Below are 57,671 nucleotides of genomic sequence, written 5' to 3' on the forward strand. Positions count from 1 at the left end.
ATAATCCCGAAATCATAAAACCAATCATGGAAGTCCATTTCAATTAGTTTTGGATCTGGCTGCTTTTGTTCATTGTATTTAAAGTTACCTGCATAACCCATTCCTAATAACTTTTGTGACATTGGCGCTTCTTTAAAGAACTGCTTATGTCTTTCTTCATATACTTGACGTCCACTGAAAATAAGATTTTCTTGATTTTCTTTCTTTTGCTCTTTCTCAAGCTCTTTCTTAACTTCCTCTTCTATCTTCGCCTTTTCTTCTGGCTTTTCAACTTTATGATGATTTTCTTCTTTTGCTTTAAGTTCTTGCTCTTTTTTCAGCTTCTCTTTAATTTCTTTTTCTTTTTGACCTTGCTGTGCCACATTTTGCTCTGATAAATAATTATTGTGAATACCCATATTTTGTGCTAATGGCGTTTGTTTAAACGTTCCGACTACACCAGCTAATAGGACAATAGCAATTACTGCATTAAGTGCAAGGGATTTTTTGTTCGGATTTTTTCTATCAAATAATAATTGTAGTAAAATAATCCCGATTGCTGCCGCTAGCGTAGCACCAATTGAGCCCATTCCTACTTTTGTACCAACTTGAATTAGCGAATAAATCATTAAAAGTGATGGAATCCAATATAGAATGTGTTTCCAGCTCTTTGTTTTTTGAATAGAATATAGTACTACAATAGGGAAAATAATAGCTAAGATTGAACCTAGTTCATTCCCTGCATAGAACCAACCTCGAGAACCAACCTTCATCCATTCATAACTACCAAAGTCAGTAGATGTTGAAATAGAAATAACCATAATTGCGTTAATGATTAATGTAGAATATACAATACTATTTCGAACCTTATCACTAATATTAACTGTCTTTTTCAATGATTTTAAAGCTAAAATGTATGATCCCAGCATGATATATATATATAATGCTTTCGCAACGAATTTAACCTCTTCACTAAGTACAATAGGATCCTTAACTAGTTTGTTATTAATAAATCCTATCCCTAAAACTCCGGCTAACAATATAAGATAAATTAAAAACTTTCTATTTTCCTTCTCTTTTGCCTGAATTAAAATGTAAATACCACCAACAGCCATAATAAGGAATCTTACTAAAATTCCAACGGTAGCATTTGACTTTAATAAAGTGATGCTAAGAGACGTTAATAAATCTAAAACAGGCTGTAAAATAATAAAAAAGAGCAAAAAATGCTCAAATCTAACCCTAGCTTGATTTGCTAACATTCCAAGACCTCCATACAAAATCTTAACATTATCTTTTAATCATAATTTTTTATCATTCAAACACACCTAGCAATTATAACATAACTCATATTCAAATCGAGAACTATTTTTCCAGCTAAAACTAGCCAGGACAAGTATTAATCAGTAATAGAAATTATCGTCCTTTAGCTATACTCCCCTATTTTTATAAAATCTATCTAACAACCATCCCCTTATTTTTGTCAGTATATAAATATTTTTTTATCATTTTATACAAATATAAATAACCCACCTATAATTGTAATGTTTTACCAAATAAACAACATCAAAAAATGTAAAATTAATCTTTTCATATCTTTTTCAAATTACTTTATGGCTATTTTCCAAACATTTTCAAACGCTTTCTTTATGAATTTTATCCGTTTTTCTACATGTAGCGAAAAGTAATTGTTATTTCCAATACTTTAGTGTATATTTTTTCTCTGGAACATCTTTAAGAGGAAGGGATTAAGGCCATGTTATTAATCGATATATTTACGTTTCTTGGCATTATCGCCGCTGCCATTTCTGGTACATTAGTTGGTTTAAAAAAAGATTTAGATTTATTTGGTGTCCTTTGTTTAGCTGTAGCTACTGCGCTCGGCGGCGGTATTATTCGTGATATCATGATTGGTAACCTGCCCCCTGTCGCATTTGTAAAACCCATTTACTTTTTCGTAAGTGTATTATCAGCATTATTTACTTGTATGTTTTTTGAGCGCATCAATAAACTTCAAGTCGTTATTATGCTTTCTGATGCTGTTGGCTTAGGTGTTTTTACAGCTATTGGTGCAAATGCGGCAATGTCACATCATGTTGACGCCTCATTTCTAGTTGTTTCAATGGGAGTCATTACAGGTATTGGAGGCGGTATTTTGCGTGACATTTGTGCTCAAGATATCCCTTACGTATTCCGAAAAGAGATTTACGCAATCGCTTCTATCTTAGGAGCAATTAGCTTCCTAATCACACACGCTATGGGGGCGCACGTGTTAGCTTTCTATGTTTGCTTATTAGTAACATTCATTATTCGTGTCGTCACTGTAATATATAATGTTCATTTCCCTGTTTTCTTTAAAACACATGCTAAAATTAATAAAGGCCATTAAGAGAATTCTAGATAGAATTCTCTTAATTTATATACTATTCAACGAACTAATATAGAGTAATTATATATAAGCATATATAATTACTCTATATTAGTTTTAAAATTGAAAACGTTTTATATACAGGGGGAAGAATGATGCTTGGGGTTTTCAAAAAAAATATTAATAAAACAAATGCCAGTATAATCGAATTAAGTAAGGACCAACAAATAACTTTTAATGTCCCTACTAATTCTGAATTAAAAATTCAAATGGATATGCTACACATTTCAAAAGAAGATTTACAAGTTGTAAAAGTACTACAGCCTTTTATTTATGCAGAAATTGATTGGATTACTGAAAAATTCTATGCCAACATTACAAAACAACCTAATTTAATTACTATTATTGAACGTTACAGCTCTATTCCAAAACTAAAACAAACTTTAAAAACACATATTAAAGAATTATTCAGCGGCAATATGCATGAAGATTTTATTGAACAGCGTGTTAGGATTGCCAAAAGGCATGTACAAATTGGTTTACATCGAAAATGGTATACTGCTGCTTATCAAGAATTGTTCCGCTCTATCATGAAGATTTTGCAAACAAAAATAACAACAATCGATGATTTTTCCTATTCTATAAATGTTATAAATAAATTATTTACTCTTGAACAAGAACTTGTTCTTGCAGCTTATGAATCTGAATATGAAAGAATGCAAAAAGAGCATGAGAAAGAAAAAGAACTAACTGCTATGACAATTACGCATATCGCAACAGAACTAGCTGCTGTATCTGAAAAAACAAGCTCTTCTATTCAAAAACTAACCGCCAAATCTGAAACTATTGTAGAGATTGCTAAAACAGGTACATCATTAGCTACAACATCTGAAGAAAAAGCGAATAAAGGGAAAGAACAATTAAACCAGCAAAACAAACGAATGGGATCTATTCAAATGAATATGGAGACGATTATTACAGATACTCATGAACTTCTCAATATTTCTAACAAAATTAATGAAATCATAGATATTGTTAAATCGATTGCGGAGCAAACCAATTTACTCGCACTAAATGCAGCTATCGAGTCTGCACGTGCTGGAGAATTTGGGAAGGGGTTTTCTGTTGTTGCTGGTGAAATTCGAAAATTATCAGAGCAAACGAAAGAATCTATATTTAACGTTACAAAGCTCGTCGAAAAAACAAATGAACAAATTACCCGTGTCTCGTCTTCCGTGAAACAAATTAGCTCTCTCGTATCGGAAGGAACGGATAGTATGTCGGCAACAGATCGATACTTCCAAGAAATCGTAAAAGATATGTCTAACTCAAAAGAACAGAATAAGAAAATTGAACACGAACTACAAGCTATTTCACAAGTAATGAAAGGAATTCAAGATGATTCCTCACAAATGGCTCTAACAGCCGATAATTTGCAACTAGAACTAAATCGATAAGATAAAGTGAAACTTTAATCAACGGGGGTTTTGTTCATCCCCCGTTGATTATCAGCCCCCACCTAACTTCTTTGCTTTCCCTGATTTTGAGGTGGGGGTCTTGCTGTCTGAAAAATAGCGGGATAAAATTCAAGTCAGGCATATTTTTCATCTACACTGACTACTAAATTTCATCTTCCATCAAAAAAAGAATCCAGAATGGATTCTTTTTATTTTCTGAAAAATATTTTTTGACAATACACATAACTCATATAAACACCAAAGCTCTGCAAAATGAACAATGCCGGCATAATTACATTGTAATATGCCATATCTACTTGAAAGAGCTTTAACAATACGTAGCCACTAATTAAAAATAAGAACAACATATATCCCTCATTTTGTTGTTTCTTAATAAGGAAGTGTAATAGAGCTATAGTCATAAACAATGTTACGGCTATATATATCAGTTTTTCACATTTGAAAAGAATAGAATTTATTCCTTCATCTGAAAACTGATTTATCATCGGCTCTAAAAGTTTAAATCTTTCTCCCTCAATCTCTTTTAACTTTTGATCAATATGCTCTGTTACACTTTGATTTTTCGATATTTTTTCTTCATGTTGCGTCTTTCCAATTAAAACAGATTGAACATACGTCTCATTTGAAATCGTATATTGTGACAATCCCATTGCCTTAATTCCATAATTCACACCAAAATGGGCACTATAAAATAGAATAATTATCCCTATCATTTTTAGTAACACCTTTTGTTTCGTTGCTGATTGAAATACTTCGATTAATAATACATATACCGTAATAAAAATAGGAAGAAATAATCCCATTGGGAAAACCATATTACTAAATGCAAATAAAATCGCTGAAAACACCCACATATAAGGATGATCTAATCCTTTATATAAAAGTATGTAACAAGCAAAATAAAATAAAAATATTGCAAGTGATTCAGGAGTTAATACGGAACTCATGAATATATTTGGAATATACAGAGCATAAAAGATAGAAGCAATACGACCGCATTCTTCTCCAAAAACCATTCCCGCAATACGATAAATAAATAATGCTGTTCCTGTGCAAAATAGCACATTAAATAGTTGTAAAGCGAATAATGAATCACCAAATATACGAATAATTACCGACTCATATATAATAAAAGGCAAATGAGTTACAGTCCCTATATTATTACCAATTGCAATCTGCTTTGCAGACTCATACATCACTTTCATATCACCAATTATTGGAGCATCTACAAATAACAGCATACTAATCCTCACAACTATAGATATACTTATAAGAAAAATAAGAAATTGTTTATCTGTAAAACGATATTGTAGAATTGATGCCACTAACAAAATAAGTATGACGAAAATTGCTAATATGATTGTTACACTTGTTGTACTTCCTCCAAAAAATTGCTTACTTGTCTCAAATGCTGCCCAACAACTATAAACAAAAAATGCGAGCATCGCACCGATTGTAATTTTATTGAAGAAAGATGAAAAATTTGTTTGTATATGATTCATATGTCCATTGCACCTCTATTTCCATTCATAACAAAACGATTCTATCATGAATAGGTACACGGCTGATAGGGAATTTCTATGACAAATACATAGTCATTACTTTTTACTTGCAATGTAAGCGAATCCTCTTTTACACTACATTTTAGATAAAATAAATTTTCTTTCAGTTACATGAATACAAATACAGAAGTTTAAATAATCCTCTTTTGGAATACACTTTACTTCATTAAATATCTAATATGAGTAATCTGCTTACACATATTATTCTGATTGAAAACAGACTATAGGGGCTGAATATATGGAAAAGAAATTCATGCGAGAATCTAAAGCAATTAAGACAACACGTGTTTTTCCTAACGATTTAAATAATCACCAAACACTTTTTGGAGGGAAATTATTAGCAGAAATTGATAGTATTGCTTCAATTGCGGCTGCAAGACATAGTCGTAAACATTGTGTAACAGCATCTATTGATTCAGTCGATTTTTTAACTCCAATTCACCAAGCTGATTCTGTTTGTTATGAAGCATTTGTATGTTATACAGGGAAATCTTCAATGGAAGTTTTCGTAAAAGTAATCGCAGAAAATTTATTAGCAGGCGAGCGTAGAATTGCCGCTACTTGCTTCATTACATTTGTGGCAATAAAAGATGGAAAACCTTCGTCCGTACCACAAGTACTTCCTGAAACTGAGGAAGAACATTGGTTATACACAACCGGTTCAGAACGTGCGGAAAATAGAAAAAAAGGACGTTTAAAAAGCAAAGAAATGGCTGAGGTTTTAACTTTAAATAAACCTTGGAATATTTAATACAATACTCTTCCATATACATGCACAGATTTTTTCTTCCTTGCATGTATTTTTTTATACAAAATATCACCTCTTACCATTTTATTCTCAATCTGTTCTCCTAAATCATGCACCAGCTTTTCCTTTATTTTGTTATACTGTTAATGGTATATTAAATAAAGTTCGTTTAAAAATAACCATAATATGATTAAGTATATAAGGGATGGTGCGGTAATGACTATTGAAGTACCAATTTCAATACCAAAAACGTTAATTATTATTCCAGCGTATAACGAGGAAGAAGCAATTGCAGATACATTAACAAGATTATTAAAACTAAAACAGCATTTTACAGGATTAAGCATTTGTGTTATTAATGATGGATCACACGATAAAACAGCTCAAATCGTACAAGATTTTCCTGTTCACCTTGTGAATTTACCATATAACCTAGGTATTGGCTCAGCTGTACAAACTGGATATAAATACGCATATGAGAACGGATATGATATTGCGATTCAGTTCGATGCTGATGGACAACATAATCCAGATGATTTATATAAAATAATAAAGCCAATCGCTGAAGATGAATGCGATATGGTGCTAGGGTCACGTTTTACAGAAAAAACAGCATATAAAGGTAGTATTTCCAGAAGGATCGGTATTTTTTATTTTACTGCCCTATTGAAAGTACTAACAAAACAAACATTTATGGATCCAACTTCTGGATATCGTGCTATCAATCGAGAAGTAATTAAAATTTTTGCACACAACTATCCAAAAGACTATCCAGAACCAGAAGTTCTTATTCATTTAAAAAAGAAAAAACTTCGCATTAATGAAATATCTGTAAATATGCAAGAGCGACAAGGTGGACAATCTTCTATCACACCTTTTAAATCTGCATATTACATGATTAAAGTAAGTCTTGCTATATTGATGCAAAAAATCGTGAAAGGTTGATAATAAATGCCTATAATTACCTTTTCATTCATCTTTATTTTATTATTATTATTATTAATTATTAATTCCATTCGCCGTGGAACTTTAGAAACGAAATATGCTGTTTTATGGATTTTTGTTTGTATTGCAATGGCTATTTTAAGTTCTACCGATAAAATTATAAACTGGATTGGAAAACTATTAAAAGTAGAATATCCCCCTTCCATTTTATTCTTATTTGGACTATTATTCTGTTTCATCTTAATTTTTGACCTAACAAGAAAAATTTCTAAACAACATCATCAACTTGTAACATTAACGCAAGATTATGCGTTACTAAAGCAAAAATTAAATGCAACTGAGCCAGACAAAGACTAACCTAATATTTCAAAGCTAATATAAAAAACCTCTTAATTTATCCAAAAATTAAGAGGTTTTTTTATTCTCAATATTAATTTATTCGCCTTCATAATCGTTACGATAAATACATCCTACTTACTAATAAGTTAAAATGGCATGAATAAGAAGTTATATGCAATAGACATGATAAAGCTGTTTGAAATACGACAATTAATCATAAGAATCTAACTTCCCGACACCTTTTTAATAGAAAGTTGATTTACAAAGTTTATATGCGTTAAACTTATACAGATGTTCTTGTAATCTTCTTCCTTTCAAAAGGCTTGTATATATGATGCAAGACATAAAAAACTTGAGGAGATAAAAATTCTATGATGGAACAAAAGCAACTTGTTTCTGTTGTCATACCTCTGTATAACACGGAAAAATATATTGAAGAAACGATGCAGTCAATACTAGATCAAACATATAAAAACATTGAAATTGTAATTGTAGATGATGGAAGTAAAGATCAATCACCTTCTATTGTGAAAAACCTTGCTGAAAAATACCCAGGGCAAGTAAAATACGTTCATCAAAAAAACCAAGGTGTTTCGGTAGCCCGTAATACAGGTATCGAAAATGCTAGCGGAGAATATATCGCTTTTCTTGATAGTGATGACTTATGGCATCCAACTAAAATTGAGAAGCAAGTCGAAAGTATGCATAAAAACGAAATGGACGCGTGCTATTGTGGTTATATGAATTTCTACGAAGAAACAGGCGAGAAGGTTGAACATACAACAAACTTTATTAAAGGTGATATGGCAAAAGCATTCCTAACACATCAAGTTGTTGCTCAAACAAGTACTTGGATTTTCAAACGATCCATCGTAATGGATCATTACATTCGTTTTACACCAGGATGTAGTTGGGGCGAAGATTTAGAGTTTTTATTTAAACTTATGAGTGTGACAAATGTATGTTATGTCGATGAATACTTAACTTATTATAGAATCTTATCAGAAGGAAATCTTTCTTCTAAGTATAAAGATTATGAATTAAAAACGACAAAAGAGCTAGAAGTATTCAATCGTATGAAAGATTGGGTACATAATAAATCTCAAGATTTCATTACGAAAGACCCTCAGTCACTTATTGAGATTCTTGAGACTTATTTATTCCCTTATACAGTCATCAATAACGCTTGTATATATATTAAGGAAAACTCTCAATTAGATAAATCACAAGTTCAATTAATCAAAAAAGATATTAAGAAATATTGCCGTAAAATCTATTCAAAGAATGGAAAGCGTAGTAAAAAACTATATGCAATGCTTTGGTTTGTACGAATTAAATTTCTGTTTTCTTAAACTGAAAATATAACGATACTCTCTCTTTCTGTGAACAAATCAAATTTACAAATAGGACAAGCTAACCAGGTCCTAAAGAATAGAAAGGTCTTTTCTCATGAAAACAAATAAAATTCTAAAAAACGCATCCTACCTCTTTGTAGGAAACATTACTGTCCGTTTTGTACTGGCTATTGCAACAATTCTCTTTGCACGATATGTTTCTCCAGAGGATTACGGTATGTTTACAACTGCATTAGCTGTTTCAGCTGTTATTTGTTACTTTACAGATGCAGGTTTAACACATACATTTATGCGTGAAGGAACAAGAAGCGATGCTAATATTAGCGTACTAATAAGTAGTTATTTACGTATTCGTTTAATATTAGCTATCGTAATTTCTGTACTTTTCGCTATTTTTGCCCAGTTCTTCTATCCCGACGCTTACTTACGTGCGATGGTATATTGGGTTGTTCTACCAACGATGTTCGGAGCAACCTTACAAGGTGTTGGTATGGCTTACTTCCAAGTTACAGAGCGTATGCAATTTACAGCTATTATTTCTGTACTACAAGGTGTAACAGCTGCTGCTGCCCTATTATTAGGGATGTCTTTTCAATGGTCACTTATGATGGTGGCTGCCATGTACGGGGTATCTAGTCTTGTAACAGGTGTTATTGCCTTTATAATGACAATACGCTATACGAAAGTACATAAGGGTTGGGATAAAGGTATTTTAGATCAACTACTTATTTTCACAATCAATGGAATCATCATTATGCTCTTACCACAATTAGGGCCTATTATATTAGAAAAAGTTTCAACGTATAAGCAAGTTGGATTCTTTGGTGCTGCATATAAAATACCTGCCGTACTATATCAAATACCTGGAGTAATTGCAGCTGCATTTTATCCAAGGCTTTTTGCTTTTGGTAATGAGCAAAATATTGAAGAACATAGAAAATTATCAAGTTTTGAATTAAAACTTATGTCTTTTTTAGGAATGGGAATTTCTATCCCCTTTATTGCTGATCCAAGTTTCTGGATTGTTAGTTTATTAGGAGAAAAATACGCTCCCGCTGGTGACGCTCTTGCTATTCTAGCGTTTATGGTTATTTTACAATCAATTAACTATCCACTAGCCGATAATTTAACAACGATTGGCCAGCAATGGAAACGTGCAACAACAATGACTATTGGATTAGTTGTTGCCATCATAGGTTATATTGTATTAGGTAGTAAATATGGAATGATGGGGGCAGCTGCCGCAGCCATCCTTACCGAAATTACACTATTAATTGGATTTACCCTCTTTATTCGTAAAGGCATGCAATTATTAGTTAAAGGAATTATATTTAATTCCTTGGCCTTTATTATTAGTTACGGTATATACCGAGTTGCATTAATCAACTTACCGCCACTAATTGCTTTAACTCTTACTGGTATACTATACGGTATGATTGGAATTGTAATTGATCCTCAAATACGTGGATTCGTTTTAGCGTTTATAAAACAAAAGCTCATTCGCAAACATGCTTAAAAGCAAAAAGCTTTTCCTATTTAAAAATGGAAAAGCTTTTTGCTTTTTTATATACCTCATTTTTCTTCAGTAAAAAAATGCTATATATTCCAGCTCAAATTGACTTACTTTCTGAAAATGCCTTATACTAAATTATATGTAAACTATGAACTTCAACGCTTGTAAAAATATATATGCTTCAAAAAAAATATATATTTTCTCATGTTAAAACTAAAGAACACACCTTTAAAAATTGGTGTGTTTTTATATGCTACCTAAAAACTAGTTGCTACATGTAACGACTTTCAAAGGAGGATTATCAATTTTTATGAGCATAAAGCCGAATAATAAATTCTTTTCCAAGAAAACAATAATAATTATGCCAATATTATTATTGTGCGCTTTTGCTTTTCATTATTTCTTTTTAACATCTAATCAAGCCTTTTCTGGTACAGGGGATGCGTTACGTCAATTTGGCTTTTTTACGTTTCTTCTACAACATGCCTTTAAAGATGGCAACCTTTTTTGGTCTTTTGATTATGGATTAGGTGGAGATTTATTTGGAGAGTTTAGTTATTATTACAGCACATCACCGTTTTTCTGGATTACACTGTTACTACCTAAACTAAGTCTTGAGCAAGTATATGACGTGAAATTATATATGAGTATTTTAAAAAACTTTTTAGCTATGTTATTCATGTATGGTTCTTTACGTTACCATAATAAAACAGCATTTTCATCTTTTGTTGCTGCTATTATATATGGTGGCTGTATTACTTTCATCCGCCACTCTTTACTATGGGATTTCATGGCTGATGCCATTGTATTTTTACCATTAGTAATATGGGGACTTGATAAATATATTATTGAAAAGAAGCGCGGACTTTTCCTAATCACTGCTACTTTAATGTTAGCATCAAACTTTTATTTTGCTTTTATCACAAGTATTTTCATATTTATTTATGCATTATTCCAATACTTTGCGACACAACAAAATAAAACGATTGTCTCTTTTCTAAATTATTATATTAGAATCGGTTTATTGTACGGATTATCACTCGGTTTAGCTGCCGTTTGCTTCCTCCCATCAGTTAATGCCGTATTTAGCGCTGATCGACTATCAAAAAAGTTTGAGATACCATTATTATTTGAAGATAAATTTTATAAAGATTTAATGGAAAATATTTTCTTCATGTATAATGCTGAAAATCATCAATTAGCTTTACCAGCTTTAATTTTATTCTTAATCGTATTTGGAATGTTTATACGTGATAAACTCGTTAAAAGTAAAGTATTCTTTACGTTATTCATGTTCATTCTGTTTATGCTTCCATATACATATTCTGTGTTTAATGGTTTTTCAGCAATGCAATCTAGATGGTTTTATTTATTTGTATTTGTAATTGCCCAAACAATTGCATACATTCTAGATTGGATGATTATTCATAAGAAAGACTACAAATTACCTTATTTAATAAGTTTATTAGTGTCTATTGGATTATTCATTTATGCATTTTATAGAAAGGCAAATATAAATGTAACTGATAAACCTTTACAAGACGTTGATAACATTTTACTCGGAACTGTCGTTCTTTCTGTTATTACAGTATGTTTATGGCGCTATATTTCTAAATCATTCATACAATTTTTAGTTGTATTGAACGTCCTTGTTAGCACCGTTTCTATGAATTATATGTATGCGAATAATATACTTAGCACCGTTTACGGACAGAGCCAGATTTCAACTGAAAAGTTACACGAACCAGGCTATGATAATAAAGAAGAAATTGCTGCAATTCGCTACATACAAGAAAATGATAAAGACTTTTATCGTATTCTTAATCCATATAGCGAATATAACACACCAATGCTACAAGGTTATCATGGCTTAAGTACGTATCAAAGCTTAGTTAATTATTATGTCCATGACTTTATGAAAAATAAATATGGTGTATTCCAAATGTACGATACACCTTCAATGTTTTATCAAGCTGATAGTCGACTACTACTTGAAAATATGCTAGGTGTAAAATATCGCGTATTAAGTGCTGATACAGATTCAAAGAATGTACCTTATGGATATAAACTATTACAGCAAGTAGGACCGTATAATATTTACAAAAATGACTATGCTTTACCGTTAGGATATGTATATGATTCGGCTATAAGTGAGGAAGAATTTTCTAAATTAAACTTCGCTCAGCGTGATCAATTATTATTACATGCTGTTGTCGTTAATAATACAAAAGAATTTTCATTAAACCATTTTAATAAACAAGACCTTAAATCAAAGGCAGTATCTATTAAAACGGAAAAAGCAAAATTCGAAAACATGGAAAAACAAGAAAATAAACTAATTGTTCATGGCTTTGGAAATATGATTGTACCTATCAATTATCCTGATACACCTGGTGATCTACTGATAGAATTAAAATTAAAAAATGCAGGCACATTCAATGCAACTGTTAATGGAAAAACGATAGGAAAAGGTGACGATGCTGGTGCATACTCTTATCCGTTAGAAAGGTTTGTTTACAATTTGGGCAATGAGCGTCCAGAAAATCTAACTATCTCTATTGATATGGCAGGTGAGTATGAATTAGGTGACTTGCAAGCAAATATTGTAAACTATGAAAGTGTACAAAAAGAAACAAAAAAACTAACTGAAAATAGGCTTGAAAATATTTATTATAAGAACAATTATTTAAAGGGGGATATCAAATCAAATAAAGACGGGCTTTTATATTTATCTGTCCCATATAGTAAAGGCTGGACTATAAAAATTGATGGAAAAGAAACAGAGTTTACGAAAGCGAATTCTGCCTTTATCGGTGTTCCCATTACAAAAGGTTCACATGTAATCGAAATGACTTACGTTACACCTTATTTCAAATTAGGTATGACTATATCAATCATCTCACTAATTATTTGTATAGCTTTACTAATTTTCACAAATCCAAATGCACGACGAAAACTCTCTTTTAAAAATCAATAATGAGCACTCAATGAAACATGAAGCTATCTATTTAGATAGCTTCCTATAATAATACATAAATAGTATTTTAATCCACTACAAACAAGGAGTGTCAAAAATGACCCTTTCAATAGTAGTACCATGCTACAATGAAGAAAAGGTGCTTCGTGCCTTTTATTCAGAGACTTCTCTTGAAATTCATAAATTAACTACCGATTATGAATTTGTTTTTGTTAATGATGGTAGTAAAGATGATACTTTAAATATTTTACGTGATTTAGCTAGTTCAGATTCGTCAGTACACTACATATCATTTAGTCGAAACTTCGGAAAAGAAGCTGCAATGTTAGCTGGTTTAAAATATGCTACAGGCGATGCAATTGTTATTATGGATGCTGACTTACAACACCCTCCTACGTTAATAAAAGAACTGTTAGAAGGATATAACGACGGCTACGACCAAGTCATTGCAAAAAGAACAAGAACTGGTGATTCACCCGTTCGCTCTTTCGTCTCTCGTCTTTACTACAAAGTGATGAATAAATTTGTAGATATTGAATTAGTAGACGGTATTGGTGACTTTAGACTTTTAAGTCGAAGAGCAGTAGATTCTTTATTATCTTTAAGTGAATACAACCGATTTTCAAAAGGCTTATTTTCTTGGATCGGTTATAACGAATTAATCATTGAATATGAAAATGTATTACGTTCTGATGGAGAAAGTAAATGGACCTTCTCGAAATTATTAAATTACGGAATTGATGGTGTAATTTCATTTAATAATAAACCGTTACGTCTATCTATATATCTCGGATTACTAACAACCATTTTAGGACTTTTATACGTAATCACTACGTTCGTTCAAATCATCCTTGGTGGTGTGGAAGTTCCTGGTTACTTTACTCTCATTTCCGCTATACTATTTATTGGCGGTATTCAACTCATATTCCTAGGTGTTATTGGTGAATATATCGGTCGTATTTATTATGAAACAAAACGTAGACCGCATTTTATTGTAGCTGAAAAGAAAGTTAGTGAAGTTAAACAAAAGGCATAACCAAAAAGTTACTTCTGTAGGTAGAAGTAACTTTTTTATATACTAACATTTACAAACACTTCTTTTGAAAAAATATACATTTTGAAATGATAGCATTATATGAAAGAATTTAGTATCATGATTCAAGGTACTATTTCAAGTTGGACGGAGGATACTATGAGCTTATTAACAGTTGAAAAATTAGGACATACATTTGGTGATCGTACATTATTTAAAGATGTATCTATGCGATTATTAGCAGGTGAGCACGTTGGATTAGTTGGTGCAAACGGTGTTGGTAAATCAACATTCATGAATATCATTACTGGTCAGCTTATTCATGACCAAGGTCGTGTAGAATGGACACCGGGCACACATTACGGCTACTTAGATCAGCATACTGTTTTAACGCCTGGACGTACGATCCGTGACGTACTAGCGGATGCATTTTTACCGTTATTCGAAAAGGAAAAAGCTTTAAATGAAGTTACAGAAAAAATGGGAACTGCTACACCAGAAGAACTAGAAGAACTTCTTGAACAAATGGCAGAAATACAAGATGCACTTGAAGCAGGTGGTTTCTATTTACTAGATATGAAAATTGAAGAGGCTGCACGTGGTCTTGGAATTGATGCTATTGGTTTAGATCGTGATGTTTCAGCACTAAGTGGTGGACAACGTACAAAGGTATTGCTTGCAAAGCTATTACTTGAACAGCCAGAAGTGTTATTGCTTGATGAACCTACTAACTATTTAGACGTTGAACATATTCATTGGTTAACAAATTATTTGAAAGAATATCCACATGCATTCTTATTAATTTCTCATGATACAGAATTTATGAACAAATGTGTTGATGTTATTTTCCATCTAGAATTCACAAAAATGACACGCTATACAGCGACATATGAAAAATTCCTAGAACTAGCAGAAATCAATAAAAACCAACATATAAACGCTTATGAAAAGCAGCGCGAGTTTATCAAAAAGCAAGAAGACTTCATTGCAAAAAACAAGGCTCGTTATTCAACGACAGGTCGTGCAAAGAGTCGTCAAAAGCAACTTGATCGCATGGAACTTATTGATCGCCCAGAAACAGCAATTAAACCTGAATTCTCATTTAAAGAAAGTCGCGCAAGTAGTCGCTTCGTCTTTGAAGGTGAAAATGTAGAAATCGGATATACACATCCGCTACTACCAAAGCTATCAATGACGATCGAACGTGGTGAAAAAATTGCTATTGTTGGATGTAACGGTGTTGGTAAATCAACGTTACTAAAAACAATCTTAGGTAAAATTAAGCCTTTAAGCGGTAAAACAAGCCTTGGTGACTTCTTAGAGCCTGCATACTTTGAGCAAGAAGTTAAAGCTGACAATATAACACCAATTGATGATGTATGGAATACATTCCCTGGTTTAGACCAGCATCAAATTCGTGCGATGTTAGCAAAATGCGGATTAAAAAATGAACATATTTCTCGCCCATTAAGTCAATTAAGTGGTGGAGAACAAGCAAAAGTTCGTTTATGTAAGCTAATGGGTGAGGAAAGTAACTGGCTACTATTTGATGAGCCGACAAACCATCTTGATGTTACAGCAAAAGCGGAACTTAAGAAGGCTATGAAAGCATATAAAGGAACAATCCTCCTTGTATGTCACGAACCGGACTTCTATGAAGATTGGATTACAAAAGTTTGGGATGTTGAAGAATGGTCTCAAAACAGTAAATAGTCTTTAAGAAAAAACTCCTTGTGTAGACAAGGAGTTTTTTACTTATTTTTATTAAGAATTTTTTATATTGTAGTATCCTATAAGTCGTAATCGAAATTCTTTTAATTCCGGATACGCCTCTAAATTTGCTAACATACCTCTAATTACTGGAATTCTTGGATTAAGCAATCGTATTTCCGCCTCTAAAACATCTAACGTTACTAACAACTCATCATCCTCTAATTGATCAGCTAAACTACGCTTAAATACAATAATTTCTTTTAAAAAATGCTCTTTAACTTGTTCCTTAATAAGCTCTGATTTACAAAGGAATTCTCCAAGCTTTTCTTCATGTAAAATAGGTTCTTCCGAAGATTCTACTAAGCCATCTACTAAATGATCTACTCTTTTTAAAATAAAAGCAGCGACATACGATAAATCAATTTCTGGTGCTTGTAAAATAATTAACTCTAAATAACCACGGCATATGCCTTCTACTATAATTACTAAATCCAATAAATATGGCATAACCTTTTCACCATAAATGGACAATAAACTATTCCGATAAAATGCATGAGACTCTAACTTCATCCGCATCATAAATTCTTCTACTTCTTTATTAAACGGAATTGCATTTTCTCTCGCATGCATAATAATAAATTCTTTATGCTTTTGTATATCATTAAACTGACAATGTAATTGTTTTGCAAATTTTTCACGTGGTAATAAAGACTCTTGTTCAATATCCAGCATTTTCTTTTGGATTTTGTCATAATAATATCGAAGTGTCGCTAATAAAAGCTCATCTTTCGATTTAAAATATAAGTAAAAAGCTCCCTTAGATATACCACTAGCTGTCACAATTTCCTGCACTGATGTCGCATTTACACCCTTAGTAGCAAATAACTTCATAGCCGATTCTATAATTAAACGCTCTTTTTCTTTCATATCTTCTCTCCTAAATTTAATCTCGCATCTTATTATAAATGTATTATACCATCCCTTTTTATTGACGATTGACCAAACGGTCAGTTATATTATGTATTAGACTGACCAGTTGGTCAATATAATACAAAGGGAGCGCAAACATGAACAAAATCATCAATTTCTCGTTAAAAAATAAGTTCGCAGTTTGGCTACTAACCATTATTGTTACTATTGCGGGGATCTACTCTGGACTCAATATGAAGCTGGAAACAATTCCTGATATTACAACACCGATTGTGACAGTAACTACGGTCTATCCTGGTGCTACACCAGAAGAAGTAGCTGATAAAGTTTCAAAGCCGATGGAAGAACAACTACAAAATTTAAGCGGTGTTAACGTTGTGAGTTCATCATCTTTTCAAAACGCATCTTCTATTCAAGTAGAATACGATTTTGACAAAAATATGGAAAAAGCAGAAACAGAAATTAAAGAAGCTCTCACAAATGTAAAACTCCCAGAAGGTGTTAAAGATCCTAAAGTTTCACGAGTAAACTTCAATGCTTTTCCCGTTATTTCGTTAAGCGTAGCAAGCAAGAATGAATCTTTAGCTACTTTAACTGAAAATGTAGAAAAAAATGTTGTACCGGGATTAAAAGGACTTGATGGTGTTGCATCTGTTCAAATTGCTGGTCAACAAGTAGATGAAGTACAGCTCATCTTTAAGAAAGATAAAATGAAAGAACTAGGACTAAGTGAAGATACTGTAAAAAATGTGATTAAAGGATCGGATGTATCTTTACCACTTGGCTTATACACATTTAAAGACACGGAAAAATCAGTTGTTGTAGATGGCAATATTACAACGATTAAAGCATTAAAAGAACTTAAAATCCCAGCTATACCTTCCTCACCTAACGGTCAAGGTAGTCAAAATGCTGGCGCTGGTGCACAAACGCCACAAATGAATCCAGCCGCTATGAACGGGATTCCAACAGTTACATTAGATGAAATTGCTGACATTAAAGAAGTTGGGAAAGCAGAATCCATTTCTCGAACAAATGGAAAAGAAGCAATTGGAATTCAAATTGTGAAGGCCTCTGATGCAAATACAGTTGATGTTGTAAATGCAGTAAAAGATAAAGTAAAAGAACTTGAGAAAAAGTATAAAGACTTAGAGATTATTTCAACATTCGATCAAGGTGCACCTATTGAAAAATCAGTAGAAACAATGCTGAGCAAAGCAATTTTCGGTGCTATCTTTGCGATCGTTATTATTATGCTGTTCCTACGAAATATTCGAACAACGTTAATCTCTGTCGTTTCAATACCACTTTCTTTATTAATTGCTGTTTTAGTCATAAAGCAAATGGATATTACGCTTAACATTATGACACTTGGAGCAATGACCGTTGCTATAGGCCGCGTTGTCGATGACTCAATTGTTGTTATTGAAAATATTTACCGCCGTATGTCGTTATCAGAAGAGAAATTGCGCGGAAAAGATTTAATTCGTGAAGCTACGAAAGAAATGTTTATCCCAATTATGTCTTCTACCATCGTAACAATTGCTGTATTTTTACCACTTGGACTAGTAAAAGGTATGATTGGTGAAATGTTCTTACCATTCGCCTTAACTATCGTCTTCGCTTTATTAGCATCATTACTAGTAGCAGTTACAATCGTACCGATGCTAGCTCACTCTTTATTTAAGAAAGAGAGTATGAGGGAAAAAGAAGTACATCATGAAGAAAAACCAAGTAAATTAGCAAATGGGTATAAACGCATACTTGCATGGGCTTTAAATCACAAAATTATTACATCAAGTATCGCTGTCCTTCTATTAGTTGGTAGTCTTGCACTTGTACCAGTTATCGGTGTAAGTTTCTTACCTTCTGAAGAAGAAAAAATGATTATCGCAACATACAATCCTGAACCAGGTCAAACGTTAGAAGACGTTGAAAAAATTGCAACAAAAGCTGAGAAGCACTTCCAAAATAATAAAGACGTCAAAACAATTCAATTCTCATTAGGTGGCGAAAATCCAATGAGTCCTGGTCAATCAAACCAAGCAATGTTCTTCGTGCAATATGATAACGACACGAAAAACTTTGAAAAAGAGAAAGGACAAGTCGTTAAAGATTTACAGAAGATGTCTGGCAAAGGCGAATGGAAAAACCAAGACTTCGGAGCAAGTGGCGGTAGTAACGAAATTAAACTATACGTTTACGGAGATAGCTCAGAAGACATTAAGCCTGTCGTAAAAGATATTCAAAATATCATGAAGAAAAATAAAGACTTAAAAGATATAGATTCTAGTATTGCAAAAACGTATGCAGAGTACACTTTAGTCGCAGATCAGGAAAAGCTGAGTAAAATGGGCTTAACGGCTGCTCAAATTGGAATGGGACTTTCTAATCAACATGATCGCCCTGTTCTGACAACAATTAAAAAAGACGGTAAAGATATCAATGTATATGTAGAAGCTGAAAAACAAAATTATGAAACAATCGATGACTTAACAAATCGCAAAATTACAACACCACTTGGTAATGAAGTAGCTGTGAAAGATGTTATGACTGTAAAAGAAGGTGAAACATCGAATACAGTAACACACCGAGATGGACGTGTTTATGCAGAGGTTAGTGCCAAATTAACATCTGATGACGTTTCAAAAGCATCTGCTGCAGTACAAAAAGAAGTAGATAAAATGGATCTTCCTTCTGGTGTAGATGTTTCTATGGGCGGTGTTACTAAAGATATTCAAGAATCATTCAAGCAACTTGGCCTAGCGATGTTAGCTGCGATTGCCATTGTATACTTCGTTCTTGTCGTTACATTTGGTGGTGCCCTTGCACCATTCGCAATTTTATTCTCGCTACCATTCACAATTATTGGGGCTCTTGTTGCCTTATTAATCTCTGGTGAAACATTAAGTGTATCTGCAATGATTGGTGCGCTTATGTTAATCGGTATCGTTGTAACAAACGCAATCGTGCTTATCGACCGCGTTATTCATAAAGAAAATGAAGGACTATCAACACGTGAAGCTTTATTAGAAGCTGGTGCAACACGCCTTCGTCCAATTTTAATGACTGCAATTGCAACAATTGGTGCTCTTATCCCGCTTGCATTAGGATTTGAAGGTAGTGGCTTAATTTCTAAAGGACTTGGTGTAACGGTAATTGGTGGATTAACAAGTTCAACGTTATTAACACTTCTTATTGTTCCAATCGTTTATGAAGTATTAAGCAAATTTAAAAAGAAAAAAACAAAATAACAAAAAATAACCTCGCTAACTGCGAGGTTATTTTTTATTTCCAAACAAGACTAGAAAATCACCATAGCCTTCTTTCTCTAATTCCTCTTTTGGAATAAATCGAAGGGCTGCAGAATTAATGCAGTAACGAAGTCCATTTGGTCCTGGACCGTCTGGAAATACATGCCCAAGATGTGAATCTCCTTCCTTACTTCTCACTTCTGTACGCGTCATATTATGACTCACATCCATCTTTTCTTTCACACTTGCTGACATAACTGGTTTTGTAAAACTAGGCCATCCACATCCACTATCAAATTTGTCTAGAGAAGTAAATAGCGGCTCACCTGAAACGATGTCTACATAAAGACCTTCCTCTTTATGGTTCCAATACTCATTTCGAAATGGTGGTTCTGTACCATTTTCCTGCGTTACATAAAACTGCATCTCATTGAGTTTTTCTTTTAAATGAACATTATCCTTTGGCCAATGTTGCTTAATAAAAGCATCTCGTCCTGAGCCTTTACGATATAACTCATAGCGGAATGTGTTTTTCTTATGATATCCTTGGTGATATTCTTCAGCTGGATAAAATGTAGCTGCTGGTAGTATTTTTGTCGCAATTGGTTTTGAAAAGCGCCCACTCTGCTCAAGTCCTTCTTTTGAGGCTTCTGCTTTTTTATGTTGTTCTTCATTATGATAAAAAATCACTGTTTCATAAGACTGTCCGCGGTCGTGGAATTGTCCTCCAATATCGGTCGGATCAATTTGTCTCCAATATATATTTAACAATTCCTCATACGACATTTTATTTGCATCAAATGTAATTTGTACCGCTTCATAATGTCCTGTTGTTTCTGAGCACACTTCTTTATACGTTGGGTCCTCTTTATGACCGCCTGTATAACCTGAAATAACCTGTATAATGCCCTCCATCTCTTCAAATGGAGAAACCATACACCAGAAACACCCTCCAGCAAATGTAGCTAACTCTACCTTTTCATTTACAGCCATTACTTCACCCCTATTCTATATTCTCCTTACAGTATGGCATAAGAAACATAATGTTATAAAAGAAAAAGCATCGAACATCGATGCTTTTTCTTACTTCACTTTATTTTTTCCAACATCCTTCTCCATTTCATCACTTGTCACGTCTAAAACATCTAGTAAGAAAATGAAGATTGGAATACCGATAATCAGTCCCCATACACCTAAGAAGTGCTCTGAGAAAATTAATACCATAAAAGTATAGAAAATCGGTAAATTTGTTTTTTGCGACATAAACTTCGGATTTAATACGTAACTTTCAAGCGCATGAATCACTGTTACGATAACTAAAATATAAACAACGTACATAATACCGCCAATATTGTAAGCAATCATACAAAGTGGGAATAACGAAATGATAACCCCCGCTACTGGAATTAATCCAAGCAAGAAAATCATTAATGCTAAACCTAATAATTGCGGGAATCCTAATATCCATAATGCGATAACTGAAAGAACACAGTTAACAACAGCAATTAAAAATTGTGCTTCGATTACCTTTCCAAATGAACGTGCAAATTTCTTTCCGAAGTACTCAATTTCAGTATAGAAAATTGCAAGCCTGCTTTCTTTAAACTTTGCAGTAAAACCAACAATACGAGATTTTTCTAATAAGAAAAACAAACTCAAAATTAAAGAAAGTAAAACCTGAAGGCCAAATTTACCAACATTCGTAATCGATTTATACAAAATGTCTACGCCTTGTCCTACATATTTAGAAAGCTCCATATGATTGACAGCATTAACTGCATACTTAATTAGTTCACTATCTGGTGGGTTTCTTAAAAATACATTGAATTGGTAAATCAGTTGTGAAATTTGTATCGTCAATACTGGTAAATATTTAAATAGCGTAATAGCAATTCCACCAATTAACATTACATATAGAAATGCTATAATAATTTTTCGATTAATAGGCATGAAATGATCTAATTTGCGGGAAATAAACTTTTGGAATCGATCCATTAAATACGTGAGAATAAACGTAATTAATATTAAATTCAACATACTTTGCAGCCCGTATAACACGAGAGCAAGTATTACTAATACGAGTAACCTCTGAAATCCTTTACTTTGAAACAGGTTTTTTATTTGCATAATCGACGAATACTCTCTCCTGTCCTATAAACTAAAACGTTAATAAGTAGATTTCTCTCTCTTTTCTACTTTTAATTATTCATTCATATTAAGATTTTTATAAACTCATTATATGCCTACCTTAACAGGTATATAGTAGCTTACTTCTTATTTTACAATACAATGACCTAATTCAAAACGTATTCTACATAGTATTAATGAAGATTTAAGGAAACTTATATTTTTTTAAATAGGTCTTACCACTACTGTAACATAAAAAGCAAGCTATCAGTAGAAATCTGTCCTACAAATAGCTTGCTTTTCTTGTTTTTTAAGTAAGTTTTACTATCCAATGAATGGTATGAACATTGGGATGACAACTACTGTTACAACCCCAACTACTGTTACAGCAATACTTGCCATCGCTGCCTCTACCTCACCCATTTCAATTCCTACCGCAACTCCTAATGCATGACCCGCTGTTCCAAGTGCTAAACCTTTTGCAATCGGATGTTTCACTCTAAATGTTTTTAAGAATAATGCTCCTAATGCGTATACGATAACTGCGTTGAAAATAACTGCAAACGATGTAATTGCTGAAATACCACCAATACTTTCTGAAATTGGTAACGCAATTGCTGTTGTTGCTGCTTGTGGTAGCATTGAATTCATTACTGCTGTATCTAAACCGATTGCTTTTGCAACAATGAACACGACAATTACTGAGCAAATAGATCCAACCACGATAGCTGATAAAATTTGCCACCAATATTTTTTCAACTTATCAACTTGTTTATAGAGTGGGATAGCAAATGCAATTGTTGCTGGCTCTAAGAAGAAACTAATCATTTTTCCGCCAGTATTATATTCTTCAAAAGTAAAGTTACCTACCTTTAGAAAGACAATCCCTAATACCATCGCTACGAATAATGGTGTAAATAGGAAGAACCCTTTTGAATGCTTGAATAATAATGTTCCGATTCCGTATGCGATTAATGAAACGACGATTCCGAAATATGGAGTCATTGTGCTTGCCATGTTCATTACCTCCTAACAATATATAAATGCAATGGTTACGCAACCTTTCCGTGCTTGCGTCCTTTATTTACTACTTTCAATTCTTTTGTATCTTCTGTTTCTTTTTCATCTTTTCCTAAAATAAATTGTGCAAATAACCCTGTTACAGCAAGTAAAATAACTGTTGCTACAACAATTACAGTTAAAATTTGTACAAAGTATTGCCCCATTACACCAAGAGAATTAATAACTGAAATACCTGATGGGACGAATAAGAATCCAATAATACCTGTTAAAGCTGTTCCGAGTGATTCAACTTGCTCCAATTTAATAACTTTTAAACATAATAGACTAAATAAAATAACTAACCCGATTACCGATGAAGGCATTGGAATTGGTAAATGTGTTGCAATAATATTAGAAATTAACATAATAGCTGAGAATATGAATGCTTGTGATAAGAAACTATATACTTTTTTCGTACTCATTTTGGCCACCTCTTTCGATTTGGTACCTTTATTGTATAGGATACAAACGTATAAGTAAGCGTTTACATAACAGAACGTCAAATATACAGAATCAGTTACAAATATAAAAGGATGAAATACAAAAGCTGCTTCTTAAATACGAAGCAGCTTCTTGAGTTCTTTTGCATATGTACGGCTAACAGGTACTTTCGATCCTTCTTTCATGATTAAATTATAAGTAGAATTAAACCATGGCTGAATTTCAGTAATATGATTAATATTCGCAATAAAGCTACGGTGTACGCGCATGAAGCTTGCTTGCGGTAACTTCTTCTCTAAAATTACAAGTGTATCATGTGTTACATACGTTTCCCTCATTGTTTTTACTGTTACTTTCCCATCTACAAGCCCTACATATATAATATCTTCAATATTCACAAGTACGATTGATTCTTCAATTGGTAATGCTAATTTATGCATCTCTGCTGTTACATCTGTCCCCTTTATTTCGTGCTTCGTTTCTATTTGCGCTTGTTTTTGTTTTTTATACTTCTTTAATGTCTGCACAATACGCTCTTCATCAAATGGTTTTAAAATGTAGTCTAACGCATCTACTTCAAATGCTTGCAGCGCATATTGATCATAGGCAGTAGCAAATACAATTGCAGGTGGATTTTTCATCTTCTTTAATATATTCGCGATTTCAAATCCGTTATCATCGGATAATTGAATATCTAAAAACACAATATCTGGTCTACTTTGCATTAGTTCTTCTAATGCGTCTTCCACACAATCAGCCTCACCAATTATCTCAACTTCTTTCGTTCTCTCTAATAAATACTTTAGTTCATCACGTGCTAACATTTCATCGTCAACTACTAATACTTTTAACACCCGGCTCTTCCTCCCCTACTTTTTTTGGAATAATAAAGGTAATCTCCGTCCCTTTATTTAATTCACTTTCAATATGAAGCATCGTTTCTTTCCCAAATAACCCAATAAGACGTTCATTAATATTATATAAAGCTGTTCCAGTCCCTTTCTTTGACGAAACTACCATCTTTCCTAATTGTTCTAAACGTTCTTCCTCAATTCCCTGTCCATTATCTTTTACTTCAAAGTGAACCATACCCTCTTTTTCAAAAACATGCACTTCCACTTCGCATACTGGTTGCTTCTTCGGAAAAGCATGTCGCAATGCATTTTCAACCAATAGTTGAAGAACAAATGGTGGTACTAAAGTTGTCTTTAGCTCATCTTCAATATACATCTTTACCTCATACTTATTTGGGAACCTTGCTTGTTCTAGTGATAAGTATGCCTGTACATGGTTTAATTCTTGTTCTAGTGGAATCAATAACTGACGTGCCCCTTGCAAATTACAACGGAAATACACGCTAAGCTGTAATAATAACTTCCTTGCTTTTTCTACATCTGTTCGGCATAAAGCTGATACTGTATTAATCGCATTAAATAAAAAGTGTGGGTTAATTTGCGCTTGTAATGCTTTTATCTCCGCATCTTGAAGTAATTTACTTTGCAACTCAGCTTCTCCTAACTCTAACTGCGTGGAGAATATTTTTGCTAACCCTTCTGCTAATTCCTCTTCCACACGACTTAACTGGTTAGGATTTTTGAAATAGAGTTTTAATGTCCCTATCGTATTTCCATGCGAAGTTAGTGGAATTACAATCGCCGCTTGCAAAGGGCAGCCTTCATGTTGACAATTAATAACCTCACGTGATTTCGCTTTCATTATTTTCCCTGTGTTTAACACTTCTTTCGACAAACCGGTTATTAAACTATGTGAAGGAATATGGTGATCTGATGCTAATCCAACATGAGCTAATATTTTCTCTGTATCTGTTAAGGATACCGCATCTGTTCCTGTAAAACGGTGAATAATTTGTGCCACATGCTTACATGATTCTTCTGTTAAACCTTGGCGGAAATACGGTAACGTTTTATCTGCAATACGTAATACTTTATGAGTCTGAAGTGCCTTTGCATTCTCCTCCTGACGCAAAATAGCTTGTATCATAGAAAGTAAAATAAAACTTCCAAAACTATTTACAAGAATCATTGGTATCGCTATTGTTTTCACAACGCTAATTCCATCCTCTATAATTAATAAAATCATTAGCATTTCTAAAGATACGATAAAAACACTTAAAACTGCTGAAAACTTAGGAGTAATTGTACGATTATATTTTTTGAAAATATATCCAATATAACCAGTTATAATCCCCGCTAAAATAGAAGAGATTGCGCAGCTTAGCGCTGTCGTACCACCAAGCATATAACGATGAATACCAGCAATAAATCCTACTCCAACCCCTACGATAGGGCCACCAAGTAAGCCGCTAATACCGACACCCATAATACGCGTATTCGCAATTGTACTTGACGAAGAAACACCTTGTAACCAGTTTTCATTCATAATCGTATTTCCTGCTATTTCAATCCCAGTGTAATTGCTTACAATTGTAAATACCGAAAAAATACAAATAAGCTTCAGCTTATCTACATAGCCATCCTGTTTATGAAGGAGGCGTCTGAAAGTTTTAATATGAGAGAGTAAAAATCCTAAAATAACTATAAGTCCGACTCGTTCAATCATCATGAGTACTAAATTTAGCATCTTTGATTCATTCCTTTTTATTTAGTTAGTTTTATTATGGGAAAATAATGAAGTCGGCGTCAAGAAGAACGAAATATTTTTTGAAATATTTTACACATAATAACTTCCTCTTTATTTGACAATACAATAGAAGAGTGCTAAAAATAAAGTAATATAATACAGTCCTTTAACCCAACCCCGTGAGGTTGAGAAGGAAGTCGGAATATAATATACGTATGTTCTTTTTGGGGGATACGTATGCTTTTTTGGCCTTCTCATCATATCAGGTGAGAAGGCCTTTTGTTATTCTTCCATAGCGACTGTAGAAAATAAGGAGGAGTAATAATGAACGTCACTACTGATGTACAACAAACAACAGAGGAGACGAAAGCGAAAAGATATAAAACATTATTTGGTTCTGCGCTAGGATATGCAGCAGAAGGTTTAGATATGTTGCTATTATCTTTCGTACTTGTCTATATTTTAAAAGAGTTTCACTTAAGTCCTGTTGAAGGTGGAAACTTAACATTAGCTACCACAATAGGGATGTTAATTGGTTCTTATTTATTTGGATTTATTGCTGATTTATTTGGCCGTATTCGTACAATGGCCTTCACAATCTTACTGTTTTCACTAGCAACCGCACTCATTTATTTCGCAACAGACTACTGGCAATTATTAATTCTGCGCTTTTTAGTTGGAATGGGAGTTGGTGGTGAATTCGGAATCGGAATGGCCATCGTAACAGAAACCTGGTCTAAAGAAATGCGAGCTAAAGCGACATCTGTTGTTGCACTTGGATGGCAATTTGGTGTACTGATTGCTTCACTCCTTCCAGCATTTATTGTCCCACACTTTGGATGGAGAGCCGTTTTCTTATTTGGATTAATTCCAGCTTTACTAGCTGTCTATGTCCGTAAAAGTTTAAGTGAACCGAAAATATGGGAGCAAAAACAACGCTACAAAAAGGAACTGTTGCAAAAAGAAGCTACAGGTAAATTAACAACTACTGAAGCAGAACAACTAAAACATATAAAAAAATTCCCACTTCGAAAGTTATTTGCCAATAAAAAAGTAACAATTACAACAATTGGTCTTATTATTATGTCGTTTATCCAAAACTTCGGATATTACGGAATCTTCACATGGATGCCCACTATTTTAGCAAATAAATATAACTATACATTAGCAAAAGCAAGTGGCTGGATGTTCATTTCTACCATCGGTATGCTAATTGGAATTGCAATCTTTGGTATTCTAGCTGATAAAATTGGTCGCCGTAAAACTTTTGCAATCTATTATATTGGCGGTACAGTATACTGTCTCATTTACTTCTTCTTATTCACAGATTCAACATTATTATTATGGGGAAGTGCATTGCTTGGATTCTTTGCAAATGGAATGATGGGAGGATTTGGGGCAATTTTAGCTGAAAACTATCCTGCTGAAGCTCGCTCTACCGCTGAAAACTTTATTTTCGGTACAGGACGTGGGTTAGCTGGATTTGGGCCTGTTATTATTGGCTTACTCGCTACAGGTGGCAACCTACTTGGAGCATTGTCCTTGATTTTTATCATCTACCCAATCGGGTTAATTACAATGCTACTATGTGTACCAGAAACAAAGGGAAAAGTATTAGATTAAACGTAAAAGAGGAAGCATCTCATTTAAGATGCTTCCTCTTTTACGTTTTTATTTATTTTGATTTACTAGCCTTCTGAAATAAGAATGCAGTTTTATCTTCTTCTTTTACAATACCTTGTTTTAATGCTAATTCTCCCGCAACTTTAGGCGCTAACCATAGCATTGGGAATAACAAAATTGATACCGGAACTGCCGTCACCACGATAAACGATTGTAGCGCATTAATACTTCCTTCACCCATATATAAAAGAATTGCTGCAACTGCGCCCATAATAAGCGACCAAAAAATTCGCAAACTAATTCTAGGATCTCCGTCTCCAGTCACTGCCATTGAAATGGAATACGCCATTGAATCCCCTGTTGTCACTACAAATAAAATTGTTAATAAAAGAAATGCTGGTCCAATAATATTAGAAAGTGGCAATTGTCCTGTAATTGCAATCATAGCTGCCGGCATACCAGATTCACTTAATGCGTCCGAGATAGACCCAGGATTCATCAACTCATAAAACACGCCTGATCCACCTAATATAGTAAACCAAAACGTTGTAATAATAGGTGCGATAATTCCAATTGCAACGATGATTTCTCGAATCGTTCTCCCTCTTGAAATTCGACTCACTAAAATTGCCATCATTGGTCCGTATCCAATAAACCATCCCCAGAAAAAGATTGTCCAAGATCCTAACCAACTTGCATCACCACGGTATGTGCTCATCGGTATAAATTCATTTACATAAAATCCAAACGAAGAAACAAACGAATCAATAATAAATCCACCTGGCCCAAATAGTAATATGAATGCCATTAATACAATTGCTAATCTAACATTTAAATTACTTATAATTTGAATCCCTTTATCAATACCTGTTACTGCCGATATGGTAGACACGGCCACCACACAAACAATAATTGCTAATTGAGTAGTAAACACATCAGAAATTCCAAATAATTCTTGTAATCCATAACTTGCTTGTAAACCTAAAAATCCAATTGGGCCAATTGTACCTGCAGCTACTGCAATAATTGAAGCTGCATCAATTATCGTTCCAAGCAGGCTCTTTCTTAATTTTTCCCCAAAAATAGGATATAAAAGCGTTCGAGGTTTTAGCGGCATATCTTTATGATAATGTCCATACATCATAACTACCGCACTAATTGTACCTAAAATCGTCCATGCTAAAAATCCCCAATGCATATAACTTTGTGCTAAAGCAGGCATGACTGCTTCTTTCGTTCCAGCAGATATACCATCATGTATTGGTGGCACCGTCATCAAATGATACATTGGCTCTGCTGCTGCCCAAAAAACGCCACCTCCGGCAAGTAATGTAGACATAATAATAGCAAGCCATTTTGCCGTACTAATCTCAGGTTTTTCTAATCCTCCAAGCTTAACTCTCCCATATTTGGAGAACGCCATACACATCGCAACAATAAATGTACCTAATAATAAAACTTGCCAGAAGGCACCGAAATATTTAATTGAAAAAGCGAAACTTTTATTAATCGCACTCTCTACATAATCCTTGTTCAAAAAAACTGCAATTACAAATAATAAAAGTGAACCACCACTAATAATAAATACAGGCCAATCAGTTTTTCGACTCTTCATCCTCATTTACACTTCCTCCTTCCTCAGCAATCTAAAAAAACAACTTTATTATGTTTTATTGTTTAAAACCAAAACACAATAATTATATATGCATAACATTTTATCGACTTCCCACATACTTATGTTGTCCCTAAAAATATGCCAAATCCCTTATTAAAAAGAAAGAATCTCTTCCTCTTACATAAAAAAGCAAAACAAAAGACCTTATATTTCTATAAGGTCTTCGAAACAGAAATTTGATTATAACATAAGGAACTCCTTGGTTCAAAAAGCCTCTTCCAAAAATAACCGAGAGTAAAGGCTTCCATTTGCTACATAACAGTAATTAAAAAAAATTATATTTCACAGAAAAAACCTACACTAAATATCATTTATGAAAGAAATTTGGCTTCAAAATTTCATTCGGATACGGTTTATGATAAATGTGGGTGGTAGCTGGAGATAATGGTGGAATAAGCCATACCCAATTACCTGTTACAACACGACCACAAGCAGCTTCTTGCTTCTCAAATTGCTGAAATTGTTGTGCAGCAGTATGGTGATCAACAATACTAACTCCTTGTTTTTTAAAGGAGTGTAGTACGGCAATATTTAACTCAATTAGCGCCTTATCTTTCCATAAGGTACCGTTTCTCGATGTATCTAAATCCATCATCTCCGCAACAGCCGGAAGTAAATTATAACGATCATGATCTGCTAAGTTGCGCGCCCCAATTTCTGTTCCCATATACCATCCATTGAACGGAGCGGCTGTATAAGAAATACCGCCAATTTCTAAACGCATATCTGAAATCATTGGAACACCATACCATTTTACTCCAAGTGATGAAATAGGGTATTCCGGGTGTTCAATTGGCACTTCTTTTACTTCTTCTCTCGGAATTTCTTTATATATAGGCGCTTTTCCATCTATAGAAAACACAAGTGGCAATACATCGTAATTCGTACCTTCTCCTTGCCAACCAAGCTCCTGACAAAAGTCCGTAAATGTAGCGGAATGAGAATCACCAATCACTCCCGTTTCTGCTTTATATCCTGCATATCGAATCAATTGGTGATTATAAATTCTTATATTATTTTCTTCACCTTGATATTGCTTAAAAATCGTAATGGTTGGTTTAACTTTTCCGTCGTTCGTTGCATATTTAATATGATGAATTAATGCATTATATACACCCTCTTCATCATTTACTTCGCGCGCATCTAATATGTGCATCTTACTCCAAAATAGTCTTCCAATACATCTATTACTGTTACGCCATGCCATTCGTGAACCATGAACAAGTTCTTCAAATGTATGCTCATATGTCCCTGTCTTCTCTATCTCAATTTGAATTTCTTTTATACGTTCTTCTATCAATTGTTCTTTATGAAGCTCCTTATAACAAATCGTAATAAAATTACTTGCTTCCTCTATTAATTGTTTCGTTTTACTCATAAACAATCTCCTTCTATTTCAACAAAACCCTGCTACTTTACAGTATAAGCAAAAAGGATAGGAGTCACAAATGAAAGTGAGAGTGTTACTTTTATTGTAATATTTTTCAGAAAATTAATGGAATTACTATTGACTTATATGGAAAATGGGTGTATTTTTGACTCAGGTAAAGTATTTTTACCTAGACCAACTTTTTAAGTCGAAAGGAGGGAATGTTATGTCTTCATTTCAATTGCCAAAGCTTTCATATGACTATGATGAACTAGAGCCACATATTGATAGCAATACACTTGCCATTCATCATGGAAAGCACCATGCGACATACGTAAACAATTTAAATGCTACTTTAGAAAATTATACTGAATTACATAATAAATCTTTAGAAGAATTGCTATGTAATTTAGATGCTTTACCGAAGGAAATTGTTACAGCTGTACGAAATAACGGTGGTGGTCACTATTGTCATAGTCTTTTTTGGGAAGTGATGAGCCCACGAGGTGGCGGTGAGCCTAATGGAGACGTTGCAAAAGTAATTGATTATTATTTCAATACCTTTGACAACTTAAAAGATCAACTTTCCAAAGCAGCTATTAGTCGTTTTGGAAGTGGCTATGGATGGCTTGTTCTTGACGGTGAGGAACTCTCTGTTATGAGTACACCAAATCAAGATACGCCTTTGCAAGAAGGGAAAATCCCCTTACTCGTAATTGATGTATGGGAACATGCTTATTATTTAAAGTATCAAAATAGGCGCCCAGAGTTTGTTACCAACTGGTGGCATACAGTAAACTGGGACCAAGTAAACGAGAAGTATTTACAAGCAATTCAATCACAAAAACATTAGTCGTACGTATAAGGTAAATTTGGTAATGTAAAATCAGTATTGTCGAAATCCTCCAGAATCCCCCGGATTGCCACCGGGGGATTTATGATTACTTCATTGTATTTATATAATGTTTTAAAATATTTTTTATTTCTAGTTTCAGCTCTCGGAACAAAAATCCGAATTCACGAGCCTTTCCATTATGTAACGTACAGTTAGTTACCTCATTATAAGGAGCTATATTTCCCCCAGCTTTCTGAATGAGTGCTTTTATTCCTGTCTTCTCTTCTATGAAATGAATAATTTCTTCCATAGAAACTACTCCGTTACTACAGGCGTTAATTGGTCCTCTCACATTTGCCATTCCGCACCAAGCTAGAAACTCTCCTGCCTCTTTTTCATGTATAAATGACAAAGTTCCATCTACATGATCCACAACGATAGGTTTTTGGTTCACAATACATTCAACGTAAAATTGTAACCTTTTCGTATAATCATTTTCTCCAATAACAACTGGAAAACGCACTGCAACGACCGGGAATGTTGCATGTTGAAATACAACGGCTTCAGCTAATCTCTTTCCTTCACCATAATTGAAGTCATTCCTATCTCCATACGCGATTGCATACTCGTACGGATTAAAGTCTTCTTCTGATAAGCTTAGGGCAGGTTCATAGACGGCCATTGAAGATGTCATAACATATTTCTTCGTTTTCCCTCGTAACACTTCACATATTACCTTCGCTGCATTCGAGCTATAGCATAAATTATCGTATACAATATCATAACTTTTATCTCCTAGACGCTCTGCTAGTTGTTTTTCATCTTCCCTATCTACAATAAGTCTTTTTACTCTACTGCCAAAAGAATCTTCCGTAATTCCTCTCGTCGCAATCGTTACATCGTGCCCCTCTTGCAAAAGTGCTTCTACTAAATGTTTACCAAAAAATCTTGTTCCCCCTAGCACCAATACTTTTTTCAACTTCATCATCCCCACTTTAGCAAATTGTAAAATACTACCTCTCTATTATAAGTGCTAACATATAAAAAGCATGGAATTCGTTTAACGATTCCATGCCTTTATACAGATAATATATTAACGTACTCGATATTTATAAATACAATAACAGAAGTATAAAATAGAAATTACAGATACATAAACCCATAATTCATATACGAATCCCTCTCCCCACACTCCCATAAAATAAAAGAGTGAAGGTAAAGTCAATGTTACCCATGATTGTACGAAGGCAATCCTTCCAAGATATTGATTAATGTTCTTCTTTTGTGTATTTAATACAAAGAATAAATACCAAAGTAATGCCCACATAAACCACGTTAACGCATTAACAACATCATGGAATTGAACAAATGAAACAACCATATAGAATAAGGCTATAATTGCTACCCAAATACAAAACCATCCTAGACCACTACTATCCATTCCTTTTATAAAAGTAACACCTACATATAAATAAGTTAATCCAAATAAGAAAGTAGCCGCATATGAATACACTGTCCAATTGCTTTGGTCAGAAATCATAATCAAATAAAACGGAATAATAATTTGTAGTGCACCCACAAATAAATTAAAAACACCCGCACTTTTCATCTCTGCTTTCCCTAATATAACAAGACTATTTAAAAATAAAGCTGCCCCTGAAAGTAATAATCCTACATAACCCATATATATTCGTGTGAAAATCTTTACCTTTCACACTTTTAACCTCCCCACACTATAAAATGATACTTATATTATTTTTCTTCCCATTTAAAACTACATACATAATTTTTCATCTAAATAAGTCAGACCTCCTACCTCAAAAAAAGGAGTGAACTTAAAACGCTTTCAATAATAAATAATCCTATCAAAACATGAACTAGGATTCCTTGATTATAAACGTACTCTAGCAATGATACAAGTGTTGGAATACATTTCAATAATACGCTTTCAATTCCCATAAAAAATTAATAAAATAATACATTACTCTATCTCATTCTACTACCTTCTAGCATAAGATATTGTAAAATCATATCATTTAAAACAGCGAACGTTCTTTTCTAGGTTCGCTAATAAACTTAGTAGAAAATGAATATAAAAAATGACCTCTTGCTTTTATGCAAAGGTCATTTTTTTATATTCATCCTTAAACTTCTAAATAGCCATTTTTATTATTTGATTGCCATTTCCAAGAGTCAGCACACATTTCTTCTAATCCGCGTGTTGCCTCCCAGCCTAATTCACGCTTTGCTTTCGATGCATCAGCAAAACATACTGCCACATCACCTGGGCGACGCTCTGTAATTTTATAAGGAACTTTCTTGCCCGAAACTTTTTCAAACGCTTCAACCATCTCTAGTACACTATAGCCCATGCCTGTGCCCAGGTTATAAGCATCTACTCCTGTTGTACTCAGTACTTTCTCAAGCGCCTTTACGTGACCATTTGCTAAGTCCACAACATGGATGTAATCACGGACTCCTGTTCCATCTTTCGTTGGATAGTCATTTCCGAATACGCTTAATTCTTTTAACTTACCTACCGCTACTTGCGTTACATATGGCATTAAGTTATTTGGGATTCCATTTGGATCTTCTCCGATACGCCCACTTTCGTGTGCACCAAATGGATTGAAATAGCGAAGTAATGCGATACTCCATTCTGCATCTGCAAATGCTACATCACGCATAATTTGCTCAATCATTAATTTCGTTTGACCATATGGATTTGTTGCACTTAATGGAAACTCCTCCGTAATCGGTGACGTTTCCGGGATACCATATACAGTTGCAGATGAACTAAAGATTATCTTCTTTACATTATGTTTCTGCATTACTTCACATAGCACTAACGTGCTTGTAATGTTGTTATGATAATATGTTAATGGAATCGCTACTGACTCCCCTACAGCTTTAAATCCTGCAAAGTGAATAACTGCTTCAATTGAATTTTCTTCAAAAATTGCGTCAAGCGCTTCGCGATTTAAAACATCTTCTTTATAAAACTTAAATTGTTTTCCTGTTATTTCTTTTACTCGATTTATAGATTCTACCGAGCTATTCGAAAGATTATCCACTACTATAACTTCGTAACCGCTATTTAGTAATTCTACACATGTATGACTACCAATATATCCTGCTCCACCTGTTACAAGTATTGCCATAATTATAGTCCTCCATATTTCATTCATTATAAACTTCTCAAAGTATATCACATATTTCTTATCCTATGTTTAACATGCGAACACAGAAACTTACATTTTATCCCATAATAATTTTATAACATATACGATTCTAATTGGGTAATAAAAAAACGCCACATAATTTTTATTATGTGGCGTTTTTTTATTAAATTACGTAACAATATACACTTAGAAAATGCGCAAGACTACCTAATAATACAAAAACATGAAAAATTTCATGATGCCCCATATATTTAAACTCTAACCATTTTGGCTTTGTTCCATAAATAAATCCACCAATTGTATAAAAAATGCCCCCAAGTACTAAGAAAATAATGCCTCCTGTACTTAAATTCTCAGCTAACGGTGCAAAGAATAAAACAATTAACCAACCCATCGTAATATAAATTGCTGTCGATAACCATCTTGGACAATTAAACCAAAACATTTTAAATACAATGCCACAAATCGCAGTTGCATAGACTAAACAAAATAATAGTAAACCACTTGCTGAATTTAATGTAATTAAGCAAAAGGGTGCATATGTACCTGCAATTAATATAAAAATCATAGAATGATCTAGCTTCCTAAAGAAGTAAATAACACGTTCATTGGCCACAACACTATGATATACAGCTGACGCCGTATAAAGGACCATCATTCCAATACCAAATAAAATAACAGCTGTAATTGCGGCAAATGATGGCATCTTGATAGAAACTTTCACAAGCATAGCTAATAACGCAATAAATGATAATATCGCTCCACCTAAGTGAGTAAATGCATTAACTGGTTCCCTTACATAAGCATTCATAATAACACCCCTCATATAATTACATGTAGTTTTGATAACTACATGTAATTATATACACATTTCTTTTTGAGGTCAACATTTACAATTCATTTGTTTCGTAATACCATATTTAAAGATATATTAAACATTAAGTTCCACTAAGTTATAAAAGTGAGGGATTCTACGTGGAAAATATAAATGAATTACTTAAGACATTACATTTAGAAAAAAACATTAAACTTGAGGATATTCCAAATGTTGACTTATATGTAGACCAAGTTGTCCAACTATTTGAGAATACTTATGCAGATACAACGAGAACTGATGATGAAAAAGTATTAACAAAAACGATGATTAATAATTACGCAAAAGGGAAACTATTCATCCCTATCAAAAATAAAAAGTATTCAAAAGAGCATATGATTTTAATTAGCCTAATTTATCAATTAAAGGGAGCTCTCTCCATTAACGACATAAAAAGTTCATTAGAAACTATAAATGACTCCTTATTAAATGATGATTCATTCGAATTAAATACGTTATACAAAAATTATCTTGCTCTTACTGAAAGCAATGTCGAAAGCTTTAAACAAGACGTAAATAACCGTGTTACAGAAGTAAATGAGATTTCTTCCTTAGAAGATACAAAGCTAGAAAAATTTCTACTACTAACATCCTTCGTCACTATGAGTAATATGTATAGACGTTTAGCGGAGCAACTAGTGGATGATTTAAAAGAATCATAAATAAAAAACTATCCACCTATTAAAGTGGATAGTTTTTTATTTACTTAATTGCTTCATGAACTTTTAGTTGTTTCCCTTTAATCGTTGTAGTCTTCATGACTTTCAAGACGAGTGGTCCTTTTCCATTTAATATTTCAACGTAAGAAACATTATCTTGTATCGTAATAATACCTATATCTTCTGCTGTAACACCTTTAATTTTAGCAATTGTACCGACGAAATCTACCGCCCTAATTTTCTTTTTCTTCCCGCCATTAAAGTACAGCTTCATAATGCCTTTGTTGATATCTGCATTTTTATCTTTCTTTATAATTGGTTTAGCATGTATCTTTTCTTCAAATGCAGCTTTCTCTTTCATAACTTCTTCTTTTGAAGGTCCAATTGCCTTTGGAATTTCAAATCCAATATACTCCTCAATCTCTTCTAAAAATCTATTTTCATATGGTGTTATAAATGTAATAGCTTTTCCACTATTTCCAGCTCGTCCCGTTCTTCCAGTACGATGTACGTAGCTTTCTTTTTCAAGTGGAATATCATAATTAATAACATGTGTAATATTATCAATATCAATTCCTCTCGCAGCTACATCTGTTGCTACTAAATAACGGAATTTTCCTTTTCTAAAATCATCCATGACTTCAAAACGATCTTCTTGTACCATACCACCATGTATTTTGTCACAAGGATAGTTAGCTCGTTTTAATTGTCTATATACATGATCTACATTTTCTTGTGTACGACAGAAAATAATACAACTATCAGGATTCTCAATCGTTGTTACATCTTTAAGTAGTGAAAGCTTCTCGTCTTCTATCACCTCAAAAAGAGTATGTTCAATTTTATCCGTCGTAATCCCAGCTGCTTTAATTTCAATATGAATTGGTGAATTCATATATGTACGAGACAATTTCTCAACATCTTCTGGAAGTGTTGCTGAAAATAACATCGTCATTCTTTTTTTAGGTAATTCATCAATAATTGCCTCTACTTGATCGATAAAGCCCATATTTAGCATCTCATCTGCTTCATCAATAACTAAATACTTCAAACACTCTAAAGAAAGGGTACCCTTCTCAATATGATCCAACACACGACCAGGAGTACCAACTACAATATGTGTCTTTTGCTTTAATTCTAATTTTTGACGTGCAAATGGAGATTTCCCATAAACTGCCGCAGCCTTAATCCTTTTGAATCGACCTATATTTGTAATATCTTCTTTTACCTGTACCGCAAGCTCTCTCGTTGGTGTTAAAACTAATGCTTGTGGTTTATTCTCTTCCCACTCCACCATTTCACAAAGTGGAATACCAAATGAAGCTGTTTTTCCACTTCCAGTCTGGGATTTCACAACAAGATCCTTCTTTTGTAATGCAACTGGAATAACCTCACCTTGTACTTCTGTTGGATGATCATACCCTAACCCAGTAAGTGCCCTTACAATTTCCTTACTTAATTTATAATCAGAAAAACTTTTTTTACTCATATATTAACCTCATTTTATTCTGTATTATTTTCTTTTTTATCTTTTGTATACGTTACTATCACCCTACTTATTATACTTGAAACCTCACATAAAAAGGTGAATCATGCCAGATTCATCTTTTTATATAGAAACAAACCTTTTCATTTCATATATTGTTCAACTACTTGATAACATCTTTTGCTTGCATTGTTAGCATTAACCTTTTCATAGTATCCTACATCCACTCCAAAAAAATAAAAAGAATACATACAACCTTGTGTAATTATCTTAATTTTTCAACCTTTTTCATAAACGAACAATAAAAATAAAAAAACGTTTTAAATTCGTTTTTAACGTTATTTTTCAGGTATAAAATCTACTTTTTCAAAAAATGTTAAGAAATTCTTTGACTTCTTAATAAAAATAATGTAAATTATCCTATGGACGAACATTTTTAATTAATAAAAATAAAATATTCGTATTTTAGGGGTGTAAATGATGGAAAACGTATTCGACTATGAAGATATTCAATTAATTCCTGCAAAATGTATTGTAAATAGCCGCTCTGAATGTGATACAACTGTCACTTTAGGAAAACATAAATTTAAATTACCTGTCGTACCTGCAAATATGCAAACGATTATTGATGAAAGAATTGCAACTTATTTAGCTGAGAATAACTACTTTTATATCATGCATCGTTTCCAACCAGAGAAACGAATCTCATTCATTAGAGATATGCAATCACGTGGATTAATCGCTTCTATCAGCGTTGGTGTAAAAGAGGACGAATATGAATTCGTACAACAATTAGCTGCTGAGCAACTGACACCTGAATATATCACGATTGATATCGCACACGGTCATTCTAATGCTGTGATCAACATGATTCAACATATTAAAAAACATTTACCAGAGAGCTTCGTTATCGCTGGAAACGTTGGAACTCCAGAAGCGGTAAGAGAATTAGAAAATGCTGGTGCCGATGCAACAAAAGTTGGTATTGGACCTGGTAAAGTTTGTATTACTAAAATTAAAACAGGCTTCGGAACTGGTGGTTGGCAGCTAGCTGCACTTCGCTGGTGTGCAAAAGCTGCAAGTAAACCAATTATCGCTGATGGTGGTATTCGTACACACGGCGACGTAGCTAAATCTATTCGATTTGGGGCAACTATGGTCATGATCGGTTCTCTATTCGCTGGTCACGAAGAGTCTCCAGGGGAAACAATTGAAAGAGATGGCAAACTTTATAAAGAATACTTCGGTTCTGCTTCTGAATTCCAAAAGGGTGAGAAGAAAAACGTTGAAGGTAAGAAAATGTTCGTTGAGCATAAAGGTTCTTTAGAAGATACGTTAATCGAAATGGAACAAGATCTTCAATCTTCTATCTCTTACGCTGGTGGAACAAAATTAGATGCTATTCGTACTGTAGATTATGTTGTCGTGAAAAACTCGATTTTCAATGGTGACAAAGTATATTAATTCTTAAATTAACTTGAAGGACAAGTATTTTCATGCTTGTCCTTCTTTTTTGTATATAAAAATGAAAAAAAATTTAATTTAACTGAATTTTTTATCATTATATTTTTAGATAGTCTTAAGAAGGAGTATATACGACTTGAAAAATGTAATAGAAAATCGTCTTAATTGCGCAGAGGTACCTGCTGAACTAACATGGGATTTATCCGATTTGTATAATTCTGATGCCGAATAGCATACTGCATTAAACGCATTGGAAAATGATATACAGAAACTTGATTCATTTAAAGGACATTTACATACTAGCTCCCATACTTTATTAAATTGCCTACTTTTAGAAGAAGAACTTTTAATGACGTTAACAAAACTGTACTCATATGCAAATTTAAAAGAATCTACTGATCGTACAAATCCAAGTATTCAAGCGAACTCTTCCAAAATTGCTGCTTTATGGACGAAAGTACATACTGCACTATCCTTTATTCATAATGAAATCCTCTCATTCGGCGAAGGAACAATTGAAAAATATTTAACTGAAGAAACAAAACTTGAACCTTTCCGTAAATCGTTACTAGAAATACTACAAAAAAGGCAGCACACACTGCATCCACTGCAGTAGCTCAAATGATTAAAGAGGAAGGACAACCTGCTATTGATCGCTGGTGGTACAATGAAACATGCCTGAGTAGATATGTCAAAACCAGATGCAATCCGTAAAGCTGTTTCTTACGTTGGTTCATTAATTGATAAATTAGAGCATTCTTATCAAGTATAAAAAATAAACCCTCGCTTTATGAGGGCTTATTTCATATTTACTTCCCAAACCGTTTGCGATATCCACATTTCCTGCAAAGCTCTTCAACCGCAACTCTTTTCGAAAATCCATCGACAATGTTTGTTGCTCTTTCACCTTCGATAATGTTAGAAAATGAATCATTATTAATATTCCCAAGGTTAATAATCCCTTCACCATCTAAACAACAAGGAATAACTGTTCCATTCGCTAAAATACCCGCTTGATTACGAAGTCCATGACAGAATCCTTTCCCATCATCCTCTTCTTCATGTAATGCTGGCCACTGGAATTCATAGTCTTGATTAATAAAGACACGTTCTGCAATTTTTATACCTTTTCCTGGTGTAAGCTTCTCTTCAATTTGATAAGATAGATCAAATTCATTTTCAATTATAGATAATAACTCTCTATTTTTCTGGATTTCAGCATTCGTTTTATTATCCTGAGTTAAATTCCATAACCTTAACGATACAATTAAATCTGATTGACTTGTCGCTTCCCTAATGAAGGAAAGTATACTCCTTACATAGCCCTCTTTATCTTGCGAACCTGGATGTCCATCAAAACTATGCAGTGAAAAATTCATTTGTCTTAACGCAGGCTTATTTAACAGCCTATGTCTTCTCTTATTAATTAACGTTCCGTTCGTTGTAATATTAACTTTAAACCCTTTTTCATGACTTAAGTCTAATAGTTGATCTATTTTCGGGTGGAGCAACGGCTCACCCTTCACGTGCAAATAAATGTAGTCTGTGTGAGGTTTAATTTGGTCTAATCTTTTAGCAAAATCCTCCACAGAAATGAATTGCTTCTGCCTTTCCGTCGGCGGACAAAAGCTACACGCAAGATTACATACACTCGTAATCTCCAAGTAAAACTTCTTAAACTTCTTCACCTTTAATTCCTCACTTCTCTAACTACTTATACTTTTTCCTCTTCATATTACAGCATATTTTTATGGAAATAGAAACATACTTATTTTAGGAAATCTACATACCATCTAATAATATTTAAAAGACCATCGGTAATTTTTGTCCAATGGTCTTTTTATCCTTTTATATGCAAAGAATAAATTTATTTATGATACGGTTCATCGTAACTATTCTAAATAAGGTTATTTTTTATTATTTTCATAATTAAATTTAACAAAAAAGGTAGTGCCTTCCGATCCTGTTTGAATTTCTATTTTTGCATTATGGCGGGCAGCAATGGCATAACATACACCTAACCCCAATCCAGTTCCATTATCTTTGGTCGTGTAAAACGGCGTACCCAGTTTCTCTAATACTTCAGGCCTGATACCTTTTCCTTGATCCCGCACTGCAAGCACCACACAATTTTGACCTTCCTTGTAAGTGCTAATGGTTAGAACTTTCCCTGTATTCATCGCTTCTAAGCCATTACGATATAGATTCATTAATAATTGCCGTATTTCATTACGATTTAAAAGTAATTCTGGAATGTCATTTGTATCGACTTGAATATATTTATTTTGATTGTACGTATCAATCTTTATTAAAGGAATAATATCGCGGATAATTGAATTTAAATCTAACATCTGCAAATCCGATTTCCTTGTATTACCCATTGAGAGAAATTCAGTAATAATAGAATTGGCACGGTTAAGTTCTTCAATCATTAAATGAAAGTACTTATTATGTTTCTCATAGGTATTCTCTTCTTTTAATAACTGTAAAAATCCTAGTACTGTTGTCATTGGATTTCTAATTTCATGGCTGATACCTGCTGCCATTTGCCCTATTAAATCTATGTTGGATAATCTTTTCAATTCCTGTTCATATTTCTTTTTTTCCGTTATGTTTTTAAAAATACAACAAATACCATCATCATACGGGTATGCAATAACTTCGTGCCAATATTCATCTGCAGTAGAAAGAAATTCGAAATGAACTGTAGTTCGCTCTGACATCGCACGATGAAATTCCTTATACATAACTGTGTCGATTTCACTCGGGAAAACATCCCATATATTCTTTCCTAATACATCTTTTGCTGTTTTTCTTTGCGGAAAATATTGGTGCTTATTTACGTACGTAAATTCCCATTTATTATTTAAAATAAAAAATCCATCCGTAATACATTCAATCACACTTGTAACTTTTTCATTAGCAGCAGCTAGCTCTCTCGTTCGCTCTTCCACTATGCTTTCTAGTTGATCCATATATGACAAATTCGAAAACGTAGGGGCTGTGGCATCAACGATAGATTTTGCTAGTTGAAGTTGAGAATGATCATAATTGTGAGCTTTTCCTTCTTTGCCAACGACGATTACCCCTAATACTTCTCCAATTGAAACCAATGGAATCATCAATAGACCCTTACTATCTATATTTTTTGTTTGAATAACTTCTTGAATCTTGGCTTCATAGCTTTTCTCTGTCCAATCCGCTTCTGTCCAATGACAGCCCTTACTTAATTTCGTTGTTTTAATTGTTGTTTTATCTAGCGGATCTAGAAGATGGGCAGTCATATTTTTACTCTCTAAAATCTGTTCTAGGTAAAAAAAGCATTTATCAAAACTCTCCTGTATCGAGGAACACATTGATAAATCACGTGTAACATTTAGTAACAGCTGCTTCTCAGCAATAAGGTTTTCCTTTTGTTTTAAATTATTTGTGTTTTGAATTGCAACCGCAGCCATATTTACATAAGCTTCAACACTTTGAATTTCTGAATCTGTTAAGTTCATCGGAATTCCATAATCAAATAAAAAAACTAGACCAAATAACTCTTGCCCAAATGAGATAGGCAAAGCTAATAAGGACTTAATTTTGAATGCATTAACCGGTCTCGGATCTGGTCGATGATCCTTTGAGGTATCAGGAATATAGATGGTTTTTTTCGTTTCAATAACCTCTTTTGCCAGTAAGTCTATTTCAGGATCAATTACTTGAGTATCGAGCGTTACGCCATTTATAGTCTCTGGTTTTCCTGCAAACCCTCTAAATGTTCCATCTTCCTGGGGTAAATAAATTCCAACAGCATCGCACCTAACAATTTCCTCTGATATCGCCATTGTCACACGCTGCAATACGTCACGTAGTTCTAATTTCGTATTTATTATTTTTGTTATATTTGCGAGTCTAGAATATCTCGTCTGATCACTTACCATTCACATAGCCTCCAATTATAGGCATAATAAAATAAATATGATAATATCAGTGTTTTACATAGAATACATTACTTATGATACGGTTCTCCACGATTAATCCGAAACGCTCTATAGACTTGCTCAAGCAACACTAATCGCATTAATTGGTGTGGTAATGTCATCTTTGAAAAAGAAAGTGATTCATTTGAACGCTTCATCACTTCTGAGCTTAGTCCAAGTGATCCACCAATTACAAATGCGACTTTACTCTTTCCGTATGTAGCAAGGCGATCTAGACTTACCGCAAATTCTTCTGATGACTTTTGCTTTCCTTCTATAGCTAATGCAATCACATGCGTGTCATCAGAAATTTTATCGAGTATACGTATACCTTCTTTTTCCTTTACAATTAACATTTCTGCTTCACTTAAATTTTCTGGCGCCTTTTCATCAGGTAATTCAATTACTTCTACTTTTGCGTATGCAGATAATCGTTTTAAGTATTCTGCTATACCTTGTTTCAAATATTTTTCTTTTAATTTCCCAATTGAAATAATCGAGATATTCACACGTATCCTCCACCTTACAAACATGTTATCCACAAAACTTATCCACATATCCACAAATACTACCCACATATTGTGTGAGAATCTGTGTTCGATACAACATATGTCGCCTCATTTTGACAAAATTCACATGTTTTTTTCTCTTTTTCTAAGTTATCCACATTGTTGATAACTGGTGCGACTTCACACTCATCCACAATAATATCTAACGCTAATTCAACATGTTCTAAACAACAAGGTAAATTCATTTTCTACACCTCACTTTTCTACAATAGAAAACAGGAGGTAGGCCCTCCTGTTTTTAATACTTTTGAATGCCTAATTTCACTGTTGTTGTTACTCTTTTTGTACCACGATAAAACGTAAGAGTCATTTTATCATTAATTTCCTTATCATATAAGGCCGTACGGAATCCAATAATATCGCGAATCGGTTTTCCATCTACCGCCACAATAACATCATGTTCTCTTAAACCAGCATCCGCACCTGGCGAAGGACTTTTCACATCCAAAATACAAACTCCCTCTGTTACAGTACCTGGTAAATGTAATGTTTTTGACCAATAATAGTTTGGAATTTCATTTAATGACCTAAGTTCAATCCCAATATAAGGTCTTCTTACTTTTCCATACTTCTCAAGTTCATTCATAATCGGAACAGCTCTAGTCACCGGAATAGCAAGGCCGATTCCTTCTACTTCTTTTGCAGCAATTTTCATTGAATTAATACCAATTAATTGTCCTGCTGCATTTACAAGCGCACCGCCACTATTCCCCGGATTAATCGCTGCATCTGTTTGTAACACTTCTACTTGCCAATCATAATGTCCATCTTGATCTAAATCTACAGGGACAATACGTTCAGTAGCTGAAATAATACCTTGTGTAACTGTTCCAGAAAATTGCAGTCCAAGTGGGTTTCCAATCGCAATGACTGGCTCTCCTCTGCGAACAGTATTAGAATCGCCAATTTCAATTATTTTTTTCACATGCTTTGCATCTATTTCTAATACAGCTAAATCTGTGACTACATCGGTTCCTAATACTTTTCCAGGAACCTTCTTACCATCACTTAGACTTACTTCAATACGATTCGCTCCAGCTACAACATGATTATTCGTTACAATATAAGCTTGACCATCTGTCTTTTTATAAATTACTCCTGATCCTGTACCGGCCTCTGAATCTGCCTCTGAAAAGTTATCTCGTTGAATGTTAATAACACCCACAACAGCTTCAGATGCACGATCAACAGCATCTACAAAGCTAATCTGTTTAATCCCTTGAGCTTCAGCCATATTACTTCCGCTTGCTTCAGCTTGCGGAAGCGTATCAGCAGAATTTGAAAATAAAGGCGCTCCAAACGCAAATAAAGAAGCTCCTACAATTGTTCCCGCTATACTCGAAAGAACTATACCTTTGTGCTTCTTTTTTCCTGCACGTTTCATACGATAACTTTCTTCATCAATAAAGGACATATTTGTTCACCTATCTTCCTGAAAACAACTATATTCACCTTTATTGTTTACTAAAATGAAGAATTATACGTATTGAATTTTTGTAGGCATTTTTGGATCTGTATCGTGAATTTCAAAGGATTCACCCACTCCAAATCCTTTTTCCTCTAGTACTTGTGATACTGACATACGCGCTAGTTCTTTCATGTTATTATCTAAGCTTAAATGGGCTAAATAAATATGCTTTGTCTCATCTGTAATTACATCTGCCATCGCTAATGCAGCATCCTCATTACAAACATGCCCAACGTCACTTAAAATACGTCGTTTAATGCTCCATGGATAACGTCCCATACGAAGCATTTCTACATCATGATTACTTTCAAATACAAAAGCATTAGCTCCCTTAATAACGCCCTTCATACGGTCACTTACGTATCCCGTATCTGTAATAAGCGCTAATTTCCTATTATTGTTATGGAAAGCATAAAACATCGGTTCTGCCGCATCATGAGAAACTCCAAATGACTCGACTTCAATATCACCAAATGTTTTCACATCACCAACTGAGAAAATAAACTTTTGTTCAGTTGGGATATTTCCTATTAAATGTTCCATTGCATTCCATGTTTTCTCATTCGCATAAACAGGTAAATCATATTTACGTGCCAATACACCTAATCCTTTAATATGATCACTATGCTCATGCGTTACAAGAATACCTGATACATCATTTATATTTAGTTCTGCTTGTTTAAATAAAGCCTCTGTTGCTTTACCACTTAAACCTGCGTCGACTAGTAATTTTTTTTCATCGGTTCCTACGTATAGCATATTTCCTGTACTTCCACTTGCAAGTACGCTAAAATGCAACCCCATTCTTTCTCACTCCAGTATGTTCATCAACCACTTGATTTTCCTTTTCTCCTAATTCCATAACTTGTCCTTCAATTGCATTCACAAAGAAGTCCTGCTTCTGCTCCGTTTTTAAATTCCACGTTGGAGCAAGTACTTGGTTATTAGAAGTAGATGCGGTAAGAGTGGCATAACCAATTTGCGCTTCTTTAACATGCGTATTTCCATGAATTTTATTTTTTAAATACAAATTTTCTAAAGCTGTTTGAGCCGTAATAATTTCTTGCTCTTTCGTTTTTTCACCTTCGCCCATTTCTTTTAAATCAGTTAGCATTGTCTGCGTATATGAAACAAGTTCATTTTTTTCATTTAATTCCACAACAATCATCGCCTGATTATTATAGAAAATAGGCTTATCTTTATATTTTTGGAAGAAATAAATTTTAGAGTCTTTCACCGCTCCAAATTCATACTTTTGTCCATCCAATACATAGTTCTTCAAAAATTCATTATACTTATCTTTTGATAATGATTTCGTATTTAAAAAAGGCTCTTTTAGCTTACTTTCTATCTTGTACATATTTTGTATATGCACCGTTTGATTTTTCAAAGACTGTATGTCTTCTTCTTTAAAGGCTTTATTTTCCGCTCTAATAAATGACTCTTTTTTCGGTTCTTTAGGGATATTTCCCATCGTAATTTTATTTGCTTTTAATTCTTGATCTATCTTTGTTTCTGCAATAAGCTCCAATTGATTACTATCTTGCTTTTGAATGAATTGGAAAATGAGAAAGAGGTCCAAAACAAAAAAGGTCACAATAAATATGGTTTTAATCCGATCCCAATCCATTTAGTCCTCCCTCACTCCACTCATAGATTTTCTGTTTACCTGTTTCATCTTCAACAAGCTTTACATACCAAATTGGTTGTAGTCGAACCACTTGCCCATCTAGTGATAACTTGTATCCAATGCCAATATCCTTAATTACTTGTTTCTTTATCTCTGGATTATTTTCTAGGGATGCTATTACAACATGCCCTGACGGAAGAGTAACCTTCTGTTCTATACCTTTAGTATTTAAAGACAGCAACGGTCTTTCATATTCCATTACTTCTTCTGATCCCCATACTTGTCTTAATTCCGCTAATCCATCTGCATTGAATACTGGATATCCATCTTCATTTAAGCGAAATACTGTCTCTCCTTTATTCATATAGTCCAAACGATATGAATCCAAACTCCCACTGTGACCACTTACAAATTCAAAGCTTTTTTGTAAAAGCATTAAATTATCTATCGTTTTCTCAGTTAAGACAGAAGAGTTTTTATACTTTAGCATGTGACGATCGTTTTCAATTTCCATGGATCTAATACCATCTGTAAATGTTTCTTTCGACATCTCGGTAATCGGACTTAAATAACGAGGATCACTAAACAGAGCATTCTTAAACGTATCAACTGCTAAATTAGATGAAATATATGTTATATTGCTTAACTCTGTCGTTCCATCTGGTAAAAATAATTTTTTCATATCATTGAGTTGATAATCAAAATAAGGTTTTGCTGATACTATAAATTGATTTTGGGCATTTACAATATCTTTTAAATACAAGCCACTTAATTTTGCCTCGTATATTTTAAAGTTATCACCATCAGAAACAAAGTTAATTTTAATTTCTTGATCCTTACTTCTAGAAGGATCAAGAAGAATACGATTAAAATGTTTAGGCTTATCTGTACTTTTCTCTTTCATGTTAAACATGGATTTAACTGCATCAAATGGGATATCGGTAGGGAAAACAAGTTCAACTTTCCCTTCACCATGCACATATGAAAGGAAATCACCCTTAGTGATTGATATCTCTCTAAAATCATGTAGTTCCCCTACTTCCAGGGGCTTATAGATTGATTCTATATCTGCCTCTCTTCTGCTCCCATAATGATTTTTATCTTTATGCACGATGATAGAAGTAGGACGGACAACATCGGAAATTTTAGTTTGGTTCATTCCTTCATTCCCCTGTACAAATTTCGCGTTTTGCATGGATGTAGAATCTGGCACATACGTCCATAGATTAAAAGTAAGAAATAGGCTAATTACAACTAGGTTAATTAAAACTATTGTTTTAAAGTTTTCCATACTCATTCCCAATCGTCCTCTTCATCTGCTGCCATTGGTAACGTGAAATAAATAGTTGTCCCTTTTCCTTCTTCACTCTTCGCCCAAATAGAGCCACCATGTGCCTCAATCATTTCTTTTGCAATTGCTAATCCAAGTCCCGTACCACCCATTTGTCTTGAACGAGCTTTATCTACGCGATAAAAACGTTCAAAGATTTTATCAACGTTTTCTTTTGGAATACCCATTCCTTGGTCACTTACACTAATTTCTAATAAATCACCGCGATCACGTAAACGATATGTTACTGTTCCACCTTCTGGTGAATACTTTAATGCGTTAGAAATAATGTTATACAGCACTTGAGTAATTTTGTCAGTATCCATATCAATAAATCTAGATTTCTTAGAGAAAGATCGTTTGAAACTTACATTTTGCTCTTTAGACATTTCAAAGCGATCAATAATATTATTAAAGAAATCAGTAAAGTCGACCCATTCTTTCATTAAACGATGCTCTGTACTATCCAGTTTAGATAGCTGTAACAACGCATTTACAAGTCTAATCATTCTTTCTGTTTCTTCTTGTGTAACCGTTAAAAATTGTGGTGCAATATTTGGATCCTGCCATGCTCCATCTGTAAGTGCCTCTAAATAACTGCGCATCGTCGTTAATGGCGTCCTTAATTCATGAGAGACATTTGCCACAAACTCACGGCGTTCCCGTTCTATACGTTCCTGCTCTGTTACATCATATAGTACAGCAATTAAGCCGTTTGCCTTCCCTGTTTCTTTTTGAATAACAGAGAAACTAGCACGTAAAATATATGGTTCATTTCTCGTACTAAAATCTAATAAAACAGAATCTGGCTCTTCATATAAATGATCGAGCGTAAATTCTTCCTGTATCCCTAATACCTCTAAAACAGATTGATCGAGCGCTGTTTCACGAGAAACATTTAACATCTTTTCCGCAGGGTCATTTAGTAAAATAATATCCCCTTTTCGATCAGTAGCAATTACTCCATCTGTCATATGTGATAAAACAGATGATAATTTACGCCTTTCACTTTCTGTAGAAGAACGAGCTTGTTGTAATTTTTTCGATAAATTATTGAAGGATAATGCCAGTTGTCCAATTTCATCATGGCTATGCACTTTTACTTTTCTGGAATAATTTCCTTTTGCCATTTCAATTGCTTGTCTCCGCATATCTGAAATTGGTCTTGTAATTGTTTGAGCCAATAAAATCCCAAGTACGGCCGTTACTAATAAAGCAATTACTGTTCCCGTAGCAAAAATTTGATTTATATCCTTCATTTGTTTATATACATCTTCCATAGATGCCACAATGTAAATAACACCAAGCGCATCCTTACCGTTATCATCTAGAATCGGAGTAAGCATAACTTGAACACGATGACCTGTACTACCATCCTTCTCAATTTTCACTTCTGGCTTTTTTTGTACTAACACTCGCTGAACAGCTATATCAGTTGATGTTCGATTCACCTTATTCTGCTTTGATTCATCTGAAATAGCCAGTAACTTTCTGTGCGAATCAAATACACTTACCTCTTGTATAACTTTCTTCTGATCAGAGGCAAATTTTCGAATTGACGTTTTAATCGTTTCATCTGTTGACTCTGTTTCTGCTTTTGTATAACTTTTTTTAAACTCTTGCTTCAAATTATATGATAATAAGTTTGTTTGCTGCGTTAAAGAATCCCTAAAACCTTGTACTAAGCTCTTCTCTAATTCCCTTACGAAATATACTCCAATAACTTGCATCGCTATTAATATTAATAGCATATATATAAGCACAAATTTTAAATGAATAGATTGAAAAAAACCAACTTTCTTCATATACTATTCCTGCTCTGGGTCACGCAAGTAATACCCTACTCCACGTCTAGTTACAATTAAAGTAGGATGGCTTGGATTATCTTCAATTTTTTCACGCAAACGACGTACTGTAACGTCTACTGTGCGCACATCTCCAAAATAGTCATAACCCCAAACTGTTTGTAATAAATGTTCGCGTGTCATAACTTGTCCTAAATGTTTCGCTAAATAATGTAGCAACTCAAATTCACGATGTGTAAGCTCGATATTTTCCTCGCGCTTCGTTACACTATATGCATTTGGATTAATCACAATTGGTCCAATAACCATTTCTGTATTTTCTTCTTTTTCCGCAGCACCACCTTGTTGATGGCGACGTAAATTCGCCTTCACACGAGCAAGTAATTCCCTCGTACTAAATGGCTTCGTTACATAATCATCTGCCCCAAGCTCAAGCCCTAATACTTTATCAATCTCAGAGTCCTTTGCTGTAAGCATAATAATCGGCATTTCTGAGCTTTTACGTATTTCACGGCAAACCTCTAAGCCGTCTTTACCTGGTAGCATAATATCTAATAAAACCATATCTGGTTGCTCTTCATTAGCCTTTTCAATTGCTTCATCACCATCATGTGCCATTACTATTTCAAAACCTTCTTTTTCTAAGTTAAACTTCAAAATATCTGCAATCGGCTTTTCATCATCAACTACTAAAATTTTCTTTCCCATCATCGTCTATTTCCTCCTTATAAAAATATGGTCAATAATCCCTAAACATATTGATGTTTACATAGTATGTCCTATATGACCGCATCCTTTGTTTAAGTATTTTCTCCTCTATTCTCATAGACTCATGTATGATCCACTTTTACACGGCATCCTATACGATCTATAGAAAAACCTCTAGCTTCAACTGCTAGAGGCTCCTCGTTCTATTTTAAAATAACTACTCAGTTTTGTAAAATTACATAAATAAAAAGGATATTAAGTGGGCCCACTTAATATCCTGAGAGTGGCTCGGGACGGAATCGAACCGCCGACACGAGGATTTTCAGTCCTCTGCTCTACCGACTGAGCTACCGAGCCAAAACTATATATAAAACCACTAATGGTGGTATAAACAAAAGTGGCGGTCCCGACCGGGGTCGAACCGGCGATCTCCTGCGTGACAGGCAGGCATGTTAACCACTACACCACGGGACCAAAAATAAGCAAAAAAAAACATGACCCGTACGGGATTCGAACCCGTGTTACCGCCGTGAAAGGGCGGTGTCTTAACCACTTGACCAACGGGCCACGAAAAATAAAATGGTGAGCCATGAAGGACTCGAACCTTCGACCCTCTGATTAAAAGTCAGATGCTCTACCAACTGAGCTAATGGCTCATACTCACCAACGTCATATTTTCGTGACGACAAGATGTATCATAACATGTATTCTGTATTTATTGCAATACTTTTTTTGTTTTTTTATAAAAGAATAAGAAAAAACTCATGCGGACATGAGTTTTTTCTAAACACTATTAATTAAGCTTCGTATACGTTACGAACAATATTTGTTTGGTTACGATCTGGTCCAACTGAGAACATAGATATTTGAATTCCTGTTAACTCAGAAACACGTTCTACGTATTTTCGTGCATTTTCAGGAAGTTCATCTAATGATTTTACACCAGTAATATCTTCTTCCCAACCTGGAAGCTCTTCATATACAGGCTCACATTTTGCTAAAATGTTTAAGTTAGCTGGAACTTCATCAATAACTTCACCATTGTATTTGTAAGCAACACAAATTTTAAGAGTTGGAATACCTGTTAAAACGTCGATAGAATTTAATGATAGATCCGTTAAACCACTAACACGACGTGCATGTCTTACAACAACGCTATCGAACCAACCTACGCGGCGTGGACGACCAGTTGTCGTTCCATACTCGCGACCAACTTCACGAATTTGATGACCAATTTCATCATGAAGCTCCGTAGGGAATGGACCATCACCAACGCGGCTTGTATATGCTTTACATACACCTACAACGCGAGTAACTTTCGCAGGACCAACTCCAGTTCCAACTGTTACACCACCAGCAATTGGGTTAGAAGATGTAACGAATGGGTACGTACCGTGGTCAATATCAAGCATAACACCTTGCGCACCTTCAAATAATACACGGTGATTATTATCTAATGCATCATTTAATACAACAGATGTATCACATACATATTGCGCGATTTGTTGCCCGTACTCGAAGTACTCTTCGAAAATTTCTTCTACAGTGAAACCTTCTGTATCGTACATTTTTTCAAATAAACGATTTTTTTCTACTAAATTGCGCTCAAGCTTCTCTTTAAATGCTTCACGGTCTAAAAGATCAGCCATACGAATACCAATACGAGCAGCTTTATCCATATATGCAGGACCGATACCTTTTTTCGTTGTACCGATTTTGTTATCACCTTTACTTGCTTCTTCTAACTCATCTTGCTTTAAGTGGTAAGGTAAAATAACATGTGCACGGTTACTTACACGTAAATTATCAGTACTTACACCACGATCGTGTAAGTATTTTAACTCTTCAAGTAATGCTTTTGGATCTACTACTAATCCGTTTCCGATTACACAAATTTTCTCTTTATAGAAAATACCAGATGGAATTAAGTGTAATTTATATTTAACTCCGCCGAAAACAATTGTATGTCCCGCGTTATTTCCACCTTGATATCTTGCAACTACTTCCGCATGCTCAGAAAGAAAATCAGTGATTTTACCTTTTCCTTCATCGCCCCATTGTGTTCCTACAACTACTACTGAAGACATTATTAAAGCACCTCCGCAATTTTCAAACGATCTATTCAAACAATATAATTGTACCAAAACCGAAAGAGAAGTCAACCGAAAAGCGAACATTTTTTCACAAAAAAACATTTTCGTTCGTAAGAATTATATATTTAACTTATGAAAGCCTTATCTTTCTTATAAAAAAAAAGAAACACATCTTATTATAAGAAATGTGTTTCTTTTTTATACTGCCTTTATGCCGGTGGAGCATGTCCATCCTCAAAACGACGTTCTAAGTTAACGAACTTATTGAACTCTTTGACGAATGCAAGTTCCACTGAACCTACTGGACCGTTACGTTGTTTTGCAATAATAATTTCAATTGTATTTTTGTTTTCCGTTTCTCGATCATAGTAGTCTTCACGATATAGGAAAGCTACAATATCAGCATCCTGCTCAATACTTCCAGATTCACGAATATCAGACATCATCGGGCGTTTATCTTGACGAGATTCTACACCACGAGATAACTGTGATAAAGCAATAACAGGCACTTGCAATTCACGTGCAATCCCTTTTAAGGTACGAGAAATCTCAGATACTTCCTGCTGACGGTTTTCTCCTGATTTCCCACTTCCTTGAATAAGCTGCAAATAGTCAATCAAAATCATACCAAGACCTTGTTCTTGCTTTAATCTACGACATTTTGCTCGAATCTCATTTACTTTAATACCTGGCGTATCATCAATATATATACCAGCATTTGAGAGACTCCCCATTGCCATTGTTAATTTTGCCCAATCATCGGAAGTTAATGAACCAGTACGAAGTCTTTGTGCATCAATATTCCCTTCTGCACAAAGCATACGCATAACAAGCTGATCAGCACCCATCTCCAAACTAAAAATCGCTACATTTTCATCCGTTTTCGTCGCTACGTTTTGTGCAATATTTAATGAAAATGCCGTTTTCCCTACTGATGGACGTGCTGCCACGATAATTAAATCATTTCGTTGGAAACCTGCTGTCATCTTATCTAATTCAGTAAACCCAGTTGGTATCCCAGTAACTTCACCCTTTTGATTATGCAAAAGTTCAATTTTGTCATAAGCATCTACAAGAACATCTTTAATGTTTTGGAATGCTTTTGCATTCGTTTGATGGGATACTTCTAATATTTTTTTCTCAGCCTCATTTAAAAGACCATCCACATCATCTTCTCTCTCGTATCCATCCGATACAATATGAGTCGCCGTGCGAATTAAACGACGTAAAAGCGCCTTTTCAGCGATGATGCGTGCGTAATATTCTACGTTAGCTGCAGTTGGCACAACTTCTGCTAACTCTGCTAAGTAAGAAACCCCACCAACTTCTTCTAGTAATCCTTGATCAGCCATTGCTGATGTCATCATTACTAAGTCGATCGGCTCTCCCTTATCAGATAGCCCAAGCATGACTTCAAAAATCTTTTGATGTTTCGTTCGATAGAACGAATCAGGTACCAATAACTCTGATGCTGAAGTTAACGCATCTTGATCAATCAATATGGCCCCTAAAACCGCCTGCTCAGCCTCTATATTATGCGGAGGGGTACGATCAGCAAGTACATCACTCATACGCAATCCTCCTTGCTTAATTTATTTTTATTGTTCACTAACATGAACTTTTACTGTTGCTGTTACTTGTGGATGCAATTTCACAGTAACGTTTGTATAACCTAACGCGCGGATTGCATCGTCCATTTCAAATTTACGTTTATCAAGCTTAATCTTGTGTGATTTTTGCATTGCATCTACGATTTGTTTGCTTGTGATAGAACCAAATAAACGGCCACCTTCTCCAGATTTCGCCTTTAATTCTACAGTTAATTTCTCTAAAGTCTCTTTTAACTCTTTTGCATTTTCAAGCTCTGCTGCTGCATCTTTTTCTTCTTTACGCTTTTGAGCTTCTAAAGTTTTCATACTGCTATTTGTTGCTTCAGCAGCTAATCCTTGTTTTAGTAAGAAGTTATTTGCATAGCCATCTGGTACGTTTTTTACTTCTCCTTTTTTACCTTTACCTTTTACGTCTTTTAGAAAAATTACTTTCATGATTGTGTGCCTCCCTGTAAATAGTCATCAATAACAAATCGAAGCTTCTCCTCAGCTTCATCTACTGTAACATTTTTCATTTGTGTGGCTGCATTCGTCAAATGCCCGCCACCGCCTAAGTTTTCCATAATTAGCTGCACATTCACTTCACCTAAAGACCTGCTGCTAATTCCAATGAGATTCTCGCCACGTTTCGCAACAACAAATGATGCAATAATCCCTGTCATCGTTAATAACGTGTCTGCCGATTGCGCAATAAGCACTTGATCGTAGTAATCATCACTATCAACTTTAGCAATCGCAATTCCATTTTTATAAATGTACGCATTTTTTATAGCTTTTGCAACCCGTAAATACTGATCCATATCTTCCTTTAAAAGTTCTTGTACAAGTACAGTATCTGCACCATGTGAGCGTAAATAAGAAGCAGCATCAAATGTACGAGCCCCTGTCCGGAATGTGAAACTTTTCGTGTCGACAATAATACCCGCTAACAATGCCGTCGCTTCTAACATTGTCATCTTTAAATTTTTAGGTTGATACTCAAGTAATTCTGTAACCAATTCTGCTGTTGAAGAAGCATATGGTTCCATATAAACTAGCAATGGGTCTTCAATAAAATCTTCTCCACGGCGATGATGATCAATAACTACTACATTTTCAATTTTATGTAACAGTTTTTGCTCCATCACCATAGAAGGTTTATGCGTATCGACAACAACAAGTAACGACTCATCATTTGCAAATTCCATCGCTTGCTCTGGAGTAATAAAACGAGACCATAACTCCTCATTTTGTTTCACTTTGTCCATCAAACGCTTAATTCCTTTATCGGAATCATTTTCATCTAACACAATATATCCTTTACGCTCATTTAATTGAGCCACTTTTAAAATACCAATCGCAGCACCAATTGCGTCCATATCGGGAGCCCTATGCCCCATAATAATGACATTACTACTTTCTAATACTAAATCCTTTAACGCATGCGAAATGACCCTAGCGCGTACACGGGTACGTTTTTCAACCGGATTTGTCTTACCTCCATAGAACTTAACTTTACCTGTCGCTTGTTTAATAGCTACTTGGTCTCCCCCACGCCCAAGCGCAAGATCTAAACCAGATTGAGCCATTGCTCCAAGCTCTGATAAAGGTAAATCACCTGATCCGACACCCACACTTAATGTAAGTGGTATATTCCTTTTAGATGTTTCTTCACGCACCTGATCTAAAATGCTAAATTTCCCTTTCTCCATCTGCGTCAAAATACTTTCATTTAGCACAACGAAGAATCTTTCTGAAGATGCACGTTTTAAATACGCACCATACTTAAGTGCCCATTCATTTAGTCGCGATGTCACAAGACTTGTTATATTCGTACGTAATTGATCATCTAATCCTTGTGTAACTTCATCATAATTATCCAAATAGATGACAGCTAAAACAGTCCTTTGATCCTCGTACATCTTTTCGATTTCTGTTTGTTCCGTTACATCAAAGAAATAAATTAACTTTTCTTCTTTCCTTACAAAAACGCGAAACTTTCGATTATTTAAAGAGACTATATCATCAGAAGTTTCTCCTTTAATGAAAAGAAGTAATGTTTCTGATACATCGTAAAGGTGCCATCCAGCTAATGCATGCTGTCCCAGACATGAAGATAAATAAGGATTTGCCCAATCAATCCCATAATCCTTATTGTATAACAAAATACCAATCGGCATTTGGTTAAATGCTTCATTACTTACTTTCTTTACTCTTGTAATCATATCTGTCGTATGCTTTTCGAAATTCCTTTGAAAATTAAGTTCAAATCGTATAACGATAAAGAATACGATACAAAAAATGACAAAAGCAGCTATCCCCATAATTAAATGAAAATAACAGAGAATTGAAATGAGCACAAACACAAAAAATGCCAATACATAAACAGGATATAAAAACCACTGTTTCTTATCAAATTCAGGCATGTATACAACTCCTATAAAGTAAAACTAACTCACCTTCCAGTTAGTTAAACAGATTAAAATAGTATAAGGAATATTATTTTATCCCCCTATTTTAGAACGCAATGAAATCCCTAAGTCAATTATACCTAAGATTGTCACAAGAGGAAACAGCATCGGAATAAACATGCATGCAATAAAACTAATAATAGGAACCCCTTTAGTAAAACCTTTTCTATACGCTAAAAAGGCGATAAATGTCAGACCTTGCAGTACAAGTAATAGTGCAAATATGACATTTAGGTTAGAAAATACCATATGTAAATATGATGTTGGTTCTACTTTTATAAAAGTTGCTAACAAAATAAATATAACGTAATACCAAATGATACTCTTTGGTAATTGTATATCTTTAAATTTAGGCCAAGATATAACGTCATATTTTAACTTTTTCAAAACACTACCTGATATTATCACTGTAATCCAAGAAAAACATACTGAAACTAGCACAAGTATACTC

45 protein-coding genes, 4 tRNA genes and 3 pseudogenes (2 of these 52 cut by a window edge) are annotated in these 57,671 nt (G+C 34.1%); 17 read left to right on the forward strand and 35 right to left on the reverse strand.

The genetic code is table 11. The features are described from left to right. Positions 1–1,241: the 5' portion of an O-antigen ligase family protein gene (locus tag AB6801_RS25365; RefSeq protein ID WP_000880749.1), read on the reverse strand. 232 nt of this gene lie to the left of the window's left edge; the window shows 1,241 of its 1,473 coding nt (coding positions 1–1,241); the start codon lies at positions 1,239–1,241; the stop codon falls past the left edge of the window. A 494-nt stretch (positions 1,242–1,735) separates the two neighbouring features. Between AB6801_RS25365 and AB6801_RS25370 the strand changes: the two genes are divergently transcribed. From AB6801_RS25370 to AB6801_RS25380, 3 genes and pseudogenes are all read left to right on the forward strand, one after another. Continuing rightward, positions 1,736–2,368 (forward strand): trimeric intracellular cation channel family protein, encoded by a 633-nt coding sequence (locus AB6801_RS25370; protein ID WP_000924369.1) that lies wholly within the window; start codon positions 1,736–1,738, stop codon positions 2,366–2,368. Positions 2,369–2,502: 134 nt separating this feature from the next. After that, positions 2,503–3,048 (forward strand): annotated as a pseudogene (locus tag AB6801_RS25375) (protoglobin family protein); the annotation flags it as partial. A 54-nt stretch (positions 3,049–3,102) separates the two neighbouring features. Beyond that, positions 3,103–3,804 (forward strand): methyl-accepting chemotaxis protein, encoded by a 702-nt coding sequence (locus tag AB6801_RS25380; RefSeq protein WP_370658441.1) that lies wholly within the window; start codon positions 3,103–3,105, stop codon positions 3,802–3,804. A gap of 209 nt (positions 3,805–4,013) precedes the next feature. Here the strand turns inward: AB6801_RS25380 and AB6801_RS25385 are convergent, their stop codons facing one another. Then, positions 4,014–5,327 (reverse strand): ArnT family glycosyltransferase, encoded by a 1,314-nt coding sequence (locus AB6801_RS25385; RefSeq protein WP_097998540.1) that lies wholly within the window; start codon positions 5,325–5,327, stop codon positions 4,014–4,016. 298 nt (positions 5,328–5,625) lie between these two features. Between AB6801_RS25385 and AB6801_RS25390 the strand changes: the two genes are divergently transcribed. The 8 genes from AB6801_RS25390 (at position 5,626) to AB6801_RS25425 (ending at position 16,010) form a co-directional block, all read left to right on the forward strand. Next, positions 5,626–6,138: an acyl-CoA thioesterase gene (locus AB6801_RS25390; protein WP_000412123.1), complete on the forward strand. Its 513-nt coding sequence runs from the start codon at positions 5,626–5,628 to the stop codon at positions 6,136–6,138. A 213-nt stretch (positions 6,139–6,351) separates the two neighbouring features. After that, the gene (locus AB6801_RS25395; protein WP_000151539.1) at positions 6,352–7,080 is read left to right on the forward strand and encodes a glycosyltransferase family 2 protein; all 729 of its coding nucleotides are present in this window, start codon (positions 6,352–6,354) and stop codon (positions 7,078–7,080) included. 6 nt (positions 7,081–7,086) lie between these two features. Next, entirely contained in the window at positions 7,087–7,437 is a 351-nt protein-coding gene (locus AB6801_RS25400; RefSeq protein WP_001121774.1) for a DUF2304 domain-containing protein, read from the forward strand. A gap of 353 nt (positions 7,438–7,790) precedes the next feature. After that, entirely contained in the window at positions 7,791–8,771 is a 981-nt protein-coding gene (locus AB6801_RS25405; protein WP_000970521.1) for a glycosyltransferase family 2 protein, read from the forward strand. Positions 8,772–8,868: 97 nt separating this feature from the next. Continuing rightward, positions 8,869–10,290 carry an oligosaccharide flippase family protein gene (locus tag AB6801_RS25410; protein ID WP_000856143.1) on the forward strand — a complete coding sequence of 474 codons (1,422 nt, stop codon included), beginning with the start codon at positions 8,869–8,871 and terminating at the stop codon, positions 10,288–10,290. 307 nt (positions 10,291–10,597) lie between these two features. After that, complete coding sequence (locus tag AB6801_RS25415) at positions 10,598–13,264, forward strand: YfhO family protein (protein WP_000023700.1); 2,667 nt, start codon at positions 10,598–10,600, stop codon at positions 13,262–13,264. A gap of 97 nt (positions 13,265–13,361) precedes the next feature. After that, positions 13,362–14,300, forward strand: a complete 939-nt coding sequence (locus AB6801_RS25420) for a glycosyltransferase family 2 protein (protein ID WP_000175827.1) — start codon at positions 13,362–13,364, stop codon at positions 14,298–14,300. A 156-nt stretch (positions 14,301–14,456) separates the two neighbouring features. Then, positions 14,457–16,010: an ABC-F family ATP-binding cassette domain-containing protein gene (locus AB6801_RS25425; RefSeq protein ID WP_000055410.1), complete on the forward strand. Its 1,554-nt coding sequence runs from the start codon at positions 14,457–14,459 to the stop codon at positions 16,008–16,010. A gap of 51 nt (positions 16,011–16,061) precedes the next feature. Here the strand turns inward: AB6801_RS25425 and AB6801_RS25430 are convergent, their stop codons facing one another. Beyond that, positions 16,062–16,937, reverse strand: coding sequence for a TetR/AcrR family transcriptional regulator (locus AB6801_RS25430; protein WP_000659645.1), 876 nt, complete (start codon positions 16,935–16,937; stop codon positions 16,062–16,064). A gap of 140 nt (positions 16,938–17,077) precedes the next feature. Between AB6801_RS25430 and AB6801_RS25435 the strand changes: the two genes are divergently transcribed. Beyond that, entirely contained in the window at positions 17,078–20,194 is a 3,117-nt protein-coding gene (locus AB6801_RS25435; RefSeq protein WP_370941207.1) for an efflux RND transporter permease subunit, read from the forward strand. 27 nt (positions 20,195–20,221) lie between these two features. On the opposite strand, the gene msrB is transcribed toward AB6801_RS25435, so the two are convergent. From msrB to lytS, 6 genes are all read right to left on the reverse strand, one after another. Continuing rightward, complete coding sequence (gene msrB, locus AB6801_RS25440) at positions 20,222–21,187, reverse strand: peptide-methionine (R)-S-oxide reductase MsrB (protein WP_370941208.1); 966 nt, start codon at positions 21,185–21,187, stop codon at positions 20,222–20,224. Positions 21,188–21,277: 90 nt separating this feature from the next. Beyond that, positions 21,278–22,321, reverse strand: a complete 1,044-nt coding sequence (locus AB6801_RS25445) for an AI-2E family transporter (protein ID WP_001166010.1) — start codon at positions 22,319–22,321, stop codon at positions 21,278–21,280. A 324-nt stretch (positions 22,322–22,645) separates the two neighbouring features. Continuing rightward, positions 22,646–23,338 (reverse strand): antiholin-like protein LrgB, encoded by a 693-nt coding sequence (gene lrgB, locus AB6801_RS25450; protein WP_097999228.1) that lies wholly within the window; start codon positions 23,336–23,338, stop codon positions 22,646–22,648. Positions 23,339–23,373: 35 nt separating this feature from the next. After that, positions 23,374–23,805, reverse strand: a complete 432-nt coding sequence (lrgA, locus tag AB6801_RS25455) for an antiholin-like murein hydrolase modulator LrgA (RefSeq protein WP_000104901.1) — start codon at positions 23,803–23,805, stop codon at positions 23,374–23,376. 132 nt (positions 23,806–23,937) lie between these two features. Beyond that, complete coding sequence (locus AB6801_RS25460) at positions 23,938–24,678, reverse strand: LytR/AlgR family response regulator transcription factor (RefSeq protein ID WP_000921840.1); 741 nt, start codon at positions 24,676–24,678, stop codon at positions 23,938–23,940. Next, positions 24,656–26,425 (reverse strand): two-component system sensor histidine kinase LytS, encoded by a 1,770-nt coding sequence (gene lytS / locus AB6801_RS25465; protein ID WP_000933590.1) that lies wholly within the window; start codon positions 26,423–26,425, stop codon positions 24,656–24,658. Before lytS ends, AB6801_RS25460 begins: the two co-directional genes overlap by 23 nt. 324 nt (positions 26,426–26,749) lie before the next feature. Between lytS and AB6801_RS25470 the strand changes: the two genes are divergently transcribed. Continuing rightward, positions 26,750–28,048 (forward strand): MFS transporter, encoded by a 1,299-nt coding sequence (locus tag AB6801_RS25470; RefSeq protein WP_048568683.1) that lies wholly within the window; start codon positions 26,750–26,752, stop codon positions 28,046–28,048. 52 nt (positions 28,049–28,100) lie between these two features. Here the strand turns inward: AB6801_RS25470 and AB6801_RS25475 are convergent, their stop codons facing one another. Both AB6801_RS25475 and AB6801_RS25480 read right to left on the reverse strand, forming a co-directional pair. After that, on the reverse strand, positions 28,101–29,669 hold the full coding sequence (locus AB6801_RS25475; RefSeq protein WP_097995093.1) for a BCCT family transporter: 1,569 nt from the start codon (positions 29,667–29,669) through the stop codon (positions 28,101–28,103). Between the two features lie 361 nt (positions 29,670–30,030). Further along, a complete protein-coding gene (locus tag AB6801_RS25480; RefSeq protein WP_000047619.1) occupies positions 30,031–31,101 on the reverse strand; it encodes a nitric oxide synthase oxygenase in 1,071 nt (356 codons plus the stop codon). Positions 31,102–31,318: 217 nt separating this feature from the next. Here AB6801_RS25480 and sodA point away from each other — a divergent pair, with 217 nt between their 5' ends. Beyond that, complete coding sequence (gene sodA / locus AB6801_RS25485) at positions 31,319–31,945, forward strand: superoxide dismutase [Mn] (RefSeq protein ID WP_000094035.1); 627 nt, start codon at positions 31,319–31,321, stop codon at positions 31,943–31,945. A gap of 88 nt (positions 31,946–32,033) precedes the next feature. On the opposite strand, the gene AB6801_RS25490 is transcribed toward sodA, so the two are convergent. The 4 genes from AB6801_RS25490 to trhA all read right to left on the reverse strand — a co-directional run bounded on the left by AB6801_RS25490 (position 32,034) and on the right by trhA (position 35,920). Continuing rightward, positions 32,034–32,915 carry an NAD-dependent epimerase/dehydratase family protein gene (locus AB6801_RS25490; protein ID WP_033668094.1) on the reverse strand — a complete coding sequence of 294 codons (882 nt, stop codon included), beginning with the start codon at positions 32,913–32,915 and terminating at the stop codon, positions 32,034–32,036. A 105-nt stretch (positions 32,916–33,020) separates the two neighbouring features. Next, positions 33,021–33,611 (reverse strand): AmiS/UreI family transporter, encoded by a 591-nt coding sequence (locus tag AB6801_RS25495; RefSeq protein WP_000542569.1) that lies wholly within the window; start codon positions 33,609–33,611, stop codon positions 33,021–33,023. Positions 33,612–34,071: 460 nt separating this feature from the next. Further along, a complete protein-coding gene (gene galE / locus AB6801_RS25500) occupies positions 34,072–35,088 on the reverse strand; it encodes a UDP-glucose 4-epimerase GalE (protein ID WP_000996548.1) in 1,017 nt (338 codons plus the stop codon). A gap of 184 nt (positions 35,089–35,272) precedes the next feature. Beyond that, the gene (gene trhA / locus AB6801_RS25505; RefSeq protein ID WP_000995363.1) at positions 35,273–35,920 is read right to left on the reverse strand and encodes a PAQR family membrane homeostasis protein TrhA; all 648 of its coding nucleotides are present in this window, start codon (positions 35,918–35,920) and stop codon (positions 35,273–35,275) included. A gap of 164 nt (positions 35,921–36,084) precedes the next feature. Here trhA and AB6801_RS25510 point away from each other — a divergent pair, with 164 nt between their 5' ends. Beyond that, entirely contained in the window at positions 36,085–36,645 is a 561-nt protein-coding gene (locus AB6801_RS25510) for a DUF1836 domain-containing protein (RefSeq protein WP_000427884.1), read from the forward strand. A gap of 40 nt (positions 36,646–36,685) precedes the next feature. On the opposite strand, the gene AB6801_RS25515 is transcribed toward AB6801_RS25510, so the two are convergent. Further along, complete coding sequence (locus AB6801_RS25515; RefSeq protein ID WP_000039341.1) at positions 36,686–38,131, reverse strand: DEAD/DEAH box helicase; 1,446 nt, start codon at positions 38,129–38,131, stop codon at positions 36,686–36,688. Positions 38,132–38,608: 477 nt separating this feature from the next. Here AB6801_RS25515 and guaC point away from each other — a divergent pair, with 477 nt between their 5' ends. After that, positions 38,609–39,592: a GMP reductase gene (guaC, locus tag AB6801_RS25520; protein WP_000432447.1), complete on the forward strand. Its 984-nt coding sequence runs from the start codon at positions 38,609–38,611 to the stop codon at positions 39,590–39,592. Between the two features lie 136 nt (positions 39,593–39,728). After that, positions 39,729–40,199, forward strand: a pseudogene (locus AB6801_RS25525) (oligoendopeptidase F); the annotation flags it as partial. A gap of 202 nt (positions 40,200–40,401) precedes the next feature. Here the strand turns inward: AB6801_RS25525 and AB6801_RS25530 are convergent. The 19 genes and pseudogenes from AB6801_RS25530 to AB6801_RS25620 form a co-directional block, all read right to left on the reverse strand. Further along, entirely contained in the window at positions 40,402–41,280 is an 879-nt protein-coding gene (locus AB6801_RS25530) for a radical SAM/SPASM domain-containing protein (protein WP_000713633.1), read from the reverse strand. A gap of 219 nt (positions 41,281–41,499) precedes the next feature. Then, positions 41,500–43,518: a GAF domain-containing sensor histidine kinase gene (locus AB6801_RS25535; RefSeq protein WP_000253111.1), complete on the reverse strand. Its 2,019-nt coding sequence runs from the start codon at positions 43,516–43,518 to the stop codon at positions 41,500–41,502. 68 nt (positions 43,519–43,586) lie between these two features. Beyond that, a complete protein-coding gene (rlmH, locus tag AB6801_RS25540; RefSeq protein ID WP_001027003.1) occupies positions 43,587–44,066 on the reverse strand; it encodes a 23S rRNA (pseudouridine(1915)-N(3))-methyltransferase RlmH in 480 nt (159 codons plus the stop codon). Positions 44,067–44,125: 59 nt separating this feature from the next. After that, positions 44,126–44,311: a CxxH/CxxC protein gene (locus tag AB6801_RS25545; RefSeq protein ID WP_001052824.1), complete on the reverse strand. Its 186-nt coding sequence runs from the start codon at positions 44,309–44,311 to the stop codon at positions 44,126–44,128. A gap of 53 nt (positions 44,312–44,364) precedes the next feature. Continuing rightward, positions 44,365–45,540 carry a S1C family serine protease gene (locus AB6801_RS25550; RefSeq protein ID WP_000008043.1) on the reverse strand — a complete coding sequence of 392 codons (1,176 nt, stop codon included), beginning with the start codon at positions 45,538–45,540 and terminating at the stop codon, positions 44,365–44,367. Positions 45,541–45,603: 63 nt separating this feature from the next. Beyond that, positions 45,604–46,398 carry an MBL fold metallo-hydrolase gene (locus tag AB6801_RS25555; RefSeq protein WP_000522837.1) on the reverse strand — a complete coding sequence of 265 codons (795 nt, stop codon included), beginning with the start codon at positions 46,396–46,398 and terminating at the stop codon, positions 45,604–45,606. Further along, positions 46,382–47,224, reverse strand: a complete 843-nt coding sequence (locus AB6801_RS25560; RefSeq protein WP_000383740.1) for a two-component system regulatory protein YycI — start codon at positions 47,222–47,224, stop codon at positions 46,382–46,384. The genes AB6801_RS25555 and AB6801_RS25560 overlap by 17 nt, the downstream gene beginning before the upstream one ends. After that, the gene (locus AB6801_RS25565; RefSeq protein ID WP_000061563.1) at positions 47,205–48,521 is read right to left on the reverse strand and encodes a YycH family regulatory protein; all 1,317 of its coding nucleotides are present in this window, start codon (positions 48,519–48,521) and stop codon (positions 47,205–47,207) included. The genes AB6801_RS25560 and AB6801_RS25565 overlap by 20 nt, the downstream gene beginning before the upstream one ends. Continuing rightward, positions 48,518–50,359: a cell wall metabolism sensor histidine kinase WalK gene (gene walK, locus AB6801_RS25570; RefSeq protein ID WP_000755367.1), complete on the reverse strand. Its 1,842-nt coding sequence runs from the start codon at positions 50,357–50,359 to the stop codon at positions 48,518–48,520. The genes AB6801_RS25565 and walK overlap by 4 nt, the downstream gene beginning before the upstream one ends. A 3-nt stretch (positions 50,360–50,362) precedes the next feature. After that, positions 50,363–51,070, reverse strand: a complete 708-nt coding sequence (gene walR / locus AB6801_RS25575; RefSeq protein WP_000971865.1) for a cell wall metabolism DNA-binding response regulator WalR — start codon at positions 51,068–51,070, stop codon at positions 50,363–50,365. A 281-nt stretch (positions 51,071–51,351) separates the two neighbouring features. Further along, positions 51,352–51,424, reverse strand: a tRNA-Phe gene (locus tag AB6801_RS25580). Positions 51,425–51,465: 41 nt separating this feature from the next. Then, positions 51,466–51,541 (reverse strand) — tRNA-Asp (locus AB6801_RS25585). A gap of 21 nt (positions 51,542–51,562) precedes the next feature. After that, a tRNA-Glu gene (locus AB6801_RS25590) sits at positions 51,563–51,634 on the reverse strand. A 13-nt stretch (positions 51,635–51,647) separates the two neighbouring features. Next, positions 51,648–51,723: transfer RNA gene (locus AB6801_RS25595), tRNA-Lys, on the reverse strand. 141 nt (positions 51,724–51,864) lie between these two features. Further along, complete coding sequence (locus AB6801_RS25600; protein ID WP_000100238.1) at positions 51,865–53,154, reverse strand: adenylosuccinate synthase; 1,290 nt, start codon at positions 53,152–53,154, stop codon at positions 51,865–51,867. 215 nt (positions 53,155–53,369) lie between these two features. Next, the gene (gene dnaB, locus AB6801_RS25605; protein ID WP_001286148.1) at positions 53,370–54,731 is read right to left on the reverse strand and encodes a replicative DNA helicase; all 1,362 of its coding nucleotides are present in this window, start codon (positions 54,729–54,731) and stop codon (positions 53,370–53,372) included. Positions 54,732–54,758: 27 nt separating this feature from the next. Continuing rightward, on the reverse strand, positions 54,759–55,205 hold the full coding sequence (gene rplI, locus AB6801_RS25610; RefSeq protein WP_000864228.1) for a 50S ribosomal protein L9: 447 nt from the start codon (positions 55,203–55,205) through the stop codon (positions 54,759–54,761). Next, on the reverse strand, positions 55,202–57,175 hold the full coding sequence (locus AB6801_RS25615) for a DHH family phosphoesterase (protein WP_001113788.1): 1,974 nt from the start codon (positions 57,173–57,175) through the stop codon (positions 55,202–55,204). Before AB6801_RS25615 ends, rplI begins: the two co-directional genes overlap by 4 nt. Before the next feature lie 78 nt (positions 57,176–57,253). Further along, a pseudogene (locus tag AB6801_RS25620) lies at positions 57,254–57,671 on the reverse strand (YybS family protein) (it continues 518 nt past the right edge of the window).

The organism is Bacillus sp. RCC_6_1, from assembly GCF_041360755.1.
Classification (GTDB): Bacteria; Bacillota; Bacilli; order Bacillales; family Bacillaceae_G; genus Bacillus_A; species Bacillus_A cereus.

Coding starts and splice junctions, on each gene's coding strand:
- AB6801_RS25370 (WP_000924369.1), top strand. CDS start 1,736: ATGTTATTAATCGATATATTTACGTTTCTTGGCATTATCGCCGCTGCC.
- AB6801_RS25380 (WP_370658441.1), top strand. CDS start 3,103: ATGACAATTACGCATATCGCAACAGAACTAGCTGCTGTATCTGAAAAA.
- AB6801_RS25385 (WP_097998540.1), bottom strand. CDS start 5,327: ATGAATCATATACAAACAAATTTTTCATCTTTCTTCAATAAAATTACA.
- AB6801_RS25390 (WP_000412123.1), top strand. CDS start 5,626: ATGGAAAAGAAATTCATGCGAGAATCTAAAGCAATTAAGACAACACGT.
- AB6801_RS25395 (WP_000151539.1), top strand. CDS start 6,352: ATGACTATTGAAGTACCAATTTCAATACCAAAAACGTTAATTATTATT.
- AB6801_RS25400 (WP_001121774.1), top strand. CDS start 7,087: ATGCCTATAATTACCTTTTCATTCATCTTTATTTTATTATTATTATTA.
- AB6801_RS25405 (WP_000970521.1), top strand. CDS start 7,791: ATGATGGAACAAAAGCAACTTGTTTCTGTTGTCATACCTCTGTATAAC.
- AB6801_RS25410 (WP_000856143.1), top strand. CDS start 8,869: ATGAAAACAAATAAAATTCTAAAAAACGCATCCTACCTCTTTGTAGGA.
- AB6801_RS25415 (WP_000023700.1), top strand. CDS start 10,598: ATGAGCATAAAGCCGAATAATAAATTCTTTTCCAAGAAAACAATAATA.
- AB6801_RS25420 (WP_000175827.1), top strand. CDS start 13,362: ATGACCCTTTCAATAGTAGTACCATGCTACAATGAAGAAAAGGTGCTT.
- AB6801_RS25425 (WP_000055410.1), top strand. CDS start 14,457: ATGAGCTTATTAACAGTTGAAAAATTAGGACATACATTTGGTGATCGT.
- AB6801_RS25430 (WP_000659645.1), bottom strand. CDS start 16,937: ATGAAAGAAAAAGAGCGTTTAATTATAGAATCGGCTATGAAGTTATTT.
- AB6801_RS25435 (WP_370941207.1), top strand. CDS start 17,078: ATGAACAAAATCATCAATTTCTCGTTAAAAAATAAGTTCGCAGTTTGG.
- msrB (WP_370941208.1), bottom strand. CDS start 21,187: ATGGCTGTAAATGAAAAGGTAGAGTTAGCTACATTTGCTGGAGGGTGT.
- AB6801_RS25445 (WP_001166010.1), bottom strand. CDS start 22,321: ATGCAAATAAAAAACCTGTTTCAAAGTAAAGGATTTCAGAGGTTACTC.
- lrgB (WP_097999228.1), bottom strand. CDS start 23,338: ATGGCAAGCACAATGACTCCATATTTCGGAATCGTCGTTTCATTAATC.
- lrgA (WP_000104901.1), bottom strand. CDS start 23,805: ATGAGTACGAAAAAAGTATATAGTTTCTTATCACAAGCATTCATATTC.
- lytS (WP_000933590.1), bottom strand. CDS start 26,425: ATGCTAAATTTAGTACTCATGATGATTGAACGAGTCGGACTTATAGTT.
- AB6801_RS25470 (WP_048568683.1), top strand. CDS start 26,750: ATGAACGTCACTACTGATGTACAACAAACAACAGAGGAGACGAAAGCG.
- AB6801_RS25475 (WP_097995093.1), bottom strand. CDS start 29,669: ATGAGGATGAAGAGTCGAAAAACTGATTGGCCTGTATTTATTATTAGT.
- AB6801_RS25480 (WP_000047619.1), bottom strand. CDS start 31,101: ATGAGTAAAACGAAACAATTAATAGAGGAAGCAAGTAATTTTATTACG.
- sodA (WP_000094035.1), top strand. CDS start 31,319: ATGTCTTCATTTCAATTGCCAAAGCTTTCATATGACTATGATGAACTA.
- AB6801_RS25490 (WP_033668094.1), bottom strand. CDS start 32,915: ATGATGAAGTTGAAAAAAGTATTGGTGCTAGGGGGAACAAGATTTTTT.
- AB6801_RS25495 (WP_000542569.1), bottom strand. CDS start 33,611: ATGGGTTATGTAGGATTATTACTTTCAGGGGCAGCTTTATTTTTAAAT.
- galE (WP_000996548.1), bottom strand. CDS start 35,088: ATGGCAATACTTGTAACAGGTGGAGCAGGATATATTGGTAGTCATACA.
- trhA (WP_000995363.1), bottom strand. CDS start 35,920: ATGAATGCTTATGTAAGGGAACCAGTTAATGCATTTACTCACTTAGGT.
- AB6801_RS25515 (WP_000039341.1), bottom strand. CDS start 38,131: ATGAGTAAAAAAAGTTTTTCTGATTATAAATTAAGTAAGGAAATTGTA.
- guaC (WP_000432447.1), top strand. CDS start 38,609: ATGGAAAACGTATTCGACTATGAAGATATTCAATTAATTCCTGCAAAA.
- AB6801_RS25535 (WP_000253111.1), bottom strand. CDS start 43,518: ATGGTAAGTGATCAGACGAGATATTCTAGACTCGCAAATATAACAAAA.
- AB6801_RS25545 (WP_001052824.1), bottom strand. CDS start 44,311: ATGAATTTACCTTGTTGTTTAGAACATGTTGAATTAGCGTTAGATATT.
- AB6801_RS25550 (WP_000008043.1), bottom strand. CDS start 45,540: ATGTCCTTTATTGATGAAGAAAGTTATCGTATGAAACGTGCAGGAAAA.
- AB6801_RS25555 (WP_000522837.1), bottom strand. CDS start 46,398: ATGGGGTTGCATTTTAGCGTACTTGCAAGTGGAAGTACAGGAAATATG.
- AB6801_RS25560 (WP_000383740.1), bottom strand. CDS start 47,224: ATGGATTGGGATCGGATTAAAACCATATTTATTGTGACCTTTTTTGTT.
- AB6801_RS25565 (WP_000061563.1), bottom strand. CDS start 48,521: ATGAGTATGGAAAACTTTAAAACAATAGTTTTAATTAACCTAGTTGTA.
- walK (WP_000755367.1), bottom strand. CDS start 50,359: ATGAAGAAAGTTGGTTTTTTTCAATCTATTCATTTAAAATTTGTGCTT.
- walR (WP_000971865.1), bottom strand. CDS start 51,070: ATGATGGGAAAGAAAATTTTAGTAGTTGATGATGAAAAGCCGATTGCA.
- AB6801_RS25600 (WP_000100238.1), bottom strand. CDS start 53,154: ATGTCTTCAGTAGTAGTTGTAGGAACACAATGGGGCGATGAAGGAAAA.
- dnaB (WP_001286148.1), bottom strand. CDS start 54,731: ATGAGTGATGTACTTGCTGATCGTACCCCTCCGCATAATATAGAGGCT.
- rplI (WP_000864228.1), bottom strand. CDS start 55,205: ATGAAAGTAATTTTTCTAAAAGACGTAAAAGGTAAAGGTAAAAAAGGA.
- AB6801_RS25615 (WP_001113788.1), bottom strand. CDS start 57,175: ATGCCTGAATTTGATAAGAAACAGTGGTTTTTATATCCTGTTTATGTA.